Origin of the sequence: Nocardia alba NBRC 108234 (genome assembly GCF_001612665.1) — a bacterium.
In the GTDB taxonomy this organism is placed as follows: Bacteria; Actinomycetota; Actinomycetes; order Mycobacteriales; family Mycobacteriaceae; genus Nocardia; species Nocardia alba.
Window position 1 is genome coordinate 1 of record NZ_BDAX01000028.1, and the last position, 56,580, is coordinate 56,580.

Consider the following 56,580-nt stretch of genomic DNA (forward strand, 5'->3'; position numbering starts at 1 on the left):
AGCCAACTCGCGGCCGGGCCGCTGCGCCGCTGCGCGGCGGACCCTCCTCGAGGTCGGGGTCGTACCGGGCAGGGAATGCTGTCATCGCGGTTTCAACCCAGGAGACGTCTGGCTCGACCTTTGGAGGTTGGGCCACCGTACGGTCGGGGTGTGTCAGTGCACGAGGTCGCGAATCGTGTCGCGTAGTTCGCGCCCTTCTGCTGTTCCGTACCAGTGGAGATGTCCGAGAAGCCAGTCTCGGTAGGCGATTTCGGCGTTACGTGGGTCGTGGGCGATGGTCAAGAAGTAGTCGATTTCGGAGAGTTCGTAGCCGATGTGGACCAGCGGGAGCAGGTCGGGGAGCAGGTTCTGTTCGGCGGCCGAGAGGGGCCGCGCCGATCTATATCCCTCGATCAGCGCGGCGATCTGGTCCGTGCGCACGTGTGCGGGACCGCCGTCGCGCAGGGAAACCCAGTCGATGGTGGTGCGTTCGATGGCGGTGGCCAGGTCGAAGACGGCGGTGGTCCGGTCGGCCAGACCGAAATCGATTACCGAGGTCACCTCGTGGTCGTCCCACAGCACGTTCGTGGCGTGCCAGTCCCCGTGCGTCCACTGCGGCGCGATGCCGGAGAAGTCGGCCTGGAACTCGGGAACCTCAGCACGCCAGTCTCTTCCGCTCAGGAACCGATCGACCGACGGCCGCTTGGCGATGGCCCGTTCGAACGCGCGCACCACATCACCGTGCATACTCGCCAGCAACGGCCGGGACGGCCTGGCAGGTGTGTCGAAACCCGCTGCGGCCGTGTGCAATCGACCGAGCATCGCCCCGGCGCTCGCCGCATCCTCGCGGTCGCGATACGGCGACCAGGAGAAGTCCGCGCGATACCGGTCTTCGCCAATTCCTGCCCGATGCACCTCGTAGACGAACTCGCCCACACCGCCGCTCGAACGACCACGGTCAGTACTCGCCCCGGAGCCACGACCGGGCCGACCTGTCACCCGATCACCCACGGCGACAAGCACTTCGGGCACCGGAACGCCGCGCTCGCGCAGATGAGCCATGAAGCGATGTTCCTCACTCAACGCCACCTCATCGCGCAACCGCAGCGGCATCCGCTTCACCACGAACCGCTCTCCGCCGTCCGAGCGCACCCCCACCGTCGACGACAGCGGCCGCGCCCCACGCCATTCGATCGCCGCGAGCGCCGATCCACCCCAGGTCGTGGCGACGGCGCGCGCGATCTCGTCATCGGTGAGCGGTGGCCACGTGGGCTCGGCCAGCGGGTCATCGCCCATCCCGAACACCTGATCGTCAGCCATCGCCCCAGTATCGACGGTGCGGGCACGTAGGCCTTCGCGACGGCGTGCCCGCGCGCCGACGCGGGCACGGCGCCCCCTGAGTCGATCCCCTAAGCTCCCCTCGTGAGCTTGCCCTCCCCCACTGCAGACAATCGTGCCGTCGTCACCGGCGCGTCCTCCGGTATCGGCACCGCGCTGGCCGCCGAATTGGCCGGGCGCGGCTATTCGCTGATCCTGGTCGCGCGCCGCGGTGAGATCCTCACCGAACTGGCCCAGCGGTTGACCCTGGCCCACGGCATCACCGCCGAGGTCCGCGCGGTCGACCTCGCCGATCGCACCCAGCGAGCGGGCCTGGTCACCGAGCTCGCAGCCCGCGATATCGCCGTCCTGTGCAACAACGCGGGCGTCGCGACGTTCGGCCCGGTCGCCGAGCTCGACTTCGGCTACGAGCGTATGCAGATGGAACTCAACGCCACCGCCGTGCACGACCTCACCCTGGCGGTGCTGCCCGGCATGATCGAACGCAAGGCGGGCGGGATCCTGATCAGCGGTTCGGCGGCGGGCAATATGCCGATCCCGAACAACGCCACCTACGCGGCGTCGAAGGCGTTCGCGAACACCTTCTCGGAATCGCTGCGCGGCGAGCTCAAGGGCAGCGGCGTGCACGTCACGCTGCTGGCGCCCGGTCCGGTCCGCACCGAAACCCCGGCCCCCGAGGACCAGTCGATCGTGGACAAGATGGTCCCCGACTTCCTCTGGGTCTCGTCGGAGTACACCGCCAAGGTGTCCATCGACGCGCTGGCCCGCAACAAGATGCGTATCGTCCCCGGCCTGATCAGCAAGGGCATGAGCGTCGCGGGGAATTACGGCCCCCGCTCGTTCACGGCGCCGATCGCGGGCGCGTTCTACAAGAAACTGGGCAACTGATCACCGCCTGACGCATCAGCGCTGTCAGCAACCCGTCAGGATGGGCTCGCAGGCGGTCAAGGACCCGTAAACGCCGAGTTCAGCGGGCCGTGCGGAGCGTAATCCTGGAGTATGCCCCGCCATTCCGAAATGCGGGGGCGTCCCCAGGAGATCACAGTGACGTTGCTCGACATCTTCCCGTCGTTGCGCGCGACCACCGTACCGCGGCTCGATCCCGCGGTCTGGCCGACCGATACCCACTACGACCACGACGGCCGGATCACCCTCGGCTCGGTGGCGCTCGCCGATATCGCCGACCAGTTCGGCACCCCGGTCCAGGTAGTGGACGAAACCGAGGTGCGCGAGCGCTGCCGCGCCTACCGCAAGCATTTCCCCGAGGCGGAGATCGTCTACGCGGGCACCGCGTTGATGGTCGGCGCGGTGGCGAGCTGGGTCGCCGACGAGGGTCTGTCGGTGCAGGTCGGGTCGAGCGGTGAGTTATCGGTCGCGCTCGCCGCGGGCATCGATCCGCGCCGGATCGTCCTGCACGGCAACGGCAAGACTCTCGACGAACTGAAGACCGCCGTACGCTGCGGCGTCGGCCGCATCGTGGTCGGCTCACTCACCGAGATCACCCTGCTCACCACCTTGGCGACCCAGCCGCAGCAGGTGCTGCTCCGCGTCGCCACCGGCATCGATGTTCCCGGTGCCGACCAGTTCGGCTTCCCGCTCGGCAGTCGGTCGTTCGAGACCGCGGTCGCCCGGATCGCGGGCCGGTGCAACCTGCAGCTCGTCGGCCTGCACTGCCATCTCGGCTCGCAGATCCACAACCCCGACCACTACGGCGAAGCGATCCGCCGAATGATCGGCGAGATGTCCTGGATCGACCACGAATACGGCCTGCTGCTGTCCCACCTCGACATCGGCGGCGGGCACGCCGTGGCACTGCGCAGCGGCGACGCCGAAATGAACCTGCGCGAACTCGCCGACATCCTCGACGATGCGCTGGACGCCGGTTGCGCGCGCCACCGTTTCCCTCGTCCCGCGCTCGCGATGGAACCCGGGCGCGCGATCGTCGCCAGGGCGGGCGTCACCCTGTATCGGGTGCTCGCTGTCAACGAGACCGCCGATGGCGGGACCCGCGTGATCGTCGACGGTGGCGGCTGCGGCGGCCGTGGACACAGCGGCGCGCTCGTGGTCAACCGACACCCGATGGGCCCGCGGATGACCGCGTCCATCGCGGGCAAACACAGCGAGTCCGGCGCGCTCATCGCCACCGAGGTCCGGCTACCCGCCGATCTCCACCCCGGCGAAGTTCTCGCCCTGCCGTGCACCGGCGCATACCACCACGGGCTGGCGACGACCTACCGCACCGTGGGCAGGCCACCGATCGTCGCCGTCGCCGACGGCCGCACCAGGCAGTTGCTGCGCCGTGAGACCACCGCCGACCTGCTCACGCGTGAGTTCGTGGACTGAGGTGCCGACGCGCGGCGCGCGCAGGCCGGCTGACACGCGAACTCGCGGCGCCGAACGGCTCGCGGGTCGATCCAGGGACCCGATCGTCGTCGAGCACCGACCTCGGCCGATCACCGGCGACGGGTGCCGAAGATGCTGCGGCTGATCTCGCGCCCGGCCGCACTCGCCGCCGATCGCAGGAAACTCTTCACCGCCGGATTCGCCATGATCCGATCGGCGGCCGAGTCCTGCTCGGGTCGGGCCGTCGAACGCCCCGGCGCGGGAGCGGCTTCGGGCGTTGGGTCGGCGGCCGCCACGCTGGCCAGCAGCATCTCGTAGGCCGATTCCCGGTCGACGCTGCGCCCGTATCTACCCTGGAGCTCGCTGCCCAGCGCCTTCGACCTGATCCGCTCGTCGCCGATGGTGTCCATCAGTGAGCGCGGTGGCGCGATCCTGGTCCAGGCGACGGGCGTCGGCGCGCCGGTCTCCGACAGCACGGTGACGATCGCCTCGCCGGTGCCGAGCGAGGTCAGCGCCTCTTCCAGGTCGTACACCGACGACTTCGGATAGGTGCGCACCGTCTTGGACAGCGCCTTCTGATCATCGGGGGTGAACGCGCGCAACGCGTGCTGCACGCGGGCGCCGAGCTGGGAGAGCACCGGGTTGGGGATGTCGGTGGGCAACTGAGTGCAGAAGAACACGCCAACTCCCTTGGAGCGGATCAGCTTCACCGTCTGCTCGACCTGCTGCAGAAAGGCCTTGGACGCCTCGGCGAACAGCAGATGCGCCTCGTCGAAGATGAACACGAGCTCGGGCTTGTCGAGGTCACCCACCTCGGGCAATGTCTGGAAGAGATCGGCCAGCACCCACATCAGGAACGTCGAGAACAGCGCGGGCCGCGCCGCCTGCTGCCCGAGCTCGAACAGCGTGATCACCCCGAGCCCACCCGCGGTGCGTAGCAGATCGGCCGGGTCCAGTTCGGGTTCGCCGAAGAACGTGTCTCCGCCGTCGGCTTCCAGATTCACCAGCGACCGCAGGATCACGCCGGCCGTCTGCGCGGATACCCCACCGATGCCCCTGAGGTCTTCCTTACCTTCGGGGCTGGTCAGGTGAGTGATCACCGCGCGCAGATCCTTCAGATCCAGCAGGGCCAGGCCCCGCTGATCGGCCCAGTGGAAGATCAGGCCGAGCGTGGATTCCTGGGTGTCGTTGAGGCCGAGCACCTTGCTGAGCAGGATCGGGCCGAACGAGGTGATGGTCGCCCTGATCGGCACCCCGATACCGCCCGTGCCGAGCGAGACGAACTCGGTGGGAAAAGAGCTAGGCGCCCAGTCGCCCGCCCCGGTCTCCACCGCGCGCGCCCTGATCTTCTCGTTGTCCGTCCCCCGTTCGCTCAAGCCCGACAGGTCGCCCTTGACGTCCGCCATCACCACGGGAACGCCCGCGCGGGAGAGGTGTTCGGCGATGCCCTGCAGGGTCTTGGTCTTGCCGGTGCCGGTCGCACCGGCCACCAGGCCGTGCCGGTTCATCATCCGCAGTGGAATACGCACGCGCGCAACAGGATCGGCCACACCGTCGACCATCACCGTGCCCAGTTCCAACGCCGGTCCGCTGAAGGCATAGCCCGCGGCGATCGTCGCGGCCGCGCCGGACGGACTCGGCTCTCCGGAAGCCGAGAGCTCAGCGGCGGAATCCGACTCGCTCGTGGCCGTGCTCGCGGCGGCTTCCTGTTCGGCGGCGTCGGCGGCCGCCATGGCCTCGGCGGCGACCCTGGCCGCGTCTTCGGCCGCCCTGCGTGCCGCTGCCGCCTTCTCCTGTGGGGTGGTCATTCGCGCGTCCTCCGTCTGCTCGCTGGCACATACGCAAGAAATGCTCGAAGAATCTGAGGTCAATTCCAGGCAAACTGTATCCGGGCAGGTCATCCGGTCGGCGGACCATCCGGTGATGTCGTCGGCGAACCCGGCCCGCCTCGCCCACGCGACACACCTACCGACCAGCCCGACAGCCCACCATTAGGGTGACTCAGGTGTCAGACAAACTCTTGGTCTGGATGGATTGCGAAATGACGGGGCTCCGTCTCGACAGCGACAAGCTGATCGAGATCGCCGCGCTCGTAACCGACAGCGACCTCAACATTCTCGGTGACGGTGTCGACATCGTCATCCACGCCGACGACGCCGCCCTGGCCTGCATGCCACCCGTCGTCGCCACCATGCACGCGAAATCCGGTCTGACCGAAGAGGTTCGGCAATCCACCGTCACCATCGAGCAGGCCCAGCAGCAGGTGCTCGACTACATCCGCGAGTACGCGCCCACCGCGCGCACGGTGCCGCTGTGCGGTAACTCCATCGGCACCGACCGCGGTTTCATCGCCCGCGACATGCCGGAACTCGACGCGCATCTGCACTACCGGATGGTCGACGTGAGTTCGATCAAGGAGCTGTGCCGGCGCTGGTACCCGCGCATCTACTTCGGCCAGCCGGAGAAGGGTCTGGCCCACCGCGCGCTGGCCGACATCAAGGAATCCATCCGCGAACTCGAGTACTACCGCCGCACCGCGTTCGTCCCGCTGCCGGGGCCGGCCACCACGGAGATCGCCGCCGCCGCACAGGCCGCCACCGAAGCCGTGGATGTCACCGGCTCGAGCCATCTACCAGCGGATTAGGGGTTGACGCTCCACACACGCTAATATCGACGGCGCCGGTGATTCACCGGTGATGGTGACCGTAGTTCAGTTGGTAGAGCACCAGGTTGTGATCCTGGATGTCGCGGGTTCGAGTCCCGTCGGTCACCCCGAAGAGAAGGCCCGGTCCCCGAGGACCGGGCCTTCTCTGTATTCCCACGCCCCACCATCACGGCTCCACCCGGGCCACCGCACGGCCCGCTCGGTGCCGTCGCACAGCCGACCGATTCGCACAGGCCGGACTGCAGAACCGTTGCCTGCCATTGCGGGAGGTGTCCGCGTACACCCGTGAGCAGCCGTCCGCCGCACAGGCGCCGAGACGGTCCATCCCCAGCCCGGTGAGGTGCAACGCCGTGCCGACGGTGATCAGCGCCGCGATCTGACGATCCGTCGCCACCCCGGGGTCCCGGAAATGCAGATGCCAGCCATCGCCCACATGATCGGTCAAGCGCGGCGCGCAGGCGTACTCGGCCAGCAACACATTGAGCCGGGCCGCGCGCTCGGTGCGGTCCACACACTCCACCACGCCCCGCCAACGCCCCAGGAAGGCCGTCACCGACGCCAAATCGTCGTCGGTCACCGGCGCGGACAGGACCAGGCCCGCCGCCGTACAGCGCCGCGCCAACTCCACGGCGTTCGAACACGGCTCATTGAGCAGGTCGACACCCAGCAGCACCGGATCTCGCCCGTAATGGTTGTAATGCACAATGCCATTACAACAGAATCGAACCATGAACAGCCACCCCGCACACACCTGGCAGATCGAGTCACGCCACCGGACCAGCGAGGGCATCGTGGCTTATCAACGCTGCCACTGCGGCGCGCGCAGGGTGGTCGTCGACCACCTGAGCATCGCCTCGGAGATCCATCGCGACGAACCCAGCCTGGCCGCCACCGGATAACAGCCACCACCATGACGAACGTCACGTTTCACCGCTACACTTTGGACCGCTGCCCAGATGTGGGGCAGATCTCGCCATCGCGTCAGCGCTCGACCGGAAAGACCCACTGATGAAGCGTTCCACCGTCGTCGCGGTTCTCGCGGCCGCCACCGTGCTCGGACCCGTCGCAGGGACCGCGGCGGCCTCGCCCGGCCTGCCCCTCACCGACTTCACGGCGGAAGCCCCCATCGGCGACTTCGGCCTGCCCAGCCAGCCCGAGTCCGGATCGGCGCAGAGCGGCTCCACCACAGGCCTCGAAACCACCGGCTCCTCCGGCACCGGCTCGGCCGGTCTACCCAACCTCGACCGCCTACTATTCGGCGGCCGCATCCTGTGCGGCGCCTTCGGCAGCGCGCTCGCCGTCGCGGGCGAGGCGATGATGGATTGCAGCCAGCTCCCCACGCCGCGCTGAGACAGCCATCGACACAACGAAGGGGCACCGGAATTTCCGGTGCCCCTTCGTTTTTCGTGCGTCGCGCGACTACCGCGCGTCGGCGTTGCCCGCCTTCCATTCCGGCCACGCGATGTTCCAGTCACCCAGCCCGTCGACACCGGACAGGGTGCCACCGACCGTGTTCTTGATGACGGTGATGTCACCGCGCTTGGCGTTCTCGTACACCCAGCGCGCGTTCGCCGGACTCAGATTCAGGCAGCCGTGGCTGGCATTGGAGTAGCCCTGCTGCCCCACCGACCACGGCGCCGAGTGGAAGAAGATGCCGCTGTAGGAGATTCGCGTCGCGTAGTCGACCGGCGTGCGGTACCCGTCGGACGAGTTCACCGCCACACCGTAGGTCGAGGAGTCCATGATGATCTTCTCGTGCCGGTCGCTCACGATGTAGACGCCGTTGTCGGTGGGCGTGCTGTCCTTACCCATCGAGGTGGGCATGGTCATGATCACCTGACCGTTCTTCTCCACCACCACCTGCTTGGTGTTGTCGTCGGCGGTGAAGACCACCGCGTCGCCGATGGTGAAGAACGAATGGATGTTGTCCTGGCCGAACAGACCCTTGCCCAGGTCCTTGCCGTAGACGTTCACATCGATGGTCACCTTGGTGCCCGGCGTCCAGTAATGCTCTGGGCGCCACCGCACTTCGCGATTGTTCACCCAGTAGAACGCGCCTTCGACGGCAGGCTCGGTGGTGATCTTGATGGCCTCTTGCGCGGCCCGGCGATCGGGGATGTTCTCGTCGAACTGGATCGCCACCGGCTGACCGATCCCGACCACTTCACCCTCACCCGGAAGCAGGTACGGCTTGGTCTGGCTCTTCGGTGAGCTGGTGGTGAAGCTCAGCGTGGAGGAGTTCGCGCCACCGAGTCCGATGGCCTGGGCCGTGAGCTTGTAGGTCTTGCCGTATCCGAGCACCTCGGCGGTCGACCAGGAGCGCCCGTCCGCCGCCAACTTGCCCGCCACCGCGGTGCCCTGCTGGTTGGTCAGCGAGACCTCGGTGAACTTGCCGTCCTCCACCTGGAAGGCCATCGGCATGCCGGGCGAGACGCCGACCTGCCCGTCCTTGATGGTGGAGACCAGCTTCGGCTTGATGAGCTCGGCGAGGGGGTTGCGATCGATCGCGACCTCCACCCCGGTGCCCTCGGCGGACGAGCAGGCCGACGCACCGAGCGCGAACACCGCCAGCAACACCATCGGAACGATCGTCCGTAGCGACCGAGGTCGCCCCCGCTTCTTACTCATGTCAACCCCGTTTCCGTACCGACGCGATTACAGTGCGCCGCAGATCCCACCGACCCGAATCGCGAGAGCCATCCGTGTAGGCGGGGGGCGTTACGAACTCGACGTCTCGCCCATTCTGCCAGCTTGCCCGGCCAGTTCCAACGGGAAAGCCCCCGCGACACGACCAAGTCACAATCGTTAGATACGCCCGGCGGCCGTCGGCGTTAACAACGCCAAATGTGCCGCATTGTTGCTGGTCAGCGACCGATTTCACTTTCCACCCCACGGCCTGCTAATGTTTGTTCCGCACCGGAGACGGGGCAAAGAACAAAGACATGCGCCATTAGCTCAATTGGCAGAGCAGCTGACTCTTAATCAGCGGGTTCGGGGTTCAAGTCCCTGATGGCGCACAACAGAAGGCCCTTGACCAGTCACAACGGTCAGGGGCCTTCTTCGTCGCATCCTCCGGATCGGACGGCGACCGAGAACGCCAACCATTCACCGCTACATGCCAATCGAGGTTGAGGCGTCCGGAACAGCCGCGCCGTCCGCGCTCCCAACGACCTCGGCGGCCGCGGACCCCCCCGATCAGCCGGACGCAGCCTCGGCACCCCAGGCCCTACAGAGGGCATCCCGGCAGCTACCGCGACCACCGGGGCGCCGCCGCTTCGACCGACGGGCAACGGTCACGATCTCGTTATCGAACCGCCATGGATCATCCCGCGCCCGAGCGCTCAGACGCCGGTTTCAGCTCCCCCGAACTGCGAAAACCTCCACAAAACCTGATTCACCTGAATTTTTTCTGTGACGGCCGCCACTCCGATCGGGGTGGCAAACCCCCTGCATACATAACGATTCCGCAACTGCCCGAAACGGAAACAAGATCGGCAACGTTTGCCGTTCAAGTTTCGTTTACCTGGCGTTCACCTACCGTGACCATTCTGTCATCAGGTCACAAACAGACCTGCGGTTTGGTTAGCCCGGAAGTATCCAACCTCCGATAGCACCGAACAGCGCGTGGTCTCCCCGCAGCCAGCTGTGGAGCACCGTGCGACGCCAGCGATGAACCGCCATCGAGCGTTCGTCCCCCGACAGTGTCGCACCTTCCCATACAGACAGAAACAACGCATCGCCTGACCGGCGTGTACTCCCGTGCGCGCTGCGCGATCCCACGCGCCCTTTGCAGGGCCCGCGTCGCCAGACAGAGATGAAGGAACAGAAAAGCAATGCTCAACAAAGACAAGCTCAGCACCGTTCTCAGCCGCCGCTCGCGCCGTGAGGCGTTCACCGTGGCAGTCGCCGCGGTCGGACTGGTCGCCGTTGCCGCGTCCTCCGCCGTCTCGTTCGCCGACGACAACGTTCCCGCGCGTTCCGCCGCGGTCGTCGAGCAGGCGGAGACCATCCCCGCCGCCGCCGCGCCCGCCATCCAGGCCATCCCGGCACCGGCGGCCGCCCCGGCGCCGATGCCCGAGGTCGCCCCGGCGCCGCAGGCCGCTCCGGCCCCGATGCCCGAGGTGAAGTCCTACGAGAACAACCTCGACGGCTGGATCCGTGAGGCCCTCGACATCATGGCGGCCAAGGGCATCCCCGGCACCTACGAGGGCATCCACCGCAACATCATGCGCGAGTCGACCGGTAACCCCCAGGCGATCAACCTGTGGGACATCAACGCGATCAACGGCATCCCCTCCAAGGGCCTGCTCCAGGTGATCGACCCCACCTTCGCGTCCTTCCACGTCGAGGGCACCCCCTTCGACGTGTGGAACCCGGTGTCCAACATCGTCGCGGCCTGCAACTACGCGGCCAACCGCTACGGCTCCATGGACAACGTCAACTCCGCTTACTGAGCGAACTGACGGGTGAACGCCCGCGCTCCGATCATCGCCGATCGGAGCGCGGGCGTTCGTCGTCGTAGAATCGCCGTCGTGCCAGACAGCGCCGATCAGGCACCCGATCACGCGCATTCCGACGCGGCCACAGCCAGCCGCGTCGCCAAGGCTCGTCGCATGGCGGCCTACGCCTGGTCACGTGACATCCGCAGCACCGAACTGCTGGCCCTGCCCGCGTCCGCCCTGCGCAAGCTGGCCCGCGCCGCCGACACCAACCCGCCGAGCACCGGCGAGACCTGGCAGCTGGTCGCCGACCTCCTCGACCAGAAGGACGCCTGGGCCGCTCGTAACCCCGCGCACGCCGCCGCTGTGCGTACCCACGCCGACGAGAAGCTGCTCTGGGTGAAACCGCCGGTGAAGCCGTGGACAGCGGAGTCCTGACCGCTCAGGCGAGCGGTTTTCGGCTCAGGCCTCGTCGAGATCGGCGACCATGCTCAGTCCCCACATATTGGCGCAGATGGTACAGACCCACGTTCCGTTCATCTCCCGATAGATGTACTTGCTGTCGCAGGCGGGACAGGTCAGCCAGTCTTTCATCAAGATCCTCGCGAGTGGTGAATTATCGAGTGGCGGAGAGGAATTCGATCAGGATGCGGTTGACCTCGTCGGGCCGCTCCAGATAGCCGTAGTGCCCACACCGTTCGATCTCGGCGTAGGTGGCCGTGGGGATCGCCTCGGCGACCTCCCGGCAGAACCGGGGCGGCACCAGCTGGTCATCGGCGAACCCGACCACCAGGCTGGGCACCGCGATCCCCCGATACGCCTGCCGCCGGTCCTGCGACCGATCCATTCCCGCCTGCGCCCTGGTACCGGGAGTTCCCTTCCCCGAAGTGAATTCGAAGATATCGAGCCACTCCTGCGCCTTGGCCGGATCGGCCAGGGTGTGCGGCGACAGATTGATCATCGCCTTCACGGCGGCCGCGTATTCCGGCGGCAACTGAATCCCCTTGTCGAACAACGCCTGCTCGCCCTTGCTCAGCGTGCTCGTGACCGGATGCGGACGCGCGGTAGCGGCGAACATCACCGCCCGGCGCAACAACTCGGGCCGGGCCAGCGCGAGTTCGGCGACGATCCGCGACCCCATCGAGGTGCCGACCACATGCGCCGGGGCACCGAGGTGCTCGATCAGCGCGGCGGTGTCACCGATCAGGTGCGCCATGGTGATGCCAGAGGCGGACTCCGACGACGGCGCGATCCCCCGATTGTCGACTGTGGCGACGGTGAACCCCGCCTTGACCAGAGCGGGTCCCTGATAGGTGCGCCAGACACGTCCAGGACTCCCGCTACCCATCACCAGCAGGACAAGCGGTCCCGAACCGGTGACGTCGTAGCTGAGCTGAATGCCGTTGAGCGAGGCGATGGGCATAGCTCAACGTACCGCCCCGACGGGCCGGTCCCGGCATCGAGGACAACCACGCGGCCGCCTCAGCGCACCGCGGCGAAATACGCGGTGCGAACGGCGAGGATCGCGGGGGCGGGGAAGTCGGGCGCGCCGGATCCGAGTGGCCCGACCTCGACCAGCCAGGTGCTGGTCGAGGCGTCGATGGCGGTGCGGGCAGTGGACGGCTGGAGGACGACGTCATTGCCATCGCAGGAGTAGGCGCCGACCAGGCCGTCGGAGCGGCCGCCCCAGGCCCCACCGACACGGATGCGGCAGTGGCGGCCGTCGGCGAGTTCGAGTGCCCACGGCTCGGGCGATGCGGTTGCGCCGATATCGGCGACCGGTGGGTCGACGGTATACCGGCGAAGGCCGCGCAGCCATGGATCGTTCGCACACAGCAGCGTGGCTCTGTCGGGAGCTGCCCAGCACACGTTGGCCGCGTCGGCCGAAGCACCGCATTGGTAGACGCCCGCGGTGGTTGCCGAGCGACTCGGCGACATATGGGAGCAGTCGAGCGCGCCGACCGGGGTCGGGCTGGTCACGGTGAACCCGCTCGACGGCCGTCCCGCGGCGTCGACGGCGACCAGCGAGACGACATCGGTCGCGACCGGCGGCAGGGGCGCGGTGGTGGCGGGCACGCTACTCGGTGCGCCCCCGCCGGTCGAGCGAGGACCCGGCGTCGTCGGAACCACGGTGACCGTTGGCGAGTGACCCGGCACGATCGTCGGATCGCCCGCGCCCGGCGATTCGGTGATGGGCACGCCCGAACCCCACGAGCCACCTCGAGCAGTGGTCGTCACCGGTTGCGCGACATCGTCTTCGGTCGAGCAGCCCGCGACCGACAACGCACCGAGCAGGACCACTGAAACGATGAATCCGGCTGCCTTCATGCCATCCCCCGCGTGTGAAGTTCGAGCCCTGTCTACCTACGCATCGGCTCGTCGGCCTGAATCGTTAACCGGCCGAATCGCTTCGGGCCTCGCTCGCCGCGACCACCTTGCCCGCCAGCGAGCGGATCGCCGCGCTTTCCGCGTCGGTCATCCGGTCGACGAACACATCCCGCACCAATTCGACATGCTCGGGCGCGGCCTCGCGCAGCACCGCGCGGCCGGCCTCGGTCAGCGAGACGACGATTCCGCGCCCGTCGTCCTCGGCGGGCACACGGTCGACGAGTCCGCGCGCGGCCATCCGCGTCAGTTGCTTGGACAACCGGGACTTGTCCCAGCACACCCGGGCGGCCAATTCCTTGGCCCGTAGGCATCCGCCGGGCGCCGCCGACAGCGGGACCAACAGCTCGTAGTCGGCCATCGAGAGTCCGTGTTCGCCCAGGCCCGCGGCGAGAACGGCGTCGAGTCGCTGGCGCATCAGAATGTAGGACTGCCAGGTCTGCTGTTCTGCTTCGGACAACCATCGGGGCACGGGAATGATTCTAGGCCGTCGTTGGTTGACATGGAAACCAACTACGTAGCTCCCAGGAGGCACCCCATGCCAGCTATCACCGTCGACGACATCATGGTGCTGCCCCGGCTGCCACGTCCCGATGTCACCGAGACCCAGCGGCCGGTTCGCCAGATCGTCACCGCCGCCCGCCAGCAGGAAGGCGCCGGATTCGAGGTGACCCGGCCGTTCCCCAGCGTCGACCTGCGCTCGGCCGACCCGTTCATCCTGCTCGACCAGATGGGCCCGGTCGCCTACGAGCCGTATGCGGCCAAGGGCGCGCCATGGCATCCGCACCGCGGCTTCGAAACCGTCACCTACATGCTCGACGGCACCATGGTCCACCACGATTCCCAAGGTGGCGGCGGCGTCATCGGCGAAGGCGATACCCAGTGGATGACCGCGGGTTCGGGCATGCTGCACGACGAACTGCCCGAGGAGCAGCTCGTCATCTCCGGCGGCACCTTCCACGGAATCCAGCTGTGGGTGAACCTGCCGCGGGCGAACAAGTTCGCCACCCCGCGCTACCAGGACCTGCGCGCGAGCGAACTGACCCTGGTGAGCTCCCACGACGGCGGTGCGCTCGTGCGCGTCATCGCCGGTGAGTTCGCCGGTTTCTCCGGCCCCGGTTCCACCTACACCCCGATCGCCTATGCGCACGCCTCGCTCGTCCCCGGCGCCCAACTGGAGACGCCGTGGCCCAAGGACTACACCGCGATGGCCTATGTGCTGTCGGGCAGCGGCACGGTCGGCGTCGATCGCAGGCCGATCAGCGCCGGCCAACTGGTGGTCTTCGGCAAGGGCGACGCCCTGACCTTGACCGCCGACCTCACCCAGCACGGCACCACCGGCGACCTCGAGGTACTGCTGCTCGGCGGAACTCCCTTGCGGGAACCGGTGATTCAATACGGGCCGTTCGTGATGAACACCCGCCAGGAAATCATCGAGGCGATGGAGGATTTCAACGCGGGTCGTATGGGCACCATCCCGGCGCAACACCTGACCGGGCACCGACTAGGCGAATAACAAACCGCGATTCGCGGCGATTGTTCGGGTCACGTGCGGTTGACAATCGGTCGCCCCGTCACGAAGGTGGACGGGGCCCACCGGCCACATCGTGGCCGTGACCACTCCCCGAACCGCAGCAGACATAGAGGAATTCATGAACGTTCGTCGGCTCACCGTCAGCCTCGCCGCCGTAGGGCTCGCCCTGATCGCCGCTCCCGTCTCCCATGCCGACCCGGTCTCGGGCTCGGCGGGCACCGGATCGTCGAGCTTCGACTCCATCCTCGGAGCGACCGGCTCGGCCAACCTGGTCCAGACCGGTTCCGCCGGCGGCGCGTTCCGCAGCTGCGACGACGCGATCGCGGCGGGCCGCGCGCCCCTGTTCCGCGGCGAGCCGGGCTACTCCCCCCACCTCGACCCCGACGGCGACGGCCTAGCCTGCCCCACGCAGTAAAAAGCAGAACAACAAAAAACACCCGGTGCGGCCAAGCCACACCGGGTGTTTTTTGTTGTCAAAACCCCACAAACGGTCTTCGGCCGCCTCGGATCCGAGGGGCGAGACGTAACGCCGAAGGCGCAGTATCGCCCCTCGGATTCGAGGCAATCAGGGCCGAAGACCCTGCGGCGCCAGCCGCCAAAATTACCGCAGGAACTTGATCAAAATCAGGCCGGCCACGAGGGCGCCCGCTCCGATCAGCGAGTATTTGACCTTCGGCTCGTTCAACTTGGCGACCACCATGTTCTTGGTGTCGTCCGCGATCCGTTGCGGATCCGCGCGCACCGCCAGTTCGTCGAGTGTGGTCGCCAACCGGGTGCGCGCGATCTCGATCTCGCGTTCGATCCGGTCGGTGTCGTCCTTGGCCACCGTCACCTCCAGGTATATGTCTATTGCTCGGCACCGAGTCTATCCATGCCCCTCGCGGACCCGGTCGGTTACCGTGCGGTGGTGACCGACAACCATCGCCTCTCCCCCGGAGACACCGCCCCCGAATTCACGCTGCCCGACGCCGACGGCAAGGATGTGTCGCTGTCGGATTATCGTGGCCGCAAGGTGATCGTCTATTTCTACCCCGCCGCCAGTACCCCCGGCTGCACCAAGCAGGCCTGCGACTTCCGCGACAATCTGGCCGACCTGGGTGGCGCGGGACTCGAGGTGCTCGGTATCTCGCCCGACAAGCCGGCCAAGCTGGCCAAGTTCCGCGACAACGAGGGCCTGACCTTCCCGCTGCTCTCGGACCCCGAGCGCGAGGTGCTAAAGGAATGGGGCGCCTTCGGCGAGAAGATGATGTACGGCAAGACCGTGACGGGCGTGATCCGCTCGACGTTCGTGGTCGACGAGACGGGCAAGATCGAACTCGCCCAGTACAACGTCCGCGCCACCGGCCATGTCGCGAAGTTGCGCCGCGATCTGTCGGTCTAGTCGCCGAAGGTGGCGATGAAGACCTCGTAACCGTCGAGCAGACGGGCGAGTCCGAACTCGAAATCTGCTCTCTCCCAGTCGATATCGTCATCATCGAACGCGGCGTTGGAGAGGGCGGCCGACACCGAGGGAAAGCGCTGCGGGTCGAGCACCCTGGCCATCACCGAGGCGAAGTCGCCGCCCTCCTCCACCTGGAGATCGCGCAGGAACCGCCGTTTACCGACCACGAACATCGACATGTTCATCACCAGTTGAAGTTTGACCGGCTCGGGCACCGCGGCGTCGGCGAGAACCTGTAGCGCGGTCTCGAGCCAGGCCATGTTGTTCGGCCCCATCGGCGGCCTGTTCAGCGGGATGTCCAACCACCACAGGTGACGGCCGAGCCGCTCGAACTCGGCCAGCGCCCACCGCTCGAGGCCCAGCCGCCACGGCGTCCCCGCGGCGATGTCGGGCGGTTGGCCGACAACGCGGTCCATCAGCAGGTCGACCAGCGTGTTCTTGCTGTCGACGTACCGGTACAGCGACATGGCGGTGAAGCCGAGCTGCTTGGCGACCCGATTCATCGACAGCGCCGCGTACCCCTCCGCATCGGCCACTTCGGTCGCGGCGTCGAGGATCTGGTCCAGAGTGAGCCCTCGCTTCGGCCCTCTACCGCCGGGTTGCTCGCGCCCCCACATCAGCGCGACCGCTTTCGGTAGCGCCCTGTCGCCGGACGTCGTCATCTGCCTCCTCTGCTCGTCTCGACTCTAACCGGCTCGCTCTTGCTCTCAAGAACTGTTTAGCCTATAAACTGTGTTTATTACATAAACAGTTTCTCGATCGGAGAGAACTCATGACATCCGGACAACCGCCCGCCCTCTCGATCCGTCGACTGCACAAGGCCTACGGTTCACTCGTGGTCCTCGACGACCTCGACCTGGAGGTCAGTGCGGGCACCGTGTTCGCGCTGCTCGGGCCCAACGGTGCGGGCAAGACCACGCTGGTCCGCATCCTGGCCACTCTCAGCAGGCCCGATCGCGGGGAAATCCAGCTCTTCGAACACGATCTGGCGAAAGCCCCCGATACGATCCGGCGCCTGATCGGCGTCACCGGTCAGTACGCCGCCGTCGACGGGGTACTCACCGGCGCCGAGAACCTGCGCCTCACCGGCAGGCTGCTACACCTGGGCAAGGACGAGACCCGACGCCGTGGCGACGCGCTCCTCGAACGCTTCGATCTGGTCGACGCCGCCGACAAACCGGTGGCCTCGTACTCGGGCGGCATGCGGCGCAGACTCGACCTCGCGATGAGCCTGATGGGTGAGCCGCGGGTGGTCTTCCTCGACGAGCCGACGACCGGCCTCGACCCGCGAAGCCGGCGCGATCTATGGTCTGCCATCAGGGAATTGGCGGCCGAGGGGACCACCATCCTGCTCACCACGCAGTATCTGGAAGAAGCCGATCAGCTCGCCGACCGGATCGCGGTACTCGACCACGGCCGGATCGTCGCCGACGGCACCCCGGCCGAACTCAAACGCCTGGTACCGGGCGGGCACATCCGATTCCGCTTCACCGACCGCGCGCTGCTGACCGCCGCCACCCGCGCGCTCGACCCCACAGCGGGCGCCCAGCCCGATCCCGAACAACTGACCCTGCAGGTGCCCTCCGACGGCAGCGCCGTCGAGATCAAGCGGCTACTCGACCGTTTCGCCGAACTCGATATCGCGATCGAACAGCTGACCGTCCATACCCCCGACCTCGACGACGTCTTCTTCGCGTTGACAGGTCAGCCCACCCGAACCGAGGTATCGGCATGAACGCCACACGCGCACTGCAGGATTCGGCCACGATGCTGGACCGCAACATCCGCCACACCCTGCGCAGCCCCGACACCATGATCATGACGGTCGTACTGCCGGTGGTGATCCTGCTGATGTTCGTGTTCGTCTTCGGTGGCGCGATGGACGTGGGTCCCGGCGCCTATATCGACTACGTGGTACCCGGAATCGTGCTGCTGTGTGCCGGTTTCGGGGCGTCCACCACGGCGCTCGCCCTGTCCACCGACGTGGCCGAGGGCATCATCGACCGGTTCCGCACCATGGCCATCGCCCGGTCGGCAGTACTCACCGGGCACGTCGCCGAAAGCGTGATCCGCAATCTGATCACCTCGGCGATCGTGATCGGGGTGGCGGTGGCGCTCGGTTTCCGCCCGACCACCGATCCGCTGCGCTGGCTCGGGGTGTTCGCGGTGCTGGCGATGTTCGTGTTCGCGCTCTCGTGGCTGGCGGCCGCGTTGGGCCTGCTCGCCCCCAACCCGGAGGCAGCCAACGGGTTCACCTTCGTGTTCATGTTCCTGCCGTACGTGAGTTCGGCATTCGTGCCGACCTCGTCGATGCCGACGTGGCTGCACTGGTTCGCCGAGAATCAGCCGGTGACCCCGGTGATCGAGACGCTGCGCGGATTGTTGATGGGCACCCCGATCAGTAACAACTGGATCCTCGCCGCAGTGTGGTGTGCGGGTATCGGGCTCGCCGGGTACCTCGCGGCGGGGGCGCTGTTCCGGCGTCAGACCAGGGCTTGAGCAGCACGATCAGTGGGCGAATACCGCCGGTGACACCGGCATGGGCGCCTGCGCGGGCTGCATCCCGATCGGGATGCCGGTGCCGGGCAGCGTCGGTGCCGCGGCGGGAACCTGCGGAACCACGGGAACGGCGGGTTCGAGCGGCAGCGGATCTTCCTCCGGCGCGTCCCCGTACAGCTGGGTCGGGTAGTCGAGCGGGAACTCACCCGGGTTCACCAGCTGCGGATTCGGCGACACCGTCTCGTACTGCGACGTGGCCGACTCCTCCGCCGGACTCACCTGCCACCCGCCACCGGAGCCGACATCACCGGTCGACTCGGACTCGACCGTGGCCGCTTCGTGGGTCCGGGGGGCGTGCGGAACGCCCGGCGACGACGTGACGCCGGGCTCCGACGACACGGCCGTGTTGTCGACCACGGGCGAGCCGCTGTTGAGCACCGCGTACGTGCCACCAGCGACGAGTCCGCCCGCGAGCACGCTCGCCGCCGCGGCGACCATCGCCGTCCCACGCTTGGACCGCGAACCGGTCGAGATCGGCACCACGACCGTGTCGCCGAGCGCGACCAGCGCGGCGCCCGCGGCGGGCGCGAACGTCGCCAGCCGACACGGCAGCACCGGCACCCCGAATCCGGCGACCGCGTCGCGCAACGCGGGCGAGTCCGACGACGAGCCGATCAATACCACCGCACCGGGCTTCACCGACGCCGCCTCGAACTGATCCCACGCCGCGGACACGCCCGCGCGCAAGGCATCGGGTGTGGGCGCGCCGGTCTGCGAGTAGGCGGCGAGCACGCGGTGACGGCCCTGGTCGATCAGGGTCATCGCCTGATGGCCGGGCACGGCCTCGTAGACGAGCAGATTGTCGAACTCGTCGAGCCAGGTCATCGCGCCCGCGACGAACAGATGCGACGATTTCGCCGAAACCAGCGAGGCCGTGCGCCATTCCGTCTCCGCCAAGCGGGTCACGATCGCGCGCCGTTCGACGGGGTCGCGGTAACTCACCGCCACCCCGGCGATCTCGCAGTCGTCGTCCAGCTCGGCCTCGATCGCCTCGAGCGCGGCATATACCGCCGCCGCCACTTCGGCCTTGCTGTCACCGTTGGCACGGACGGTGCGCCGCAGCAGCATCCGATCCGTGAGAGTGACGCCTGAGTCGGCGAACGCCACCGCGTGTACGGCTCCCCGTTCGGTACTGACGCCGAGGGTTACCACAGATCCTGCTGCCACAAGTCTTGCCTTCCCCTGTGCGAAAACGGTGCGGGACGGGACCACCCGGGGTCCGTCACGTCGCGGTAGGTCTGATGCGGCGTGAGTCGGCTAGCCGCAAATAAGCGTGCAGATAGACGCACACTTATCTGATGATTCGTCACCGGTCAAGGTATGGATGGGTCAGGATTTCTGCCAGTAGTTGACACGCTGTCGGTAGAGGCGTGTCGCGGATCTGTGTATACCGCTAGCCTGGATGGGTGGAAGTACACGCGCAGGCCCGGTCACCGCAGAGCCGTCCGGACCCTGCGCTGGAATTGCAGGACGACCCCCAGGAGTTGATGCCGCGCAAGCGGCCGACGCAGGAGCGCAGCAAACGCAAATTCGACGCGCTGCTGGCTTCCTCGCGCGAGTTGTTGGTCGAGGTGGGCTTCGAGTCGTTCACCTGTGAAGAGGTCGCCCAGCGCGCCGAGGTGCCCATCGGCACCCTGTACCAGTTCTTCGCCAACAAGTACGTGATCGTCTGCGAACTGAATCGGCAAGACCTGGTTGCGGTTTCCCGCGAGCTGGCCGACTTCCACGGTGAAGTGCCCTCGCTGGACTGGCTGCGGCACATGAACCAGTTCGTCGACCACATGGCGAACCTGTGGACCACCGACCCGTCCCGGCGCGAAGTATGGCTGGCGATGCAATCCACCCCGTCCACCCGGGCTACCGGCGCGCTGCACGAGAAGGAATTCGCCGCCGTCGTCTCGCAGATGCTGCGGCCGCTGACCCCGCGCACGCCACGCGCCCGGCGCACGATGATGGCCGAAGTGCTGGTGCATGTCGTGTATTCGATGCTGAATTTCTCGGTGCAGGAAAACCAGTCGAATACCGACGCCGTGGCCGAACTCAAGCGGCTCATGGTGGCGTACTTGCTGGTGGCGGAAAAGGAATCGCGAACCACCGAGGAGGAATAGCTCGACCGCCTCCCCGCGAGAGCTGCCGGTTGTGGGCAGTGACGCGGGTCGGCGGTCGGACGTGCGGTGAACCTGAGCCGAGTTCTCGGCGGGATACCCCACGTTGATGCGAAATCAGTTCGCGCTAGTTGGCTCCGGTTCGTCCTTCGATGAGGTCGGCCAACTCGCCTGGATCCTCCAGCACGACCATCGCGGCCGCGGTGTCGCCGTCATGGGTCAGGGACAGGTGTACCCGCACGCGGGGCAGGAATTCCGCGGCGAGGCCGTGGAGTTTGATACTGGGCCTACCCCACGCGTCGTTGACGACTTCGATGAGCGGATACGGGTTGTCGCCGATCTGCGGACTGCGGGCGAAGCGAGACGATGCCCAGGCTTTGAGCACCGCCTCCTTCGCGGCCCAGCGTGCGGCGAAGCTGCGGGCCGGGTCGGTTTGCTTGCTCTGGCAGTAGCGACGTTCACCAGCGGTGAATGTCTCCCTGAGCATGGTCGACCCGGGCCGTTGCAGCTGTTCGGAGAACTCGGAGATAGTCACCAAGTCCAAACCGATACCGAGAATCGTCACGAATCGCCAGCCTACGGCGCTTCGGTGGGCTGCGGGGCGATTTGCCCGGTGCCGCAACCCCATCCGCTCGCGCTGTAGACGCCGTCGCTGTCCAGGCGGGCCTGCGGCGAGAGCAGCATGTCGGCCTCGAGCTGACGGATCTGCTTGGCCGGCGTGCCGTCGGCGCCCAGTCGACGATCGGCGGGCTTCTCGTACAGTGCCGACCCGCCGCACATCGCCTCGGCGAACCGCTGCCTGCCCGCGAGCTGACGTGTCTGCGCCCGCTCCTGGTAGTCCGCCCGCGCACCCGGTTCGATCGCGGCCAGGAACGCCTGCGGATGCACCACCGCGAGCAGCCCGGACACGTGACCGAAGCCGAGCGAGGTCACCAGACCCGCCTTCAGCGCGAACTTCTCGCCGAAGCGCAGCGGCTCACGCGCCCACACCAGGTGCGGGTAGCCCGCCATCTTCTCGTCGACGCAGTCCAGGCTCCGGTTCGGCGGCACCACACCGTTTTCCAGCACCTGGCACAGGCCGATGAGCTGGAACGCCGCCGCGCCGCCCTTGGCGTGGCCGGTGAGGCTCTTCTGCGAGACCACGAACAGCGGTGCGCCGTCGGTGCGACCGAGCGCGCCCGCGAGCCGCTCGTGCAGCTCCGACTCGTTGGGATCGTTGGCCGCGGTGGAGGTGTCGTGCTTGGAGATCACCGCGATGTCGTCGGGGGTCACGCCGAGCTTGCGCAGTTCGGCCGCCAGTCGCGACTCCCGCCCGCCACGCCCCGCGCCCAGCGCGCCGAGACCCGGCGCCGGGATGGAGGTGTGCACGCCGTCGGCGAAGGACTGGGCGAAGGCGACGACGCCGAGCACCGGCAGACCCATCTCCACGGCCACGTCACCACGGGCCAGCAGTACGGTGCCGCCACCCTGCGACTCCACGAACCCGCCGCGGCGACGATCGTTGGCGCGGGAGAAGTACCGGTCGCTGATGCCCTTGGCGCGCATGCTCGCCGAGTCGGCGGTGGCCGACATGTCACCGAAGCCCACGATGCCCTCGATACCCAGGTCGTCGAAGCCACCGGCGACCACGACCTCGGCCTTACCGAGCCGGATCTTGTCGACGCCTTCCTCGACCGATACCGCCGCCGTGGCGCACGCAGCGACCGGGTGCACCATGGCGCCGTAGCTGCCCACATAGGACTGCACCACGTGCGCCAGGGCGACGTTGGGCAGTGCCTCCTGCAGAATGTCGTTCGGTCGCGGTTCGCCGAGCAGGTTGTCGACGTAGAGCGAGCGCATGGAGGACATGCCACCCATACCGGTGCCCTGGGTGTTGGCCACCAGGCTCGGGTGCACCCAGCTCATCAGCTCGTCGGGGCTGAAGCCCGCGCCGACGAACGCGTCGACGGTGCAGACGATGTTCCACAGCGCGACCCGGTCGATCGAGGCCGCCATGTCGGCCGAGACACCCCAGATGGTGGGGTCCCAGCCGGTCGGGATCTGGCCACCGACCACGCGTGAGAGCTTCGCCTTGCGCGGCACCCGGATCTCGGTGCCTGCCTGCCTGGTCACCGTCCAGTCGCTCGAATCGGCGACCGGCGTGATGACCGTGTGCTCGGGATCGGCGGTCTGGAAGGCCCGTGCCTCCGCCTCGCCCGCCACGGTGAACGACAGGTCCTGATCGAGGAACACCGAGGTGAGCAGCGGCGCCGCGTTGTCGAGCATGGCGCCGTCGTCTTCGTAGCGGCGCACACCGCAGCGTTCGACGACGGTGTCGTGGTAGCGCTCCGCGACCTCCGATTCCGGCACGAAGTCGCCGGATTCGGTGTCGTACCAGCCGGGCTTGGGTTCGTTCTCCCAGCGGATCAGACCGGTGGTCCAGGCCAGTTCGAGCACGCCGGCGGCCGAGAGCTGGTCTTCGACCTCCATCTCGAAGCGGGTGCGCGAGGAGCCGTACGGGCCGAGCTCACCCGCACCGACGATCACGACCATCTCGCTCAGTTCCGCGGTGACCGGGGCCCACTCCGGCACGGGCAGTGCCGAACTCAGGGTCGGCGGGGCGGGCAGCGCGGCGATCGTCGCGACGGTGGCGGCTTCGTCGATCTTCTCGGCCGCGGCCTCCTGCGCCTGCTTGGCGAGCGCGGGCAGGTCCAGCTTGGCGCGCGCCAGACCACCGGTGAGGTCGATCTGCTGCGGGCCGGCGATGGTCACCTGACGGGCCCGCGAGGTGCACCACTTGAGCAGTTCGTCGGCCATCTCGACGGTCGACCAGGTCTGCACGCCCGCCTTCTCGACGGCCTCGACCATGGGGTCGTTGTGGCCCATCAGCCCGGTGCCGCGCACCCAGCCGATCAGGGCGTGCACGAGGGTGACGCGTTCGGCCCAGGACTTCTCGGCCTTCCACTTCAACACCACCGCGTCGAGGGCGGCCTTGGATTCGCCGTACGCGCCGTCGCCACCGAAGAGGCCACGGTTGGGCGAACCCGGAAGCACGACATGCAGTTTCGAGTCGACGTCGTGGTCGGCGCCGAGGGCGGAAAGGCCGCCGATCAGCCGCTCCACCGACCAGAGCAGCACCCGCATTTCCATTTCGGCGCGAGCGCCCGCGTCGGCGAGGTCGCCGGCGACGCGCGGCGCCGCGAACGGCAGCAGCATCGTCGGGGTCATCGCGTCCTTGACCTTGATCTTGGCGCCGCCCGCGTTGTCGACCTGTTCGGTGCCGACCCACTCGATCAGGGCGTCGAGATCCTGGTAGGAGGCCATATTGGCCGGGACCACCCACAGCGCCGCGCCGTGGCGGGCGTTGTCGCGGTAGAGGGAGCGGTAGAACCGCAGCCGCTCGTCGTTGAGACCCGACGTGGTGACCACCACGGTCGCGCCGCCGGACAGGAGCTTGCCGGTGACCGCCGCCGCGATGGAACCCTTACTGGCTCCGGTGATCACGGCGAGGTCGTCGGACCACAGACCGGGCTCGGAGGTGTCGAGCGCGGCCTTCGCGATCTGCGCGTACACCCCCGCCAGCACCGAACGGGCCTCGTGCATGGCGCGCTGTCGCCACCAGTTCGCCTGGGCGGCAACAGCTTCACCGGAACCGATGAACCCGTCGATGGACTGTGCCGCGGTGGTGGCGTCGTCGCCGAGCCACATCTTCGCGAGGTCCTCGCGGGCGGTGGCCCACCGGTCGTCGATGAGAACGGCCTTGCGGGCGTCGAACGCGGGCGCGACCAAACGCGGCCAGTCCGAGCCCAATTCGGCCGAGACGAGATCCGCGAGCGTGTCGGGAGTCGCCTCGGGCGCGCTGATCTTCTCGCTGAGGCCGAGCTGTTCGAGCACCACCCGGGCGGCGGTGGCGAGTACGCCGTCGCGTCCGGTGATCTGCTCGGTGAACTCGCCCAGCGCCGCCGCGTCGACCGTGCCGCCCGTCGCGCCGCCCGCCGAGGGCAGCGAGACCGCGACACCGCGGCGCGCTGCCACGGCCTGCACGGCGGCGTCGATGGCCGCGTCGACCGATGCGGCATCACTGATCGCGCCACCGGCGAGACCGCCGAGGTCGCCGCCGCGCACGCTGGCGCCTTCGCGGGTGCCGAGCGAGACCTCCGCGGTGACGTGGCTCGCCCAGCCGTCGCCGAGTTCCCAGACCTTCTTGACCCGGTCGCCGATGGCGGCGGGCCGCTTGCCCGACGGGCCGAAGACCTTGCGCAGGTGGTCGCCGATGGAATCGGTGAGCACGGTGCCGAAGGGCTTGTAGGTGCGGGCCAGGCGTTCGACCGTGGCCGCCAGCGCGCCCATGTCGGCGTCGGCGGCACCGTCGATCGCACCGAGGGAGAGTTCGGCGCCCAGGTCGACGAGCAGCTGGTTGCGGCGCGAGGAGACGCCGTCGCACAGGCCCTCGATGGTGTCGACCGGACCGATCTGGTCCATCCGCAGCTTGGTCCACAGCGCGATGAGCACGCGGGTGGCGTCGGCAGCGCTGAAGGCGATGTCGTCGGGGCGCGGGCCGCCGGTCGCCACCGCAGCGGCGGCGGGGGCCGCCGGGGCCGCGGCGGCCGGCGCGGCAGTGGTCTCGGCCGGGGTCTCGTCGATGTCCTCGACCGGGGCCGGATCGGTGTCGGTGGCGTAGACGACCGCGGCGTCACGTTCGACGTTGACGACCTCCACGGTCGCGCCGCCGAACGCGGGCAGCTTCAGCGTCTGCGAGGCCAGGTTCGCCACGGTCGGGGTGGCGCCGAGGCCGATCTCGACGAAACGCTCGACGCCGAGACCGCCGTGCGCGGCGTCGGTGAACAGCAGATCCTGGGTCTCGATCCAGCGCACCGGGCTGGCGAACTGCCAGGCCAGCAGCTCGATCAGCACCACGCGGCACAGCTCGGCATCGCGGGTGGCCCAGCTGTCGAAGTCGGCGAGCACCGCCACGAGCGGCTCCGAGGGCACGAGTTCGGCGATCTCGGTGAGGAACGCGCGATCCAGGGAGAACGGACGCGGCACCAGGTTCGGAATGTAGCGTCCGACCAGGACTTCCGGGTGCACCTCGGCGGGCAGCAGCTGCTCGAGCTTGTGCCGGAATTCCGGCACACCGTCGCGCAGCACCGAGGAGTGGAACGGCACGTCGATGCCGGGCACCAGGATGAAGGCCCGCTTGCCACCGAATTCCTCACGGCGACGGTCGATTTCGAGCTCTAGCGCTTCGAGCCCGGCAACGGTGCCCGCGATGGCGTACTGCGAGCCGCGCAGGTTCAGGTTCACCACCTCGAGGAATTCGCCGGTCTCGGTGCCGATGCCGTTGACGAAGTCGATCACGTCCACATCGGGCAGCCCGATCTGCGACGGGCGGATGGCGGCCATCCGATAGTCGCTGCGGCCCTGAGCGTCACGCGGCACCAGCTCGTGCATGGCCGAGCCACGCTGGAACACCACCTCGAGCACGGCCTCCAGGGGCAGCACACCGGCGACGGCGGCGAGGGCGTTGTACTCACCGACCGAGTGACCGGCCAGCATCGCGCCCTCGACGAACGCGCCCGCTTCCCGCAGCTCGGCGACCTGGGCGACGCCGAGGGTGGCCATGGCGACCTGGGTGAACTGGGTCAGGTGCAGCACGCCGTCCGGGTGGCGGTGTTCGACACCGCGCGCCTTGAGGTAGGTCGGGTTGTCGCGCACCACCGCCAGGATCGAGAAACCGAGGGCTTCGCGGGTGTGCGCGTCGGCACGCTCCCACACCCGCTTGGCCGCCTTCGAGCGGGTCAGCGCGTCCAGGCCCATCCCCTTGCGCTGGATGCCCTGGCCCGGGAAGGCGTACACGGTCTTCGGGGCGGCGGTGCGCCCGGTCGCGGTCATGACCAGGTCACCGTCGACGCGGCAGGAGACCTCGACGATCTCGGCGCCCGCGTCTACCGCGATCCGCTCCACTCGCACGTCCACGGTCGCGCCGGGGCGCACCATGCCGAGGAACCGGGTGGTCCATGCCGTGAGAGTGCGTGCGGGAACGGAACTTTCGGGATCCACCGCGACCACCGCGTGCTGGGCGGCGGCCGAGAGCCACATGCCGTGCACGATCGGGCTGCCGAGACCGGCCAGTTTGGCGGCGGCATCGGAGGTGTGGATCGGGTTGTGGTCACCGGAGACCGCGGCGAAGGCGTGCATGGCGCGCGGGGCGGCCAGCTGCACGTCGCGGCGACGGCGGCGCGGTGTATCGATGGCGGTGTCGGAGACCGCACCGGCCGCGCGCGGCGGGTCGGTGAGCTCGCCCGCGCCGTTGCGGCCGCGGATGGCGAAGCGTTCGACGAGGCGGGCCAGCGGGGTGGCGTCGAGTCCCTGGTCGAGGATCAGGCCGACGTGCACCACGACCTCGACCACGCGGCCCAAATCGGTGTCGACCACCGCGCCGCCCTCGGCGCGGACAACGAGAATGCTCGTCTCCGAAGGAAGTTCGCTCAGCAGCTCGATCTGGTGATCCAGGTGGACCAGGTCGAGCATGCCCTCGATGACCGAGCCGCCGACCGGAGTACGCGCCGCGCCGAGCACGCCGAACACCGCGGGCCAGCAGGCGCCGACGAGCACATCGGGAGCGGTGCGACCGAGGGTGCTGAGGGTATCGGGCAGGCCGGAACCGGTGACGCCGGCATGGTCGGCGATCAGATCCGGCATCCACGCCAGGTTCAGGTGCGCGACACCGGCTTTCACCTCGGGCAGCGACTTACCGGCGGCGACGCCGAGCAGTGCCGACATCGCGGTTTCGGCATCGGCGTCGGTGATCACCGGCGCGCCACCGGAATACACGCTCGCGGGCACGGTGATGCGGATCCGCACGGAGTCGCGGGCCAACGGCACCGCCAGCTCCACGTAGCTGAATTCGCTTTCCGGACCGGTGGTTTCGGTCAGGGTGGCGCCGGTGCTGTGATGCACCGCGCTCCCCTGCTCGATGGTCCACTCCGCGAGATCGCCGAGGCGGTGCACCGGGTTGATGGTGGTACGACCGGCCCACTGCACATCGGGGGCGGCGAGCACCGTGTCGATCGCGCCCGCCACCACACCGGCGACGCGACGCGCGTCCACCGGCTCGGGCACGACACCGGCCCGGACCAGGCTGTACGCGGTGTCCTGTTCGAAGCGGTCGAGCAGCTCGCCGACCGGCTCGTCCACGCGCGTGATGCCCGCGACGGCGACGGTGCCGGGGATGACACACACCTGATCGGCCGAGTAGCGCGGATCATGGGCCTGCCACAGCGAATCCGACCGCCACCAGCGGCGCACATCGGCGTCGACGACGGGCACGAAGTTCACCGGCTTGCCCGGCGTCTTGCACAGGGAGACGAAGAACGGCACGTCGGCCGGGTGCAGCACGGTGTCGGCGATGGCCGGGTACTGATCCTTCAGCGTGCACAGCGCCTGCACCGGGTGCTCGAAGGCCTGGTCGTCGGCGAACAGGGTTTCGATCTCACCGCTGTCTGCCGGATTGAGCCGGGATTCGGTGCGGCGCATCATCTCCGCGAAGCGGTCGCGCCAGCTGATGTCGAGCCAGTCCGAGCGGGTGGCGTCGCGAATCGCGTCACCGATATCGCTGCCGCAGTCGAACGAGATCGGAACCTCGCTCGACACAGCCAGCGAGACATAGCGTTCCAGCCACTGCTGGTAGGTCATGGTGGCGACATCACCGAAGTACGGCTTGGCGGTGGCGTCGAGCGCGGCGATGATCTCGGCGCGACGGCTCGCCACGGCGTCCGCGTCGCCCGCGACCTCGTCGAGCAGGCGGCCGGTGCGCGAGGCGGCGTTGTCGATCTCGTGGATGTCGGCGCCCAATTGACTACGGCCGGAGGCCATTCCGCCCCTGGCCGTGCCCGCACCGACCCAATCGGGGGTGCCGGGGGTGTCGACCAGCAGCTGCTTCACCGCGGGGGCGGTGGTCGCTTCCAGGGTCGCCATGGCCGCGGTGCCGACGAGCACGCCGTCGAGGGGCATCAGCGGGTAGCCGTGGCCGGTGGACCAGGTGCCGGTGAGGTAGTCGGTGGCGCGTTCGGGGGTGCCGATGCCGCCGCCGACGCAGATCACCACGTTGGTGTGGCTGCGCAGCTGGGCGTAGGTCGCCAGCAGCAGGTCGTCGAGGTCTTCCCAGGAGTGGTGCCCGCCGGCCTTGCCACCTTCGATGTGCATGATCACCGGGTAGTCCGGGACAGCGTCGGCGATGCGAAGGACGGCCTTGATCTGAGCGACAGTGCCCGGCTTGAACGCGACATGGCTGATGCCGGCCTCGGACAGCTCCTCGATCAGCGCCACGGCCTCGTCGAGTTCGGGGATGCCCGCTGTGACGATCACGCCGTCGATGGGCGCGCCCGCGGCCCGAGCCTTCTGCACCAGCCGCTTGCCACCGAGCTGCAGCTTCCAGAGGTAGGGGTCGAGGAACAGCGAGTTGAACTGCACCGCGCGACCCGGCTGGAGCAGCTGACGCAGCTCGGTCACCCGGTCGGCGAAGATCTGCTCGGTGACCTGACCGCCACCGGCCAGCTCGGCCCAGTGGCCCGCGTTGGCAGCGGCGGCGACGATCTTCGCGTCGACGGTGGTGGGGGTCATGCCGGCCAGCAGGATCGGCGAACGACCGGTGAGCTTGGTGAACGCGGTCTCGACGACGATGCGTCCGTTGGGCAGCCGCACCGGCTTCGGCGCGAACGCCGACCACGGCGTCGACGCTTCCGGCGCCGCACCCGGGGTGAGCAGGCTGCGCTGACCGGCGCGTGTGGCGGCGGCGACGACGCCGACGCCGGTGCCCTTGAGCGAGCCGCCGGTCACCCGGGAGAGCAGGTCGCCGGGGCCGAGGTCGAGAATCCACTGTGCGCTCGCTTCGACCACGGCGTCGACGGTGGCGACCCAGTCGATCGGGTCGACGAGCACCTGCTGGGTCAGCGCGGCGGCGAGGTCGGCGTCGATCTGGCACTGACGGGCCCAGCCCGCGACCAGTTCGACGGTCTCGGCGAGCGCCGGATGGTGGAAGGCGACGTCGACGGCGATGTCCTCGAACACCGGCGCGAAGACCGCGCCGCCGCGGGCCTTGCTGTCGCGCTCACGGGTCTGCTCGTCGTGCAGCTGCGCGCAACGCGCGCGGACCCGGTCGATCTGCGCGGGCGCACCCGAGAGCACGACGCGCCTGCGTCCGTTGCGGATCGACACGACCGCGGCGATCGCGGGGTCGACACCTTCGGCCACTTCGGCGACGATCGCCCGCAGCTGTTCCGGATCCACGTTCGACACCGCGACCATCGGCGAGCGCTCGCCCACCGGCATCAGTCCACGCCTGCGCGCGACGAGCCCGGCAGCGGCGCCGACGAGCTGGGCGATGGCCAGCAGCTCCGCGTCGCGCGTGCCGCCCGCTTCGACAGCGGCGGCGGCGAACAGCCCCTGCGAGTGTCCGACGATCGCGACGGGCGCGTGCTCGGTCGGGTCGAGACCCTGCAGACGCAATGCCCGTGTCGCCGCGAGCTGAGCCACCAGGACACCGGGCATGGACACCGCCACCGAACGCAGCACCGCCTCGGAGGGCGCCGAGGACGGCTCCTCCGGCTCGTCGAGCTCGCTCTCGAGCACCCAGCCCATCGGGTCGAAACCGCCGGGGCGCACCACCAGCAGCTGCGTCGCGACCGGCTCGAGCAGCGCGGCCGCGTCATTGACCAGCGCGGTCAGCTCCGGCTCGAGCGCACTGTCGCGCCCGATCTCCTCGAGCTCGGCCAGCCACTGCGCACCCTGTCCGCCGAACGCCAACGCGTAGCCCGCCCCGTTGCGCAGCTGCTCCAGCAGCGCCGCGCGGACACCCCTCGCCTGGCCACGACCATTGGCGCTCGCGGTCGCTCCCATGCCGATTTCGGTGCTCTCGTTGATCGTCAAGACGCTCGACTTCCTTCTCCTGGCGTGTCGCCCACCGACGGCACGCACACGTTTCCGGCAGCCCCTAGGGCCTGTTTAAAGCCACGATCGCACAAAATCATGAGGAAAGCCTCACGTTTCCAGCCCAGCCACGCCCTACCGCCCAGTATTTCCGTACGTCCGTACCAGAATCATCCGAAACATGATGGATCCTCATGTTTGAACCCGCAGGTCCGGCCTGTTACTCGGGTTCTCAAACATGAGTGCCCCTCATGTTGAGGGTTACTGAATCGTTATAATCCCAGGTCGTGTTACCCATGAGTACGCCACGCCGACCCAACGCTTCGCGAAGCCCGATTCGCCCGGTAGAGTTTGGACGGTCGTACACATCCAAGCGCGAGTGGCGAAATTGGCAGACGCGCCAGATTTAGGTTCTGGTGTCCACGGACGTAGGGGTTCAAGTCCCCTCTCGCGCACAGTTCCTGGCTTTCGAGCCAGTTCAGGGCTTCCGAGCTGTGCCACCCGGCACTCCGGCCGCGATACTGGCCTCATGGCGACAGTCGTGTCATTCCACGCCCACCCCGACGACGAGATCATCCTGACCGGCGGCACGCTGGCCAAACTCGCCCACGCCGGCCACCGCACCGTTCTCGTGGTCGCCACCGACGGCCATGTAGAACAGTTCGACGGCGCCCTGGCACCACGGCTGCGCGAATTCCACCGCAGTGCCGACATTCTCGGCGTGAGCCGGGTGGAGCACCTCGGCTATGCCGATAGCGGACACGGTTCGATCCTGTACCCCGATCCACCCGGCCGAACCCGATTCGTCCGAGCCTCCGTCGACGAGGCCGCCGAACGCCTGGCGGAAATCCTCGCGCAGGAACACACCGACATCCTGCTGAGCTACGACCGCAATGGTGGATATGGCCACCGCGATCACGTTCGTGTCCACGAGGTCGGCGCCCTGGCCGCGAAAAAGGCAGGCGTCCCTCGGGTACTCAACGCGACAGCCCCACGAGAATTGTTCGCGAGGTTGACCCGACCAGCACGCTGGTTCGGCTATGACACCACCGCGATCAGCAACGGTTTCACCGCACGCGCGGACATCACCCACCGCATCGATGTCGGGGCATACGCACCGCAACGCATGAACGCACTGGCCCAACACCGATCCGTCCTCGAAGGCGGTGGTCGGTTTGCCAGAATCGCAGGCGTCGTGCGCCGAATTCCGACACCTGTTCAGGCCCGGATTCTGCGGTGGGACTGGTTCGCCGAGGACGGTTTCCAATCCCCGGCGGCGGGCCCGCTCGACGACATCTTCACGCAACCAACCGCACAGACGGCCCGCTGAGACCTTCCCACAGTCCCGAGCGGCACACTGCGAACCTTGTCAGTGGCCAGTCGGCGGCCGATGCGTCGCCGGTTGGTTCGCCTGAAACTGTTGCGGCGGTGCCACCGCGAAAGTTTCGGCGCGTACGCGGTTCCCGGCGGCGAGCGTCCCCGCGATCAGCACCAAACCACCTACGAAGAGCGCGGCGCCGATCAATACGACGTCACCGTTGAGTTCACCAGTGCGCTCCTTGGTCGGCAGCACGTCCTCGCCGGCGCTGTGTTCACCTCCGCTCCACCGGCCCCAGGTGCACTCCTGCAACTCGGGTCGGTCCCGATTCGCCTGACAGGTCATGCCCAGACTGAACGGGGTGCGCGCGCTTTCGTCACGTAGGTCGTGCTGAGCCATATATCCGAAGCACATCATCACACCCCCGGCAACGGCGATCAGAAGCCCGAGTACCCCCGCCAAACCCCTCACGGCCCAACCTCTTCCTTCGACGATCACTTCACCATGCGGCCACCCAGCATCTCCCCACTGGGGACGTGGCCGGGCGCACCGAGATCCTATCGATCTTGCGCACCGGGCCGAGTTCAGGGTTCGCCGGCCCCAGAAGCCCACTGAGCGTTGGCCAGTCGTCGAGTCCACCGGTTCGCAGCAGTGGATCGAGGCAGATCGGAACGGTGTGATCCTGTCGAACAACCCGTGGGATATCACGGCGGGAACTGCGGATTCGCCACAAGCCCAGCCGGTTCTTTCTCGACTAGGTCGAAACTTGCGCTGTGTGGACAGGCGGTGGGGTCCAGGTTCCGTCGAGTGCTTCGGCGTTGGGTGCGTAGAGGCGCAGGGTGATGCCCATGGGGCCGGTGGGGGCGGGGAGCCAGTTCGGTTCGTGGTCGGGGCCCGGGTTCTTGTGGGAGATGTGGATGTCGAGCGAGCCGTCGGGGTTGTAGGTCAGCGGGTCGCGGTCGCCGAGGGCGTAGCGGTTGAGTTCGTTGGCGATCTGGAAGCCCTCGAGGTCGTACATCGTGACCGACCAGAAGGCCGCGACCGGTGGCAGCGCGGCGGCGTCGAAGTGGAGTACGTAGTCGTTGTCGCCGACGAGCGGGTTGCCCGCCGCGTCGAGGACCAGCAGTGGGTAGATCGCGTCCTCGGCGGGGTTGGCGCCGAGGCCGACCAAGGTGATCGCGGATCTGCGGAAGTAGTCGTTGCCGTAGACGCCGATGTTGTGCAGCAGGCTCATCCAGCCGTTGGTGGGCGGGACCATCGTGGTTCGGGCGGCGAGTAGGTCGGTGCGCGCGGCATCGACGCCCGCGTCGATCGCGGCGCGGTCGGTGGTGGAGAACCGCGTCGTGTCGAAGTCCTGGCCTGCGACGATACCGAGCAACGAGATGCGGGCGAGGATCGAGAAGTCGGTCGCGTGCGCGGGGACCGTTTTCAAGACGGTGGCGGCACGGCTGAAGAACTCCGTCGGGGGCATCTCGTTCACCGCGCGCAGCGGTTCGATGGCGCTGACGAGGGCAGGATCCGGGACGAATGGCGGCCGGTCGCCGAGTTCGGTGATTCGCAGTCCGTTCTGGAATTCGTTGACCGCCGCGTAGTCGTCGGGGCCGTTTGTCTGCGTTCGCCCGATCACCCACACGAACGGGGTCGGCGCCTGGATCACCGGGATGTCGGCGGGCAACTGGCCGCGATGGTCCGGCCCGGCGACGACATAATCCTGGGCCGCGGTACCGGTGGTTCGCTTACCGGGGGTGGCGAACGCGTCCGTCCAGGCATCCAGCATGGGCAGCATGTAGAACCGGTCGTGACTGTCGGGAATGTGAATCTGGACCGGACCGCCGGTGAGGTCCAACCACGCCGACGAGTACAGCGTGTCGAAGTTCGGGCGCACGACCGCGCGGAAATCGACATCAGGGAATGCGCGCATGTGATGGAACTGGTTCGGCGGTCCGAAACCCGGGGTCGCACCGGCCGGGGAATTCGTCTGCTGCCTGCGCGTGATATCCATCGTCACCAACGAGTACAGGTAGATATACGCCTCGTAGCTCACGGTCCGCAGATCGCTGGACAACACACTCATCGCGCCTCCATGACAGATCCTGATCCGGTGGGTTCGGCCCCGTTCATCGTCGATGTCGACGTCGCATGAGGCCTCACCCAGAGGAGATGAATTGCGGACAGACAGCAGCGGCCCGAAGCCTGGGGCTTCGGGCCGCGCACTGGGCTTACGTCAGTTGTGGGTGGCTAACGCGAGGCGCGACGCCCGGTGACCAACCCGACGAGGAACAGCAGGACGACGGCGCCGCCGATGCAGGTGAAGAAGCTGAACCACAGTCCGCCGCCCTCGACATCGACGCCGAACAGCTTGAGCAGGAATCCGCCGAGGAGGCCGCCGACGATACCGACGACGATATTGAGCAGGATCCCTTGCTGGGCGTCGGTCTTCATGATCTTGCTGGCGATCCATCCGGCGAGTCCGCCGATGATGATCCAACCGATAATTCCGAGACCGAGCATGGTCTACTCCCATCGTCCGAATGTGCTGTCGAGCATCGGTACAGGCGCTCGACAGCGGCATACCCCGGCATCGCGCACTCAATCAGGGCATCGACCCCAGTTCCAGAGCTGAGTCGACCCCGCGCGGCGCCTATCCGGGCGCGGGCTGTGCGTTGTCGTCGGTGCGGCCACGGCGGCTTCCGGTGTAGGCGCTCTCGCGCAGCCAGTTCACCACCTGGGGCATCAAGGCGACGTCGTCGGGATGGTTGAGGATCGGATCGAAGAAGTCGGTGCGGTACTCGCCCGGCTCGGCTCGCCGGAGGTCGAGTTCGCCGACGATCTCGGGTGGGCGGCCGATGCCGTCGGCGATGATCGAGAACCGGATCAACTGGTCGTCGAGGTGATCGTCGAGGGCTCGCAGGGACGCCGTATCCGGGAGGTCGTCGGGGTCGAGCGGTTCGGCGAACAGCCAGACCGGGGGGCGGTCAGCGAATCGGTACGGCAGGAGAGTGCCGAAACGGGCGGTGGACCAGGCGCGGGAGGGGGTGATGACGAACCGGCCCAGCGCGCTGGTGCCGGTGGTCGCCAGCGTGAAGTCCCAGGGATTCTCGTCGCGATCGAGTACGCGGAACGCCAGCCCGAGGACGTCGGGCACACCGCCGGGGCTGCCGACGCCCTTCGACTGACGGGCGATGACCGCTCGGTCGCCGGGGCCGAACCAGGGCACGTAGGCGCTGTTGGCACGGAACCGGCCCGCGAGTTGTACGCCGCGGGGGTGGAACACTCGCGCGTGCCGTAACCGCGCCCCAGCCTGGAAGGTGTTGCGGACAACGGTGTTCGGCAGTTCGGCGACATCGTGCAAATTGATCATCGGCGCTGGTCTCCTGTCACGATCGTGGTGGTCTTCGCCGGGCTCGGCAACAGTGCGCCGCGCCGGGCGAAGATGCTCAGGCAGTCGTCGGCGGTGTCGAGGCGGTGAATGTCATCGCGACGAGCCCCATACCGGGCGCTTACCCGCGGCGGCCACGGTCAATCGCGGGTCAATCCCCGATGCAGGATGCGCCCTCGATGCCGATCGCGAGTTCGGATCCGGTGACCCCGGTGACGGAGATGCTGGTGACATCGCCGGTATAGGCGACGGCTGCTGCGGCACTACAGATTCGGTGCGCGGTATCGGAACCGGCGAGGTCCTCGACCAGTGTCGTCGCGATGACGACACTGGTGCACTGGCCGACTATCGAGACATCGGTCACGCCGAATTCCGAAACGGCGTTCTCGATCCGGTCGGCACCGCCGCACGCTTCGGCGCTCGGCCGAATCGACGATGCGGGCGCTTGCGCGGTGCCGGCCGCGTCCGAGGAGTCCGACCCGCAGCCGGCCACCACACAGACCGCCGCGCACACGGCGATCCGGCGCAACCCGCCGAAGCTGGTCACGAGTCCTTCTCGACCAGCAGCGAGCCCATGGCGTGGACGACATCCAGGTGCTGAATCGTCGGCTCTCCGGGGCGGGCGCCCGCGAAGGCAGCGTCGACAGCGGGGTGGATGCGTTCCTCGAAGGCGCGAGCGCAATGCGCCTCGGACTCCCACACGTCGATATAGCGCAGTCCGCCGTCGTCGCGACGCACACACAGGTGCAGTAGCGAGCCCTCGAGTGGTTGCGGACCCAGTCCTTCGATGATCCGGCTGTAGAGCTCCTCGCCGATCGGGACGTCTTGGATGTAGGCGTAGACCATGGCTGATACCCCTTCTTAATTCATCCGAACCGACATCGGATGAATATGGGTAGAATAGGCGCCGATGAACGAGAACGTCAAGGCAGACAAGCGTCGCTACCACGCCCCTCGGCGCGCCGCGCAGGCCGCCGATACCCGGCACGCGATCCTCGCGGCCGCGCGAGCACTGTTCGCGCAGCGGGGCTATGCCGCCACCACGGTGGCCGAAATCGCCTCGCGTGCGGGCGTTTCCGTCGACACGGTCTACGCGTCGATCGGACGCAAGCCGGTATTGCTCCGAGAACTGGTCGAGACAGCTCTCTCCGGGACCGATCACGCGATCCCGGCTCAGCATCGCGAGTACGTTCTCGCGATCAGGGAGGCGAACCGAGCCGAGGACAAGATCACGATCTACGCCGACGCGCTGGTCGCCATCCAGCAACGACTCACGCCGATCTTCCTGGCGCTGCGCGAGGCGGCGACGACCGACGAGTCGTGCGCGCGCGTATGGACCGAGATCAGCGAGCGGCGCGCGGTCAATATGCGCCAGTTCGCGGCAGACCTACGCGGTACGGGGCAGCTACGCGACGATCTGTCCGACGACGAGGTCGCCGACATCATCTGGAGTATGAACGCCACGGAGTACTGGGTACTGCTCGTCGGCGAACGCCATTGGACGGCAGAGCGTTTCCGGGACTGGCTGGCCGATGCCTGGATCCGGCTGCTTCTACGCGATCCGCAGATCGCCCGCGGATCGCTCCAGCGGCCTCCGACAGCCGGTTCCGGCGATTCCTGAGCGAGCCTACGACGGGCAAATGTGTTGTGGCAGTGCGATTCTCGGCATGAGCCGACGATGGGCGACAGGCTCCGGTCGCCGACGTCGCCGCCCGCAACGGCGCCTCGTCTATCGGCGCGTTGCGCCGACGGTGCCGGTCTCGCTCATGAGTTGTGTCGCGACCACCGTCACATGGTCGGCGAAGGCGGCGCGGTCGGTACCGAGGCTGCCTTCCGTCCATTCGACGAACAGCGAGATCAGGGCGCCGAAAAGCGCGGAGAAGCGCATGCGGACGCGGGGATCGTCAGGTGAACCGGCGACGCGATCGCCGAGTGCTGCCAGCGCGATAGCCGGAATGGTCTCTCGCACATAGTGTCGCAGTCGCGCGTCCGCGACCGGCTCGATCAACAGGATGCGGCAGATTCGGGGATCGGCCTCCATCAGGCGGGCGGCGGCCTCGACCACCGCGCGCAGGTCAGCGGAGGCCACCGCGGGTGCGACGGCGTCCTCCAAGCGCGACAGCGCGGCCCGGTACACCGCGTGCAGCAGCGCGTCGGTATCGGCGAAGCTCTCGTAGAAGAACCGTTGACTCAGCCCAGCGGCCCGGCAGACCGATCGCATACCCAGGGCGGAAACGCCCTGCGTGCCAATTATTTCGATGCCGACATCGAGCAGCCTTGCCCGACGGTCGGCGGCGCGGTCCTGCGCGGTCTGCCCGCCGTAGCTCCTTGACACGGGACCACTTTACAAGAACCATCATCTATTAGGAAGCACATGCTTCCGGATGGAGGGCTGATGTTCACCGACGAGCAGTTCCAACACGCGCTGCGGCTGCCGCGCCTGGCACAACCGATTCCGGCAGTGCTGACCAACCGCGCCGAACCGGTCGAGGTCCTCGACGAAGCCGCGCTGACCGCCATGACGCAGAGGTGGTTCGACGAATACGAGCGGAAGATCGCGTTCTACGCCGATCACGGCCTCGATATCGCCTGGACCCTGGACTGGGCGAAGAAATACTGGTGGAGCTGGCAAACCCGGGACATGAGCCACAACCATGAGCTCTACACCGCCGATCTGCGCTACAAGGATGTGACGACGCTCGGTGCGACCATGGTCGGCCTCGACGAATTCGTCGACTACAACTTCGCGTTCTTCGACGCCATCCCCGACTGGCGCTACGACCCGATACCCGGACAGTGCTACATCGACCTGACACCGGCCGGCGAGGTCCGCATCGTCGTGCGCTACTACGGCAGCGGTCATCTCGTCGGACCGCTGAAATTGGCTCCCTACGGGGTGGATGCACCCGCGCTTCCTGGCAATGGCGCGTTCATCCAGTGCACGGCGGTGGACCGCTATCACTTCAACGCCGACCACCTGATGTACGAAGGCGAAACGCTCTACGACTTGGTAGACGCCGTTCAGCTGGCCGGAATCGTCCCGGGCCCCTCGACGAGGGCTTTCAGTTGGCTCATGCGCGGCGCGGGTCTCGCAACCAAGGCCATCACCCGACTACGCCCAGCTACCGGCATCACCCGATAGCGATCCAGTCATCGGCGCTGCCGTGCGTTCGTTCGGAATTGCGGGCATTCAGTCGAACACCACACCACGCAGCCGTGTACTGGGCAGCTCTCTCCATCGCGTCACCGGCCGGTGCCCTATGTCAGCGCTTGCAGCACCGTATGGCCGCGCTGGTCGAGCGGGCAGACCAGTTCGAGGATGGGCACGTCTTCGAGCAGTTGCCTGTCGTCGACGTAAATCAGTTCCAGCAGAGTGTCATTCATGGTGCGCCGGAGGCCGGTCAGTTCCGGTGTGGGTAGTGCCCGTTCGGTCTCAGCGATGATGGGGACGATCACCAGCAGATCGAGGGAGGCCAGCGCGGAGCGTAGGGCGGTTTCGTCGATCCCGGCTCCCGCGTCGACACCGATGGCTGTCAGATACGCCAGGAAGTCGAGCGGTGTTCTGTCGAATACCGCAGTGGGTCGGGGATCGCCGAGCAGGCGCAGCGCGCAGCGCAACTGGGCCCAATAGTCTTCGGCCACCGGCGGATACGCGAATTCGTATCCTTGCTCTTCGAGCACTACGTACGGCTCCTCGACCGCTGTGTGCCCGCGCCCCAGACGCACGCACAGCTCTTCGACCAAGGTTGTCTTGCCGGTCCCATGCGGTCCGGAAACCCCGATGCGCAACTCCGCTCCTTCCGCGTCAGACCTCCGGATCGTATAAGGACACCGAATCGGGCTGCGGAAGATGCGCCACCATGGGATCATCCGGACTCACGCCGACCGAGATCCCCGCGTTCGGGGAAGGTCGAATGCCCTGGTTCAGTACACATCACGGACGTAGCGTTTGTCGGTCGACAGCTTCTTGACGTAGGCGTCGGCGTCGTCTTCGGCGAGGTTGCCGTGGTGGGCGACGATCTCGCGCAGTGCGGCGTCGACGTCCTTGGCCATGCGGGCGGCGTCGCCGCAGACGTAGAAATGCGCGCCGTCTTCGAGCCACTTCCACAGCTGGGCGCCGTGTTCGCGCATGCGGTCCTGGACGTAGATCTTGGTGCGCTGATCGCGGGAGAACGCGAGGTCAAGGCGCGAGAGAATGCCGTCGCGCTGGAGCTGTTCGAGTTCGTCGCGGTAGTAGAAGTCGGTGGCTTCGTGCTGTTCGCCGAAGAACAGCCAGTTGGCGGCCTGGTCACCACGGGCGCGGCGGTGTTCGAGGAATCCGACGAACGGCGCGACGCCGGTGCCGGGTCCGACCATGATCGCCGCGACCGCGGGATCGTCGGGCGGGCGGAAGTGCGGGGCGGATTGGACATGCAGGATCAGGGGCTGGTCGAGTTCGGCGTCGGCCAGGTAGGACGAGCACAGTCCGCCGCGAGCGCGCCCGGTCACGCTCTCGTAGCGAATCACCGAGACCGTGGTACTCACCCGGGACGCGTCGACCAGGGGGCTCGAGGAGATCGAGTACAGGCGGGGCTGGAGTCGTTTGAACAGGCCGACCCATTCTTGTGGGTCCGCGGTGAGCGCGAATTCGGCGGCGATGTCGGCGGGCTGGCGACCCCACAGCCATTTGGCGAGTTCGCCCTTGTTGTCGGGTCGGAGCAGGGTTTTGACGATGCGATCCCCGGTGCGGTCGGTGACGAACCGCAGCAGTTCGTTCGTGGTCCTGGTCAGGTCGAGGTGGCCCTCGAGCGCGATGGACAGCGGCATGGCGCCGGCTTTGGGGACCTCGACGGTGGTGGCCGGGTCGAGTCCGGTGACCGCGAGGAACTCCCACACCAGGCCGAGATCGTTGGCCGGACGGACACCGAGGGCGTCCCCGACGTCGTAGGTGAGATCGGACCCGGACAGGTCGTAGGTGAACTGGCGGACTTCCTTCTGCGCGCCGGGCAGACTCAGCAGGCGGTTGCCGACGAGAAGACCGGTGGGTGTGTCCGTGCGCACGGTTGTTCTCGTCGCTCCCCCGCCTGCGGGCGCCAGGTGGATCGCCGGCTGCGGTGACGTGGCGGGCTGCGCGGCGACCAGCGCCGGGATCAGTTCGGCGAGCCAGCCTCGGGCTGTCTCCTCGAAGTCCGGTTCGCAGTCGACCCGGGCGATCAGCCGCTGGGCGCCGAGTTCGGCGAGACGTTCGTCGAGGCGACGGCCGTGGCCGCAGAACGCGTCGTAGTTCGAATCGCCGAAAGCCAGTACGGCGAAGCGGCGTCCGGCGAGTGTGGATTCCTCCGCTTCGGTCAGTGACCGCCAGAAAGCGGCGCCGTTGTCGGGTGCGTCGCCGTCGCCGAAGGTGCTCGAGACCACCACGAGGTCGGCGTCGGCCGGGATGTCGGTGACGCCGAGGTCGTCCATGCCGCGGATGACCGGTTCGCGTCCGCCCTCGCCGATCGCGGGGATCAGGGTGGCGGTGACGAAGTCCTCGGCGTTGCCGGTCTGGGAGGCCCACAACACCAGCAACGGGCGCACCGGGGCGGCGGCCTGCGACGGTGCGGTGGTCGGCGCGGCGGTGACCTCGGGAATCGGGTGATCCGGAATCGGTTGATGGGCGCCGAAGAGACCGGCGAGCATGCCGTCGACCCACATCGCGTGCGCCGGTCGCAGCGGGTTGACCGGCGGCAGTACCGGAACGACGGCGGTGTCGTGGCGGCCGACACCGGCGAGGAATCCGGCCAGGTAACCCTGCTCGGTGGCCGAGAAGTCCGGCGCGGTCAGCTCGCCCAGGCCGAGCAGGTCGGCCGCGGCGAAGACCAGGCCCGGCGTCGCCGCTCGCGCAGCGTTCACCGGGCCGGTGACGCCCACGGTGGACGGCGGGTCGGTCGCGGGCGGCTGCTGCGGTTCGATGACGATCGGCGCGGGCACCTTCGTGAGCCGGACCGCGCACACCTTGAACTCGGGCTGCTGCGAGATCGGGTCGATCGCGTCGTTGGTCACCGCGTTGACGGCCCTGTACTCACCGAACAGGTCGTTCCAGTGGAACGGCGCGAAGATGTCGCCCACCCGGACCCGGTCGGTGACCACGGCGGGCAGCACCGCGCGGCCCCGCCGGGAGGCGACCTCGAGCCAATCCCCCTCGACCACCGACAGCCGGGCCGCGTCCTCGGGATGGATCTCGACGAAGGGACCGGGGTTGAGTTTGTTGAGTTTCGCGATCCGGCCGGTCTTGGTGAGCGTGTGCCATTGGTGTTGCACGCGACCGGTATTGAGCAGAAACGGGTAGTCGTCGTCGGGAAGTTCGGCCGGTGCGAGGTGCGGGCGGGCGAAGAAGACCGCGCGTCCGGACGCGGTCGGGAACCACAGCGACGGAGTGACGCCGTCCTCGCGGGTGCGCGAATCCTGACTCACCCCGTCGTTGCGGTAGCGAATCGGGTTGCGGGCGGGCCCTTCCGGTGCGACCGGCCATTGCAGCGGCCCTTCCCGGAGTCGGTCGAAGTCGGCCCCACGAAGGTCGTAGCCGGTGCGCGGGTTCCAGAAGGCTTTGATCTCGTCGAAGATCTGTTCGGCGCTGTCGTAGGTGAACGCATCGGAATAGCCCATGGCGCAGGCGATCTCGGCGATGAGTTGCCAGTCGGGTCGCGCGTCGCCGGGCGGGTCGATGACCTTGTGCACCAGGGAGAGGTTGCGTTCGGAGTTGATCATCACCCCTTCGTGCTCGATCCACAGGGTGGCGGGCAGGATCACGTCGGCGTAGGCGTTGGTCTCGGTGTCGGCGAACACGTCCTGGGTGATCACCAGTTCGGCGGCTTCGAGCCCGGCCAGGACCGTCTTGCGATTGGCCACGGTGGCAACGGGATTGGTGCAGATGATCCAGCACGCCTTGATCGTGCCCGCGGCCATGCGGGAGAACATGTCGATGGTCCCGCTGCCGACCTCGGTGCGCAGCGTCCCGGGAGCGAGGCCCCACTGGTTCTCGACGAAGGCACGGTCCTCGGCGGAGACCACACTGCGCTGTCCGGGCAGGCCGGGGCCCATGTAACCCATCTCGCGACCGCCCATGGCGTTGGGCTGGCCGGTCAGGGAGAACGGACCGCTGCCGGGACGGCAGATCGCGCCGGTGGCCAGGTGCAGATTGACCAGGGCGTTGGTGTTCCAGGTGCCGTGGGTGGACTGGTTGAGTCCCATGGTCCAGCAGCTCATCCAGTTGTTCGCGGTGCCGATCAACTCGGCGGCGCGACGCAGGTCCTCGGCGGCGAGGCCGGTGAGCGCCGACACCGAGGCCGGGTCGTACTCGGCCAGGAATTCTGGTAGCCCGTCGAAGCCCTCGGTGAACTCGGCGATGAATTCGGTGTCGAGGTGCCCGGCCTGCACGAGCAGATGCAGCAGACCGTTGAGCAGGGCGAGGTCGGTGCCGGGGGTGATCTGCAGATACAGGTCGGCTTTGTCCGCGGTGGCGGTGCGGCGCGGGTCGACCACGATCAGTTTCGCGCCCGCCTTGACGCGATCCATCATGCGCAGGAACAGGATCGGGTGGCAGTCGGCCATATTGGCGCCGATGACGAAGAAGACATCGGCATGGTCGAAATCGTCGTAGGAGCCGGGTGGGCCGTCGGCGCCGAGCGAGAGTTTGTAGCCGCTGCCCGCGCTGGCCATGCACAGCCGGGAGTTGGACTCGATCTGGTTGGTGCCGAGGAAACCCTTGGCCAGTTTGTTGGCCAGATACTGGGCTTCGAGAGTCATCTGGCCGGAAACGTAGAGCGCTACCGCGTCGGGGCCGTGCTCGTCGATGATCGCCCGCAGCCGTGCGGCGGTGTCGGTGATGGCAGTGTCGACGGCCGTGGCGATCGGTTCGACGCCTCGCTCGGGGCGGACCAGGGCGGTCGAGAGGCGGCCCTCGGTGATCTTCAGCAGGTCGGCGTGGCTGCCGCCCTTGGTGCACAGGCGACCGCCGTTGGCCGGGTGCGCCCGGTCGCCGGGCGCCTTGCGGACGGTCCTCGATCCGTCTGCGGCGGTGTCGATTTCGAGGGCGATGCCACATCCGACACCGCAGTAGGAGCAGACCGTCCGCACGGTCTCGGCGCCGCTCATCGGGGTAGCAGGATCAGCTCGGCCAGGGTCGCGCGCGTGCTGCCCGGCGGCAGCAGCGCCAGCGCCTGGGCGTCGACCAGATGGGCGAGGTGGGGAATGCCCACCGCGCCGGTGGCCCGCCACACCCCGCCGTCGACCTGGGTGACCGGGACGATGTCGGTGGTCTGCCCCGGCGGCGTCGAGCGGTCGACGAGTCGGCCGCGCAGACGACTGGGAGTCCGATCGGTCAGCGCCTCGACCACGCAGCGTCCGGTGACCATCAGGGCGGTGATCGCCTCGAAGGGGTTGGCGGGCACAACGATCAGGGTCCGTCCATCGGGCAGGCGGGCGATGAGTTGTTCGCCGCCGGGGCGGATCATCACGCCGTCGACGACGATAGCGGCACCGATCTCGGTGAGTAGGCAACGCATTTCGTCGATCGCGCCGACCACGATCACCAGTTCGGCGTCGGTGGGCATGGCGAACCAGGCGCGCAGCAGTTCCCCGTCGGCGATCTGCCAGACCTTGCGGCACCGGATGTCACCGGCGGCCAGGAAGGTCGACACCACCGGCGTGACCGCGTCCGTGTCGCTGGTCGCGGCGCCGGCGGCGAATCGTCGGCCGGTGACCAATACGTCTGCCGAGACCGGCCCGCGCACGAGGCCGACGGCGACATCGGCGCTGGACCCGATCGACACCACCGCGGCGCCCACCCGGGTTCCCGCCGCCGCGAGTACGGTGCCCGCGTGCCATTGCTCGCCGCGCACCCTGGTGTCGTCGCGTAGTGGCGCGTGGGGTGTGCGCGTCAACACGACGCGGCCCGCGACGCGCGAGAACTTCACGTCCTCGGCACGGATGACGGCGGTCGATCCCCGCGGCGTCGGCATCCCGCGGGTGATCCGCGCGGCTTCGCCGTTGCCGAGTGCGGCCATCGTCGGATGCACGCGTTCGGGGCGCACGGTCCACCACGGACCGGAGCCGCTGATGGCGTAGCCGTCCAGGGCCGCGGCGTCCATCGAGGGCTCGGCCGCTGTCGCCTCGAGCGGGCGGGCCAGCGTCGCCCCGACCACATCGCTGAGCGATCGGTAGGTGGGCGCGAGCGGCGCCAAGCTGCGGCGCAGGAATCGCGGCAGGCTCACCACCGAGACATAGACCGCTGTCGGCGCGGGCGGTGCCATCGGCACGTCCACGGCAGCACCTGGCACGATCCCGGTCAACCCACCTCCAGTCATGTCAATATCCTCAATTTCGGTTATTTCTCGCGAATGTCTCCGTAGTTGCCCATTCATGTCCGAGATCTCACCCGAAGTTGCGGACTACTGTGCGCTCCCGATCCGACGACTTTCGACCGCGATCAGGTCGTCGGCACACGGTCGCTTCTTCGCAGGTGAGAGGCCGGATAACAACACAGCGACGCCCTCGACGCCGGCATCACCCCGGTCTCGCACCGACCTCGGGCGGGCGCTGGAGGATCGATGAGGGATAGATCACCCTCGCGATGCGGGCAACTGGTGGGTCGAGTCGCCACCATGGGCTCCGGAAGGTGTGGATCAGGCCGGGTAGACGCGGATCTCGGTCGCTTTGACCGAGGCCCACAGCCGCATGCCTGCCTGTAATTTCAACGCCGCCACGGTGGCCGGGATGACTTCGGCCAGCACCGTGGGGACGCCGTCGAGGCGGATCCGGGTGAGGTGGGCGTGTTGCTCGACGCCGGACACCGTGGTCTGCCAGGTGTTGCGCGGGCTGCCCACCGGCGGTTGGGGATACAGCGCGACCGCGCTCGGCGGGAAGGCGAGATAGACCTCGCCGTCGGCGGGTTCGGCGATGGTGAGCGTGCCGCCGGTCGTCAGGGTCACCGAAGTACCCTGTGCCACACCGCGATAGAGATTGAGGCCGACCAGGTTCGCGACATAGTCGGTGCGTGGGCGCTGGGCTACTTCGGCCGGTGGCCCGTCCTGGACGACGTGGCCGTTCTCGATGATGACGAGCCGGTCGGCCAGGACCATCGCGTCGAGGGGATCGTGGGTGACCAGGACCGTGTGTCCACCGAAGTCGGCGAGGTGATGGCCGAGTTCGGCGCGCACCTGCAACCGGGTGCTGGCGTCGAGGGCGGCCAGCGGCTCATCGAGCAGAAGTAACGCGGGGTCGGTGGCCAGGGCTCGGGCCAGGGCGACCCGCTGCGCCTGACCACCCGAGAGCGAGCGGGGCTTGGCGGCGGCGTGCGAGGTGAGCCCGACCCGGTCCAGCCAGCCGGCGGCGCGCTGCCTGGCGGTGGCGCGTGGGAGGCCGCGGGCCTGCAACCCGAAGGCGACATTGTCCAGGGCGGTCATGTTCGCGAACAGCAGGTAGTCCTGGAACACGACGCCGATCGCACGTCGCTCGGCGGGCACGAAGCGGGCGGGTGGCTCGTCCCAGACCTCGGTGTCGAGCTCGATCCGCCCCTGCGACAGGGGCGTCAGCCCGGCCAGGGCGCGCAGCGCGGTGGTCTTGCCCGCGCCGTTGGGTCCCAGCAGCGCGACCACCTCGCCCGGTGCCACGGTGAACGCGATGTCGAGATCGAAATCGCCTCGGGTAACGCGAAGTTCGGCGCGCAGGCTCACAGCGTCCCTCGCGTCCAGCGATCACGCAGCGCGGCCAGTACGGCGACCGACACCGCGAGCAGGACCAAGCTCAACACGATCGCGTCCGCAGGGTCGGTCTCGAGCGCGAGGTAGACCGCCAACGGCATGGTCGTGGTGGTGCCGGGAAAGCTCCCGGCGAAGGTGATGGTGGCGCCGAATTCGCCCAGGGCGCGAGCCCAGCACAGGACCGCGCCCGCGACGACGCCGGGCATGACCGAGGGCAGGGTGACGCGGCGGAAGGTCAGCCAGCGTGAGGCGCCCAGGGTCGCGGCGGCTTCCTCGTAGCGGGGATCACTCGCGCGCAGCGCGCCTTCGACGGAGATGACCAGGAACGGCATGGCGACGAAGGCCTCGGCCACGATCACGCCCGCGGTCGTGAACGGCAACGAGAAACCGAACCATTCGTAGAGGTAGCGGCCGACGATCCCGCGACGGCCGAGCACCAGCAGCAGCGCCACGCCACCGACCACCGGCGGCAGCACCAGTGGCACGGTCACCAACGCGCGGAGGAATCCGAGGAAAGGCACCTCGCCGCGGGCCAGCAGCCACGCCAGCGGGATACCGAGCACCAGGCACACGGCCGTGGCCGAGGTGGCACAGATCAGCGAAAGCCGCAGCGCCTGGCCGACTTCGGCGCTGGTCAGCCGCTCCGGCAGGGTCCGCCACGGAGCGCGCACCAGCAGCCCGATCATCGGCAGCACCAGGAACGCCAGCGCGCAGACGGCGGGCAGGACCAGGATCAGCGGTCGCCGACCCCGGACCGCCCGCCGTCGCGCAGCCTGTGTCACGGGGTGTCGAAACCTGCCTTGACGAAGGCCGCCTTGGCCTTGTCCGTACCGATGAAGGTCACGAAGGCCGAGGCGGCCTTGCCGTTGGGCGCCTCGGCCAGCGGGGCGATCGGGTAGTCGTTGATCGCCTTGGTCGACTCCGGGAAATCAATCCCCTGGACCTTCTCACCCGCGGCTTGCACGTCGGTGCGGTAGACCAGCGCCGCGTCGACCTCGCCGAGGGTCACCTTGGTCAGCACGGCTTTCACGTCGGCTTCACGGGTGTCCGGCTGCGGGGTGATCCCGGCCGCTTCGAACACCGTCTTCGCCGCGGCGCCGCAGGGGACCTGCTCGGCGCACAGCGCGATCTTCTCCTCGGGCTTCGCGAAATCGGCCAGTCCGGTGATCTGGCCCGGGTTGCCCTTGGGCACGGCGATCTCGAGCCGGTTGCGGACGAAGGTGACCGGCTTGGCGGTGACCTCACCCGCGTCGACGACCTGCTGCATGTTCTTCGGCGCCGCCGAGGCGAACACGTCGACCGGGGCACCCTGCTTGATCTGTTCGGCCAGTGCGGAGCTGGCGCCGAAGTTGAACACCACCTTCGTGCCGGGGTGTTCGGCCTCGAACTGCTTGCCCAGCTCGGTGAAGGTCTCGGTCAGCGACGCCGCGGCGAACACGGTGACCGTGCCCCCGATCTGGTCGCCCACCGGCGCCGGTTCGGTGTCGGCGCCACAGCCGACAACGGCCACTGCCACCGCACCGGCCAGAGCGGCCGCGCGAAGTGTGCGAATCATGTTCTACCTCATCAACTTTCAGTTATTTCAACAACAACGTGCGTGGACTTCACCGAGGCGACGGCGATGCTGCCGACGTCGAGGCCGAGTTCGTCGACGGATTCGCGGCTCATCAGCGACACCAGCCGGAACGGCCCGGCCTGCATCTCCACCTGGGCCATGACGGTGTCCTTGACGACCCGCGTCACGATGCCGCGCATCCGGTTGCGCGCCGAGGTGGCGACAGCGGCGCCGGGCGGGGCCGCCTCGTTCTCGCGCTGCAGGAACTCGGCCAGCTCGCGTCCCTCGACGCCCTTGCGGCCGTTCTCGAGCTGGATCGCGGCCAGTTTGCCCAGGTCGATGTAGCGCCGGACGGTGTCATCGCTGACGCCCATGAGGGTGGCTACTTCACTGATCCGCAGATTCGACACGTCGAGCAGCATATTCCGCGCAGCTGCGGTGCGCGCGGGAAGTCGCGCAGTGGTGGCCTCCGGCGACGGAGCACTACGGTTGAGCAGCGAAATAGGGATCTCCTCCTGTCCCGAACCGCGCGAAACGGGTCGGTTGCGGATCGCCGTAATTCCGGCGATCCGCAACCGTAGGGAGATCTTGTTGCGCGGGGATCACATCGACCCGCGCCGCATGTGACAACCAGCTCTCGCGCGCCCGCACCCCAGCGGTGAGGTCCGGACCGCGAGGCCGATCTCAGTCGACGCCGAGGGTCACTTCGGTCGACTTGATCAGAACCTTCACCGCGACACCCTCGACCAAACCGAGGTCGTCGACCGCGTCGCGGGTGATCGACGAGGTCACCTCGTCCCCGCCCGTGAGCCGGACGCGAACCACTGCCATCGCTTCGCCGCGGGTCACCGAGAGCACGGTCCCGTCGAGCTGGTTTCGGGTACTCAGGCGCATGGGCCGACTGTAATCCCAGGTGAAGCGGGCTCGGCGCAACGACGCGGGCGGGCGGCGATCGCTCGCGGATTCACACCAGTTCGGGTACGCGCAGGTGGGCGAAGCCGAGTCTGAACTCCGATATCTCGAGGACTTCGGCGCCCATCGTGCGGATCGCTTCGGCTCGCATGCGATCCACGAGGGGGCGGCTGTTGTCCAATTCCTCTCGGCTGGCCCAGACCGTCGACCCCACCCCTCGGCCGGTTTCCCGGTCGACGAACAGGCTCGCGCTGCGGAAGCCCTCGATCTTCTCGAACTCCGGCAGCAGGTCGGCCTTGAACGTGTGGATCGCCAGGTCGACCGCGGCCGGGGCGACCTGGATCCAGGTGCATCGGGTACAGGCGCTCGCGCCGGCCAGGTGCTCACGGTGCATGACCGCGACTTCCCATTCCTCGATGTTGTCCACCTGACCCTCGAGCGCATCAGCCAGACCATCACGCAGGGATCGAACGCGCATCCTGCTCTCGCGCATGGCGTCCTCGGATTCCCACGCGGTCGTGGCGATGCATCGACCTGTCGCCCTGTCCACCATCAGTGACATGCCGACCCACCCGTCGATCTCGGGCATGTTCGGCATCACCGCATTGTGGAGGTACGCGATACCGCGGTCGATCGACGAGCGCTCGGCCGCGAAGGTGCTGGAACGTGCGTACACGGGCCACCTCCTACTCCAGGAAGGGCGGCGCCCCGGTGGGCGCCACCGGACACATCCACTGTCCTCCGAACCGTCCGCCGACACAATGTGCCTGCCGATTTTCTCCCACCGAAAAATTCGACCGTTTTCACTGCCACGAAAGTATTGACATCGAGAAAATCCGGAGAAGACTGGGTTTACACCGGAGCACCGGAATGAGCCGCACTGTCGAGAAAGACGTTTGTCGACCGTAGCGACGATATTTCAGGATCCGGCCAAGCCCCCGGCAAGCCAATCGAAATACCGGAGTTGTCAGCGACGACTGAACTCAGGGTTTCGAGGCAGCTACCGGGGACTGTTCTGTATGCGGCCGACATTCGCGATCACCGCGATGCGGTAGTGGGACGCAGGTGCGCGTCGCGGCCTATTCCATCTGTCTGGGGGAAGTCACCGGTCGGTCTAACCGGTGGCGCTGATCAGTACTCACCCTTGATGACGAAGTAGGAACCGCGAATGGTGCCGGCGAGCTTCGACTTCTGCCTGGCGAACTTGAACGCGGAAAGCTCTGCGGGCGCGTCCATTCCCTCGCTGAGCTTGAAACCGACGGCCCGCTTCTTCGTATCGTCGAGCGAGTACATCACATTGATCGACAGACCGCTCTCGTAGAAGACGTAGGCGATGCGAAGGTTCTCGACCTCGAACATGGTCGCCTCGAGCGGGCGAGAAGCGATGACGATGTCGCGTTCGGCCGCGAGAATCCGGCTCACCCAGTCGAGCGCCGAGGGCGCCGCACTCGCGGGCTCCACCGTGAAGACGTAGTCGTACTTGTTCTTGAAGTACCTGGCCTCGTTCGCCCGCAATCCCGCGAGCGCGTCCGCGACCGGCGACGATTCGACTCCCTGCGTCGAGACGGTCTTGAAATCCACGATATAGGCCACGGCGAACTCCTCGGTGGGAACGTCGAGCACGTCGGAAGATGATCTCGGGCTATCGCCATGATCCTAGGCCGCGCAGCGCGACTAGCCCTCGAGGTCCGCGCGGACCGTGGCGGCGATGCGGGTGAGCGCGGTGCCGAGGTGGCGTTGCTGCGCGGCCGTGAGCGGGTTGAAGACGAGTCGCCGCACCTGGGCGACGTGGTCGGGGGCGCTCTCGGTGAGCTTGGCTCGGCCCGCGTCGGTCAGCGTGGCGAGGGTGTAGCGACCGTCGGTGGGGTCGGTCCGGCGAACCACCCAGTCGCGGGCCTCGAAGCGGTCCATCACCTTCGACAGCCGGGGCTGGGCGCTGTCGCATTTTCGGGCGAGGTCGCTGAGCCGCAAGGTGGCGGCGTCGGACATGGACAGCCGGGCCAGTACCCCGTACTCGAAGTGGGAGATGCCGGAATCTCGCTGCGATTGCCGATCGAGCGCCGCCGGGAGGGCGGTCAGGACTGTGAGTAGCGCCTGCCACAGGTCCTGCTGGTCGGCGTCGAGCCAGGGCGACTGGGTTTCCATGCGCTCATCATACTTGCCCCGGCATCTCTTCGAACTTTCCCAAGCAAGTTATGACAGTTGCCCAGGCAAGTGAATATGCGGTACATTCGACTTGCCTGGGCAAGCGATAAAGCGTGCCGGGCGAGCACAGGAGAGGATCGGCGATGAACCCGACAAACCCCGCACCGGCCGCGGCGTACGACGACCTGCTCGCCAGGGTCATGCCCCGAGCGCGCGAGCAGCGCCGGTGGAGCCCGGCGGACGGACCGCTGCCCAGCCTCTTCGTCAGCCACGGAGCCCCGTTCACCCTCGACGATCCACAGTGGGTCGGCGACCTGTTCGACTGGGCCCAATCGATGCCGAAACCGCGGGCCATCGTCGTCGTCTCGGCGCACTGGGAATCAGCGCCGGTCGCGATCACGGGCGCCGTGGCGGGCACCCCGCTCTACTACGACTTCGGCGGCTTCCACCCCCGCTACAAGACCCTGCCCTACGCGACCCCGGACGCCACCGACCTGGCCCGGCGACTCGTCGGCCTGCTCGGCCGCACCCCGGTGCACGAATTCACCGACCGCGGCCTCGACCACGGGGCCTTCATTCCGCTCATGGCGATGTACCCCGCGGCGGACGTCCCTGTGGTCCAGTTGTCGATGCCCAGCCTCGACCCCGGCGCACTGCTCGACCTCGGGGCCCGCCTGCGTCCACTGCGGGACGAGGGAATTCTCGTGGTCGGCTCCGGCTTCATGACGCACAGCTTCGCCGTGTTCCGCCACCCCGAACTCGCCGCCGAGAACGCCGCCTTCGACGAGTGGGCCGTCGACGCCCTCGCCCGCGGCGATGCGGACGCCCTCACCGACTACCGGAACCGGGCGCCCGGCGTGGCCGTCGCCCATCCGAGCGCCGATCACTTCGTGCCGCTGCTGCTCACCGTCGGCGCCGCCGACAACCCGGCCGGGGCCGTGAGCGCCATCGACCGCATGGTGATGGGCAACTCCATCCGCTCGGTCCAGATGACCTGATACACCGCACCCATCGCGCCCCCTGCCGAACCAGGGGGCGAGGCGCGGGTCGCGGCGTCAGTGCGAGTAGTCGCGGAAGGTCATGACGCCGCCGACCACGACAACCACCGCCGTGAGGATGTAGACGGTGACGCGGATCCAGGTCGGCCCGTAGTAACTGACCGCCATCGACGCGCCCAACGCTGCGAGAATCAGCACCACCCCGTAGAAGGGTGTGCGTTGCTCCCTGTCAACCATTCCTCCAGTGTCCGCCGACTGCGCCGCCTGCGCCAATACCGATCAGGGACACCTCCGACTCTTGTTTATACGTATACATCTACGTATAGTCACAAGCGTTATCCGGCACCCAGCCGAGTCCGCTCGCCAGATCGGAACGATCATGACCGTCTCGCAGCTCACCCACCCGGGAATACTGCTCACCAGCCCCTACGCCGCGTGGACCGGCCCCGCGCCGCGCATCGCTGTCGGGCGCGTACTGCGATCGCTGGGCGGCGACCATGCCTTCGCTCAACTGATCCGGTTCGCCCTGGTGGGCGGCGCCAGCAATATCGCGTACGCGCTGCTGTTCCTGACCATGCACGACAGCGGTCCACTGGTCGCCAATGTCGCAGGGTCGATGGTGAGTACCGTGATCGCCAATGAATTGCATCGCCAGCTCACTTTCCGGGCGGGAAGCAGGGTCGGCGGGTTCACCGCGCAGTGGGAAGGCGGCGGCCTGGCACTGCTCGGCCTCGCGATCAGCACGGCGGCACTGGCCGGATTGGACGCCCTGACACCGGATCTCGGGGAAGTCGCGCAGGCAAGCGCCGTGATCGCCATCATGGCCGCGGTGGGTGGATTGCGGTTTCTCGTTCTGCGCAGTTTCGTCTTCGGGAACTGACCGGCGAATACGCCGATTCTTTATCAGTGGCACCGTTTCCCTTATCGCCGCAGGACGAATTCTTTTGGGCAGCAGTCGTTTACGCTTCGATCGCACAATCGATACCCCCGCATAATTTCGCCCTGTCAGAAAGGTCTGATGAATGATGGGGCTTGCAGACCCGGCGCGACAGTGCTGCTCACCGGGCTGCCCAGTTCGGGAAAATCCACCATCGCCGCCGCCACCCGACATCGATTGGCGGCCGCCGGCTATCCGGTCGAGGTGCTCGACGGCGACGAGGTGCGCGGGCGACTGTGGCCCGAACTCGGCCTGGCCCCCGACGACCGCAAGCAGAACCTCGCCCGGATCACCACCCTCGCCCTGATGCTGGCCGGGCACGGGGTGCTCGTCCTCGTGGCGGCCATCGCGCCGTATGCCGCCGATCGCGCGCTGATGCGCGACCGCCACGAAGACGCCGAGCTGGAGTTCGCCGAAGTCCATGTCGCGACGGCGCTGTCGACCTGCGCTCAGCGCGACGTCAAGGGCCTGTACGGGCGCCGGTCCCGAGGCGAGCTCACCCAGCTCACCGGGGTCGACGCGGCCTATGAGCAACCGCTGCTCCCCCACCTGCGGATCGACACCGAAGCCGAGTCGGTCGCCGAATCCACCGATCACGTGCTCGAACTCCTGAACCGCCGGAGCCTGATCGCCACCCCGAGCTCGCGACCGTGACGCAGGCAACGGCCAAGCGCCTGGTGCCCGCGCCGATCTTCATCCTGTCCGCGCCCCGGTCCGGGTCGACCCTGCTGCGCTCGGTCCTCGACAGCCACGCGCGTATTCACGCCCCGCACGAATTGCACCTGAACCTGCTCACCGTCCAGGAACGCGAGTGGGCCGCCGACGACATCGCCGAGCGCTACGCGAGCATCTCGCTGGACGCGCTCGGCCTGACGATCCGCGAGCTCGAACACCTGCTCTGGGACCGCCTCCTGCACCACGAGCTCGAACGCAGCGGCAAGGACCGGATGGTCAACAAGACGACGAGCAGCGTGCTGACCTGGCGACGGATCGCCGCGTGCTGGCCCGACGCTCGCTACGTGTTCCTGTTGCGCCACCCGGCCCAGATCGCCGACTCCCTCGGCCGTGCCTGGGCGGATCGCCGCGAAATCGACCCGGTGCGCCGGACGCTGGAGTTCGTCGACGCGATGAACGAGGCCAGGGCGGCGCTGACCGGCCACGAGATTCGCTACGAGGACCTGACCCACCGCCCCGAGGACACCGTGCGCGGCCTGTGCCACTTCCTCGACGTCGAATGGCAACCCTCGATGCTGGACTACGGCCGTTTCGACCACGGCGATTACGTGCGCGGCATCGGTGATTGGAGCGACACCATCCGGTCGGGAGCCATCCAGCCCGCTCGCCCGCTACCCGACGAGCAGACCATCCCGGACGCGCTGCGGTCGGCATGCCGGGGATGGGGCTATCCGGCTTCGTCCGCGAGCGCCCGACCGCTGAGCTAGCGACTCAGGTCCCGGAATCGCCGCACCGCCAGCGGGAAGAACACCGCGATCAGGACCAACGGCCAAGCCACCGCCAGCATTTCGGCGTGCGCCCCGGCCCAGGAGTCGCCGACCGCACTCGGATTGCCCAGCAGGCCGCGCACTGCGGTAGCCGTCGCCGACATCGGGTTCCACTCGACGACCGCACCGAGCCAGGACGGCATCGATTCGGGCGAGGCGATGGCATTGGAGAGGAAGCTGATGGGCCACACCAGGATCTGCACGGCCTGCACCAGTTCGGGCTTGCCCGCCACCATCGCCAGATAGATGCCGATCCACAACATCGCGAACCGGAACAGCAACAACAGTCCCACCGCCGCCAGGAACGAGGCGGCGCCGTCGTGCCAGCGCCAGCCGATCGCGTACCCGACCGCGATCATCACGATCAGCCCGACCGCCGACTGCAGCATGTCGGCGACGCTGCGCCCCACCAGGACCGCGGCCGAGTTCATCGGCATCGAGCGGAACCGATCGATGACCCCTTTGCCGAGGTCCTGGGTCACCGCGAGCATGGTCGCCTCGAGCCCGAAAGCCATTGTCATGGTAAGGATTCCGGGGACCAGATAGTCCTTGAAGTCGCCGTCGATGCCGCGTCCGCCGCCGATCAGGTAGCTGAACATCAGCAACAGCATCACCGGGAACACCAGCCCGACGACCACCTGAACGGGCTGGCGGGCCCAGTGCGCCAGCTCGCGCCTGGTCATCGTCCAGGAATCGATGAGGGCGGTACCCAGTGTCGAACCCGGCTGGTTCGTCGAATATGTCGTGCTCACGCCGCGACCTCCTTGGTCAGGTGCAGAAAGACTTCGTCGAGGGTCGGGCGCCGGATCGCGATGTCCTCGGCGTCGATGCCGTTGGCCTCCAATGCCCGGACGGTCTCGGTCAGCGCCACCATCCGGTCGCCGACCGTGGCGCTGACCATTCGCCGGTCCGCGTCCACCACCGCCTCACCGGGCAGGAGCGCGGCCGCGCGTGCCAGTTGGGCGGCGTCGTGCAGGACCACGTCGATACGGTCGCCGCCGGTTTTGGCTTTCAGCTGGTCGGCAGTGCCCTCGGCGATGACTTTCCCGTGGTCGATCACCGAGATCCGGTCGGCCAGTTGATCGGCTTCCTCCAGGTATTGAGTGGTCAACAGCACGGTGGTGCCGCCGTCGACCAGGGAACGCACCGAATCCCACACCTCGGCGCGCCCGCGCGGATCGAGCCCGGTCGTCGGTTCGTCCAGGAACAGCACCTGCGGTTCGCAGATGAGCGACGCCGCGAGGTCGAGTCGTCGCCGCATACCGCCGCTGTACTGCTCGACCGCCTTCTTGCCGGTGTCCGCGAGGCCGAATCGCACCAGGAGTTCGTCGGCCCGCGTCCCCGCGCGCCGTGCGCCCAGGTGGTAGAGCCGCCCGAACATCTCCAAGTTCTGTCGTCCGCTGAGCGCCTCGTCGACAGCGGCGCTCTGGCCGAGCAGACCGATTCGCGCGCGCACCTCGTCGGCCCGTGTCCGCACATCGATCCCGGCCACCTCGACCCGCCCCGCCTCGGGGCGGAGCAGGGTGGACATGATGCGCACGGCCGTGGTCTTGCCCGCGCCGTTCGGGCCGAGCACCGCGTGCACGGTGCCGGTTCGAACGGCGAGATCGAGTCCGTCGAGTGCCTGCTTCGCCCCGTAACGCTTGCGCAGACCTTCGACGACGATCGAGAGATCGTGGTCAGTCAAAACACCCTCCGATGCCAGTGATCAAATTTGACTAGACTGCCAAGGTACCGAGATGGATGCAATTAGTCAAACTTGAATACTGCTACCTTGTTCGCACTCGCTCGGAAGGGAGACATCCATGTCAGCGATCCGGCTGCTGGTCCTCGGCGCGGTCCGTCAGCACGGCCGGGCGCACGGCTACCAGGTGCGCAACGACCTGGAATTCTGGGGCGCGCACGAATGGTCCAACGCCAAGCCCGGCTCGATCTACCACGCGCTCAAGCAGATGGCCAAGCAGGGACTGCTCCTCGCGCACGAGGTCGCCCCGAGCACCGTCGGCGGTCCACCCCGCGTCGAATACGAGATCACCGACAGGGGCACCGAGGAGTTCCGCACGCTGCTGCGCGAGGCCCTGGTCTCCTACGACCAGCAGATGGACATGATCTCGGCCGCCATCGGATTCATCGTCGACCTACCGCGCGCGGAGGCCGTCACGCTCCTGAAGCAGCGCATCACCGGGCTCGAGCAGTGGCGCGCCTCGGTCACCGAGTACTACATACCGGAGCAGGGGCCGGGGCAGCTCGGACACATCGGCGAGATCATGAACATGTGGGTGCACTCCGCCGACAGCGAAGCGGCCTGGACTCGCGGCCTGATCGACCGCATCGAAGGCGGCGCCTACACCTTCGCCGACGAGGGCGAACCCTTCGTGGGCATCCTCGCCGAGGACGAGCCGAACCCGTTCGGCACCGGGCC

At 67.7% G+C, this 56,580-nt stretch carries 55 protein-coding genes and 3 tRNA genes (1 of these 58 only partly in view); 24 read left to right on the top strand and 34 right to left on the bottom strand.

Annotation, left to right across the window (positions count from 1 at the left end):
• Positions 1 to 153: 153 nt before the first annotated feature.
• Positions 154 to 1,299, bottom strand: a complete 1,146-nt coding sequence (locus NA12_RS26230) for a phosphotransferase enzyme family protein (RefSeq protein WP_067456920.1) — start codon at positions 1,297 to 1,299, stop codon at positions 154 to 156.
• 102 nt (positions 1,300 to 1,401) lie between these two features.
• Here NA12_RS26230 and cmrA point away from each other — a divergent pair, with 102 nt between their 5' ends.
• Positions 1,402 to 2,205 (top strand): mycolate reductase, encoded by an 804-nt coding sequence (cmrA, locus tag NA12_RS26235; RefSeq protein WP_067456923.1) that lies wholly within the window; start codon positions 1,402 to 1,404, stop codon positions 2,203 to 2,205.
• Positions 2,206 to 2,361: 156 nt separating this feature from the next.
• Positions 2,362 to 3,660 carry a diaminopimelate decarboxylase family protein gene (locus NA12_RS26240; protein ID WP_067456926.1) on the top strand — a complete coding sequence of 433 codons (1,299 nt, stop codon included), beginning with the start codon at positions 2,362 to 2,364 and terminating at the stop codon, positions 3,658 to 3,660.
• Positions 3,661 to 3,770: 110 nt separating this feature from the next.
• Here NA12_RS26240 and NA12_RS26245 read toward each other — a convergent pair whose 3' ends face one another.
• A complete protein-coding gene (locus NA12_RS26245; RefSeq protein ID WP_067456929.1) occupies positions 3,771 to 5,468 on the bottom strand; it encodes a helicase HerA-like domain-containing protein in 1,698 nt (565 codons plus the stop codon).
• A 197-nt stretch (positions 5,469 to 5,665) separates the two neighbouring features.
• On the opposite strand from NA12_RS26245, the gene orn reads away from it, so the two are divergent.
• Both orn and NA12_RS26255 read left to right on the top strand, forming a co-directional pair.
• Complete coding sequence (gene orn, locus NA12_RS26250; RefSeq protein WP_067456932.1) at positions 5,666 to 6,304, top strand: oligoribonuclease; 639 nt, start codon at positions 5,666 to 5,668, stop codon at positions 6,302 to 6,304.
• A gap of 55 nt (positions 6,305 to 6,359) precedes the next feature.
• Positions 6,360 to 6,432 (top strand) — tRNA-His (locus NA12_RS26255).
• 59 nt (positions 6,433 to 6,491) lie between these two features.
• On the opposite strand, the gene NA12_RS26260 is transcribed toward NA12_RS26255, so the two are convergent.
• Positions 6,492 to 7,028: a CGNR zinc finger domain-containing protein gene (locus NA12_RS26260; protein ID WP_067456935.1), complete on the bottom strand. Its 537-nt coding sequence runs from the start codon at positions 7,026 to 7,028 to the stop codon at positions 6,492 to 6,494.
• Positions 7,029 to 7,053: 25 nt separating this feature from the next.
• Between NA12_RS26260 and NA12_RS34220 the strand changes: the two genes are divergently transcribed.
• Both NA12_RS34220 and NA12_RS26265 read left to right on the top strand, forming a co-directional pair.
• A complete protein-coding gene (locus NA12_RS34220) occupies positions 7,054 to 7,224 on the top strand; it encodes a hypothetical protein (protein ID WP_165914866.1) in 171 nt (56 codons plus the stop codon).
• A gap of 109 nt (positions 7,225 to 7,333) precedes the next feature.
• Positions 7,334 to 7,675, top strand: a complete 342-nt coding sequence (locus NA12_RS26265; protein ID WP_067456938.1) for a hypothetical protein — start codon at positions 7,334 to 7,336, stop codon at positions 7,673 to 7,675.
• A gap of 69 nt (positions 7,676 to 7,744) precedes the next feature.
• On the opposite strand, the gene NA12_RS26270 is transcribed toward NA12_RS26265, so the two are convergent.
• Positions 7,745 to 8,953 carry a L,D-transpeptidase gene (locus NA12_RS26270; RefSeq protein WP_067456940.1) on the bottom strand — a complete coding sequence of 403 codons (1,209 nt, stop codon included), beginning with the start codon at positions 8,951 to 8,953 and terminating at the stop codon, positions 7,745 to 7,747.
• A gap of 316 nt (positions 8,954 to 9,269) precedes the next feature.
• Between NA12_RS26270 and NA12_RS26275 the strand changes: the two genes are divergently transcribed.
• From NA12_RS26275 to NA12_RS26285, 3 genes are all read left to right on the top strand, one after another.
• A tRNA-Lys gene (locus NA12_RS26275) sits at positions 9,270 to 9,342 on the top strand.
• Between the two features lie 816 nt (positions 9,343 to 10,158).
• A complete protein-coding gene (locus NA12_RS26280) occupies positions 10,159 to 10,779 on the top strand; it encodes a transglycosylase SLT domain-containing protein (protein ID WP_067456943.1) in 621 nt (206 codons plus the stop codon).
• Between the two features lie 78 nt (positions 10,780 to 10,857).
• Positions 10,858 to 11,202, top strand: a complete 345-nt coding sequence (locus NA12_RS26285) for a hypothetical protein (protein ID WP_067457188.1) — start codon at positions 10,858 to 10,860, stop codon at positions 11,200 to 11,202.
• 24 nt (positions 11,203 to 11,226) lie between these two features.
• On the opposite strand, the gene NA12_RS34740 is transcribed toward NA12_RS26285, so the two are convergent.
• The 4 genes from NA12_RS34740 to NA12_RS26300 form a co-directional block, all read right to left on the bottom strand.
• Positions 11,227 to 11,358: an alkylphosphonate utilization protein gene (locus NA12_RS34740; RefSeq protein WP_132370222.1), complete on the bottom strand. Its 132-nt coding sequence runs from the start codon at positions 11,356 to 11,358 to the stop codon at positions 11,227 to 11,229.
• A gap of 22 nt (positions 11,359 to 11,380) precedes the next feature.
• Complete coding sequence (locus tag NA12_RS26290; protein WP_067456946.1) at positions 11,381 to 12,187, bottom strand: alpha/beta fold hydrolase; 807 nt, start codon at positions 12,185 to 12,187, stop codon at positions 11,381 to 11,383.
• Between the two features lie 59 nt (positions 12,188 to 12,246).
• Positions 12,247 to 13,092 carry a hypothetical protein gene (locus NA12_RS26295; RefSeq protein ID WP_084473114.1) on the bottom strand — a complete coding sequence of 282 codons (846 nt, stop codon included), beginning with the start codon at positions 13,090 to 13,092 and terminating at the stop codon, positions 12,247 to 12,249.
• A gap of 64 nt (positions 13,093 to 13,156) precedes the next feature.
• Complete coding sequence (locus NA12_RS26300) at positions 13,157 to 13,621, bottom strand: MarR family winged helix-turn-helix transcriptional regulator (RefSeq protein WP_067456949.1); 465 nt, start codon at positions 13,619 to 13,621, stop codon at positions 13,157 to 13,159.
• 66 nt (positions 13,622 to 13,687) lie between these two features.
• Between NA12_RS26300 and NA12_RS26305 the strand changes: the two genes are divergently transcribed.
• Positions 13,688 to 14,665 (top strand): pirin family protein, encoded by a 978-nt coding sequence (locus tag NA12_RS26305; RefSeq protein WP_067456952.1) that lies wholly within the window; start codon positions 13,688 to 13,690, stop codon positions 14,663 to 14,665.
• A gap of 136 nt (positions 14,666 to 14,801) precedes the next feature.
• Positions 14,802 to 15,098, top strand: a complete 297-nt coding sequence (locus tag NA12_RS26310; protein WP_067456955.1) for an excalibur calcium-binding domain-containing protein — start codon at positions 14,802 to 14,804, stop codon at positions 15,096 to 15,098.
• A gap of 186 nt (positions 15,099 to 15,284) precedes the next feature.
• Here the strand turns inward: NA12_RS26310 and NA12_RS26315 are convergent, their stop codons facing one another.
• Positions 15,285 to 15,515, bottom strand: coding sequence for a DUF3618 domain-containing protein (locus tag NA12_RS26315; protein WP_084473116.1), 231 nt, complete (start codon positions 15,513 to 15,515; stop codon positions 15,285 to 15,287).
• Positions 15,516 to 15,590: 75 nt separating this feature from the next.
• On the opposite strand from NA12_RS26315, the gene bcp reads away from it, so the two are divergent.
• Positions 15,591 to 16,064 (top strand): thioredoxin-dependent thiol peroxidase, encoded by a 474-nt coding sequence (bcp, locus tag NA12_RS26320; RefSeq protein WP_067457197.1) that lies wholly within the window; start codon positions 15,591 to 15,593, stop codon positions 16,062 to 16,064.
• On the opposite strand, the gene NA12_RS26325 is transcribed toward bcp, so the two are convergent.
• Positions 16,061 to 16,786 carry a TetR/AcrR family transcriptional regulator gene (locus tag NA12_RS26325; RefSeq protein WP_067456958.1) on the bottom strand — a complete coding sequence of 242 codons (726 nt, stop codon included), beginning with the start codon at positions 16,784 to 16,786 and terminating at the stop codon, positions 16,061 to 16,063. The genes bcp and NA12_RS26325 overlap by 4 nt on opposite strands.
• A 110-nt stretch (positions 16,787 to 16,896) precedes the next feature.
• Here NA12_RS26325 and NA12_RS26330 point away from each other — a divergent pair, with 110 nt between their 5' ends.
• Both NA12_RS26330 and NA12_RS26335 read left to right on the top strand, forming a co-directional pair.
• Positions 16,897 to 17,859 (top strand): ATP-binding cassette domain-containing protein, encoded by a 963-nt coding sequence (locus NA12_RS26330; RefSeq protein WP_067456961.1) that lies wholly within the window; start codon positions 16,897 to 16,899, stop codon positions 17,857 to 17,859.
• Positions 17,856 to 18,623 (top strand): ABC transporter permease, encoded by a 768-nt coding sequence (locus NA12_RS26335; RefSeq protein WP_067456964.1) that lies wholly within the window; start codon positions 17,856 to 17,858, stop codon positions 18,621 to 18,623. The genes NA12_RS26330 and NA12_RS26335 overlap by 4 nt, the downstream gene beginning before the upstream one ends.
• Before the next feature lie 9 nt (positions 18,624 to 18,632).
• On the opposite strand, the gene NA12_RS26340 is transcribed toward NA12_RS26335, so the two are convergent.
• On the bottom strand, positions 18,633 to 19,850 hold the full coding sequence (locus NA12_RS26340) for a hypothetical protein (protein WP_132370224.1): 1,218 nt from the start codon (positions 19,848 to 19,850) through the stop codon (positions 18,633 to 18,635).
• A gap of 320 nt (positions 19,851 to 20,170) precedes the next feature.
• Between NA12_RS26340 and NA12_RS26345 the strand changes: the two genes are divergently transcribed.
• Entirely contained in the window at positions 20,171 to 20,791 is a 621-nt protein-coding gene (locus NA12_RS26345; RefSeq protein WP_084473123.1) for a TetR/AcrR family transcriptional regulator, read from the top strand.
• 124 nt (positions 20,792 to 20,915) lie between these two features.
• Here NA12_RS26345 and acpS read toward each other — a convergent pair whose 3' ends face one another.
• Together acpS and NA12_RS26355 are read right to left on the bottom strand one after the other, a co-directional pair.
• Positions 20,916 to 21,353, bottom strand: a complete 438-nt coding sequence (gene acpS, locus NA12_RS26350) for a holo-ACP synthase AcpS (protein ID WP_067456972.1) — start codon at positions 21,351 to 21,353, stop codon at positions 20,916 to 20,918.
• An 11-nt stretch (positions 21,354 to 21,364) separates the two neighbouring features.
• Entirely contained in the window at positions 21,365 to 30,694 is a 9,330-nt protein-coding gene (locus NA12_RS26355; protein ID WP_067456976.1) for a type I polyketide synthase, read from the bottom strand.
• A 373-nt stretch (positions 30,695 to 31,067) separates the two neighbouring features.
• Between NA12_RS26355 and NA12_RS26360 the strand changes: the two genes are divergently transcribed.
• Both NA12_RS26360 and NA12_RS26365 read left to right on the top strand, forming a co-directional pair.
• Positions 31,068 to 31,149 (top strand) — tRNA-Leu (locus tag NA12_RS26360).
• A gap of 74 nt (positions 31,150 to 31,223) precedes the next feature.
• Positions 31,224 to 32,024 carry a PIG-L deacetylase family protein gene (locus tag NA12_RS26365; protein WP_067456979.1) on the top strand — a complete coding sequence of 267 codons (801 nt, stop codon included), beginning with the start codon at positions 31,224 to 31,226 and terminating at the stop codon, positions 32,022 to 32,024.
• A 39-nt stretch (positions 32,025 to 32,063) separates the two neighbouring features.
• On the opposite strand, the gene NA12_RS26370 is transcribed toward NA12_RS26365, so the two are convergent.
• The 6 genes from NA12_RS26370 to NA12_RS26395 all read right to left on the bottom strand — a co-directional run bounded on the left by NA12_RS26370 (position 32,064) and on the right by NA12_RS26395 (position 36,237).
• Positions 32,064 to 32,411 (bottom strand): hypothetical protein, encoded by a 348-nt coding sequence (locus NA12_RS26370; RefSeq protein ID WP_132370226.1) that lies wholly within the window; start codon positions 32,409 to 32,411, stop codon positions 32,064 to 32,066.
• A gap of 355 nt (positions 32,412 to 32,766) precedes the next feature.
• On the bottom strand, positions 32,767 to 34,086 hold the full coding sequence (locus NA12_RS26375; RefSeq protein ID WP_067456985.1) for a DUF1254 domain-containing protein: 1,320 nt from the start codon (positions 34,084 to 34,086) through the stop codon (positions 32,767 to 32,769).
• Between the two features lie 164 nt (positions 34,087 to 34,250).
• Complete coding sequence (locus NA12_RS26380) at positions 34,251 to 34,523, bottom strand: GlsB/YeaQ/YmgE family stress response membrane protein (protein ID WP_067456988.1); 273 nt, start codon at positions 34,521 to 34,523, stop codon at positions 34,251 to 34,253.
• 130 nt (positions 34,524 to 34,653) lie between these two features.
• Positions 34,654 to 35,373, bottom strand: a complete 720-nt coding sequence (locus NA12_RS26385) for a phosphodiesterase (RefSeq protein WP_067456991.1) — start codon at positions 35,371 to 35,373, stop codon at positions 34,654 to 34,656.
• A 169-nt stretch (positions 35,374 to 35,542) separates the two neighbouring features.
• The gene (locus NA12_RS26390) at positions 35,543 to 35,938 is read right to left on the bottom strand and encodes a hypothetical protein (RefSeq protein WP_067456993.1); all 396 of its coding nucleotides are present in this window, start codon (positions 35,936 to 35,938) and stop codon (positions 35,543 to 35,545) included.
• Positions 35,935 to 36,237 carry a hypothetical protein gene (locus NA12_RS26395; protein WP_067456996.1) on the bottom strand — a complete coding sequence of 101 codons (303 nt, stop codon included), beginning with the start codon at positions 36,235 to 36,237 and terminating at the stop codon, positions 35,935 to 35,937. The genes NA12_RS26390 and NA12_RS26395 overlap by 4 nt, the downstream gene beginning before the upstream one ends.
• Before the next feature lie 64 nt (positions 36,238 to 36,301).
• On the opposite strand from NA12_RS26395, the gene NA12_RS26400 reads away from it, so the two are divergent.
• Complete coding sequence (locus tag NA12_RS26400; RefSeq protein WP_067456998.1) at positions 36,302 to 37,012, top strand: TetR/AcrR family transcriptional regulator; 711 nt, start codon at positions 36,302 to 36,304, stop codon at positions 37,010 to 37,012.
• 108 nt (positions 37,013 to 37,120) lie between these two features.
• On the opposite strand, the gene NA12_RS26405 is transcribed toward NA12_RS26400, so the two are convergent.
• A complete protein-coding gene (locus NA12_RS26405; protein WP_084473117.1) occupies positions 37,121 to 37,726 on the bottom strand; it encodes a TetR/AcrR family transcriptional regulator in 606 nt (201 codons plus the stop codon).
• A gap of 39 nt (positions 37,727 to 37,765) precedes the next feature.
• On the opposite strand from NA12_RS26405, the gene NA12_RS26410 reads away from it, so the two are divergent.
• Positions 37,766 to 38,533 carry a nuclear transport factor 2 family protein gene (locus NA12_RS26410; protein WP_132370228.1) on the top strand — a complete coding sequence of 256 codons (768 nt, stop codon included), beginning with the start codon at positions 37,766 to 37,768 and terminating at the stop codon, positions 38,531 to 38,533.
• A gap of 116 nt (positions 38,534 to 38,649) precedes the next feature.
• On the opposite strand, the gene NA12_RS26415 is transcribed toward NA12_RS26410, so the two are convergent.
• The 11 genes from NA12_RS26415 to NA12_RS26465 form a co-directional block, all read right to left on the bottom strand.
• Positions 38,650 to 39,180, bottom strand: coding sequence for an AAA family ATPase (locus NA12_RS26415; RefSeq protein WP_067457006.1), 531 nt, complete (start codon positions 39,178 to 39,180; stop codon positions 38,650 to 38,652).
• Between the two features lie 135 nt (positions 39,181 to 39,315).
• Positions 39,316 to 43,503, bottom strand: a complete 4,188-nt coding sequence (locus NA12_RS26420) for a bifunctional nitrate reductase/sulfite reductase flavoprotein subunit alpha (protein WP_067457009.1) — start codon at positions 43,501 to 43,503, stop codon at positions 39,316 to 39,318.
• Positions 43,500 to 44,714 (bottom strand): MoeA family protein, encoded by a 1,215-nt coding sequence (locus NA12_RS26425; RefSeq protein ID WP_165914867.1) that lies wholly within the window; start codon positions 44,712 to 44,714, stop codon positions 43,500 to 43,502. The genes NA12_RS26420 and NA12_RS26425 overlap by 4 nt, the downstream gene beginning before the upstream one ends.
• A gap of 318 nt (positions 44,715 to 45,032) precedes the next feature.
• Positions 45,033 to 46,082, bottom strand: a complete 1,050-nt coding sequence (locus NA12_RS26430; protein WP_067457011.1) for an ABC transporter ATP-binding protein — start codon at positions 46,080 to 46,082, stop codon at positions 45,033 to 45,035.
• On the bottom strand, positions 46,079 to 46,891 hold the full coding sequence (gene modB / locus NA12_RS26435) for a molybdate ABC transporter permease subunit (RefSeq protein WP_067457014.1): 813 nt from the start codon (positions 46,889 to 46,891) through the stop codon (positions 46,079 to 46,081). Before modB ends, NA12_RS26430 begins: the two co-directional genes overlap by 4 nt.
• Positions 46,888 to 47,664 carry a molybdate ABC transporter substrate-binding protein gene (gene modA, locus NA12_RS26440; RefSeq protein WP_067457018.1) on the bottom strand — a complete coding sequence of 259 codons (777 nt, stop codon included), beginning with the start codon at positions 47,662 to 47,664 and terminating at the stop codon, positions 46,888 to 46,890. The genes modB and modA overlap by 4 nt, the downstream gene beginning before the upstream one ends.
• An 11-nt stretch (positions 47,665 to 47,675) precedes the next feature.
• Positions 47,676 to 48,074: a TOBE domain-containing protein gene (locus NA12_RS26445; RefSeq protein ID WP_067457202.1), complete on the bottom strand. Its 399-nt coding sequence runs from the start codon at positions 48,072 to 48,074 to the stop codon at positions 47,676 to 47,678.
• 274 nt (positions 48,075 to 48,348) lie between these two features.
• Positions 48,349 to 48,558 (bottom strand): TOBE domain-containing protein, encoded by a 210-nt coding sequence (locus NA12_RS26450; protein WP_067457021.1) that lies wholly within the window; start codon positions 48,556 to 48,558, stop codon positions 48,349 to 48,351.
• A 70-nt stretch (positions 48,559 to 48,628) separates the two neighbouring features.
• Positions 48,629 to 49,252, bottom strand: a complete 624-nt coding sequence (locus NA12_RS26455) for a hypothetical protein (protein WP_067457024.1) — start codon at positions 49,250 to 49,252, stop codon at positions 48,629 to 48,631.
• Between the two features lie 455 nt (positions 49,253 to 49,707).
• The gene (locus tag NA12_RS26460; protein ID WP_503826295.1) at positions 49,708 to 50,199 is read right to left on the bottom strand and encodes a DUF8821 family protein; all 492 of its coding nucleotides are present in this window, start codon (positions 50,197 to 50,199) and stop codon (positions 49,708 to 49,710) included.
• Positions 50,200 to 50,250: 51 nt separating this feature from the next.
• Positions 50,251 to 50,721 carry a MarR family winged helix-turn-helix transcriptional regulator gene (locus NA12_RS26465; protein WP_067457027.1) on the bottom strand — a complete coding sequence of 157 codons (471 nt, stop codon included), beginning with the start codon at positions 50,719 to 50,721 and terminating at the stop codon, positions 50,251 to 50,253.
• 143 nt (positions 50,722 to 50,864) lie between these two features.
• Here NA12_RS26465 and NA12_RS26470 point away from each other — a divergent pair, with 143 nt between their 5' ends.
• On the top strand, positions 50,865 to 51,719 hold the full coding sequence (locus NA12_RS26470; protein WP_067457030.1) for a dioxygenase family protein: 855 nt from the start codon (positions 50,865 to 50,867) through the stop codon (positions 51,717 to 51,719).
• A 57-nt stretch (positions 51,720 to 51,776) separates the two neighbouring features.
• Here NA12_RS26470 and NA12_RS26475 read toward each other — a convergent pair whose 3' ends face one another.
• Positions 51,777 to 51,956: a hypothetical protein gene (locus tag NA12_RS26475; RefSeq protein WP_067457208.1), complete on the bottom strand. Its 180-nt coding sequence runs from the start codon at positions 51,954 to 51,956 to the stop codon at positions 51,777 to 51,779.
• A 142-nt stretch (positions 51,957 to 52,098) separates the two neighbouring features.
• Here NA12_RS26475 and NA12_RS26480 point away from each other — a divergent pair, with 142 nt between their 5' ends.
• From NA12_RS26480 to NA12_RS26490, 3 genes are all read left to right on the top strand, one after another.
• Complete coding sequence (locus NA12_RS26480; protein WP_067457033.1) at positions 52,099 to 52,599, top strand: GtrA family protein; 501 nt, start codon at positions 52,099 to 52,101, stop codon at positions 52,597 to 52,599.
• 138 nt (positions 52,600 to 52,737) lie between these two features.
• A complete protein-coding gene (gene cysC / locus NA12_RS26485) occupies positions 52,738 to 53,310 on the top strand; it encodes an adenylyl-sulfate kinase (RefSeq protein ID WP_067457035.1) in 573 nt (190 codons plus the stop codon).
• Positions 53,307 to 54,098, top strand: a complete 792-nt coding sequence (locus NA12_RS26490; RefSeq protein ID WP_067457038.1) for a sulfotransferase family protein — start codon at positions 53,307 to 53,309, stop codon at positions 54,096 to 54,098. Before cysC ends, NA12_RS26490 begins: the two co-directional genes overlap by 4 nt.
• On the opposite strand, the gene NA12_RS26495 is transcribed toward NA12_RS26490, so the two are convergent.
• Both NA12_RS26495 and NA12_RS26500 read right to left on the bottom strand, forming a co-directional pair.
• Positions 54,095 to 54,910, bottom strand: a complete 816-nt coding sequence (locus tag NA12_RS26495; RefSeq protein WP_067457041.1) for an ABC transporter permease — start codon at positions 54,908 to 54,910, stop codon at positions 54,095 to 54,097. The genes NA12_RS26490 and NA12_RS26495 overlap by 4 nt on opposite strands.
• Positions 54,907 to 55,845, bottom strand: coding sequence for an ATP-binding cassette domain-containing protein (locus tag NA12_RS26500; RefSeq protein WP_067457044.1), 939 nt, complete (start codon positions 55,843 to 55,845; stop codon positions 54,907 to 54,909). Before NA12_RS26500 ends, NA12_RS26495 begins: the two co-directional genes overlap by 4 nt.
• Before the next feature lie 118 nt (positions 55,846 to 55,963).
• Here NA12_RS26500 and NA12_RS26505 point away from each other — a divergent pair, with 118 nt between their 5' ends.
• Positions 55,964 to 56,580: the 5' portion of a PadR family transcriptional regulator gene (locus NA12_RS26505; RefSeq protein WP_067457047.1), read on the top strand. The gene runs 22 nt beyond the window's last position; only the first 617 of its 639 coding nucleotides appear in the window; the start codon lies at positions 55,964 to 55,966; the stop codon falls past the right edge of the window.

Excerpts from the sequence above, each read along its gene's own strand:
- NA12_RS26325 (WP_067456958.1), bottom strand. The coding sequence starts at position 16,786 with ATGACGACGTCCGGCGACAGGGCGCTACCGAAAGCGGTCGCGCTGATG.
- cysC (WP_067457035.1), top strand. The coding sequence starts at position 52,738 with ATGAATGATGGGGCTTGCAGACCCGGCGCGACAGTGCTGCTCACCGGG.
- NA12_RS26385 (WP_067456991.1), bottom strand. The coding sequence starts at position 35,373 with ATGATCAATTTGCACGATGTCGCCGAACTGCCGAACACCGTTGTCCGC.
- NA12_RS26265 (WP_067456938.1), top strand. The coding sequence starts at position 7,334 with ATGAAGCGTTCCACCGTCGTCGCGGTTCTCGCGGCCGCCACCGTGCTC.
- NA12_RS26290 (WP_067456946.1), bottom strand. The coding sequence starts at position 12,187 with ATGCCCATCGCCTCGCTCAACGGCATTCAGCTCAGCTACGACGTCACC.
- NA12_RS26370 (WP_132370226.1), bottom strand. The coding sequence starts at position 32,411 with ATGGCTCAGCACGACCTACGTGACGAAAGCGCGCGCACCCCGTTCAGT.
- NA12_RS26420 (WP_067457009.1), bottom strand. The coding sequence starts at position 43,503 with ATGAGCGGCGCCGAGACCGTGCGGACGGTCTGCTCCTACTGCGGTGTC.
- NA12_RS26475 (WP_067457208.1), bottom strand. The coding sequence starts at position 51,956 with ATGGTTGACAGGGAGCAACGCACACCCTTCTACGGGGTGGTGCTGATT.
- NA12_RS26295 (WP_084473114.1), bottom strand. The coding sequence starts at position 13,092 with ATGAAGGCAGCCGGATTCATCGTTTCAGTGGTCCTGCTCGGTGCGTTG.
- NA12_RS26380 (WP_067456988.1), bottom strand. The coding sequence starts at position 34,523 with ATGCTCGGTCTCGGAATTATCGGTTGGATCATCATCGGCGGACTCGCC.
- NA12_RS26335 (WP_067456964.1), top strand. The coding sequence starts at position 17,856 with ATGAACGCCACACGCGCACTGCAGGATTCGGCCACGATGCTGGACCGC.
- NA12_RS26450 (WP_067457021.1), bottom strand. The coding sequence starts at position 48,558 with ATGCGCCTGAGTACCCGAAACCAGCTCGACGGGACCGTGCTCTCGGTG.
- modA (WP_067457018.1), bottom strand. The coding sequence starts at position 47,664 with ATGATTCGCACACTTCGCGCGGCCGCTCTGGCCGGTGCGGTGGCAGTG.
- NA12_RS26410 (WP_132370228.1), top strand. The coding sequence starts at position 37,766 with ATGCTTCCGGATGGAGGGCTGATGTTCACCGACGAGCAGTTCCAACAC.
- NA12_RS34220 (WP_165914866.1), top strand. The coding sequence starts at position 7,054 with ATGAACAGCCACCCCGCACACACCTGGCAGATCGAGTCACGCCACCGG.
- NA12_RS26480 (WP_067457033.1), top strand. The coding sequence starts at position 52,099 with ATGACCGTCTCGCAGCTCACCCACCCGGGAATACTGCTCACCAGCCCC.
- NA12_RS26365 (WP_067456979.1), top strand. The coding sequence starts at position 31,224 with ATGGCGACAGTCGTGTCATTCCACGCCCACCCCGACGACGAGATCATC.
- NA12_RS26395 (WP_067456996.1), bottom strand. The coding sequence starts at position 36,237 with ATGGTCTACGCCTACATCCAAGACGTCCCGATCGGCGAGGAGCTCTAC.
- NA12_RS26345 (WP_084473123.1), top strand. The coding sequence starts at position 20,171 with ATGCCGCGCAAGCGGCCGACGCAGGAGCGCAGCAAACGCAAATTCGAC.
- NA12_RS26230 (WP_067456920.1), bottom strand. The coding sequence starts at position 1,299 with ATGGCTGACGATCAGGTGTTCGGGATGGGCGATGACCCGCTGGCCGAG.
- NA12_RS26470 (WP_067457030.1), top strand. The coding sequence starts at position 50,865 with ATGAACCCGACAAACCCCGCACCGGCCGCGGCGTACGACGACCTGCTC.
- NA12_RS26375 (WP_067456985.1), bottom strand. The coding sequence starts at position 34,086 with ATGAGTGTGTTGTCCAGCGATCTGCGGACCGTGAGCTACGAGGCGTAT.
- NA12_RS26245 (WP_067456929.1), bottom strand. The coding sequence starts at position 5,468 with ATGACCACCCCACAGGAGAAGGCGGCAGCGGCACGCAGGGCGGCCGAA.
- NA12_RS26280 (WP_067456943.1), top strand. The coding sequence starts at position 10,159 with ATGCTCAACAAAGACAAGCTCAGCACCGTTCTCAGCCGCCGCTCGCGC.
- NA12_RS34740 (WP_132370222.1), bottom strand. The coding sequence starts at position 11,358 with ATGAAAGACTGGCTGACCTGTCCCGCCTGCGACAGCAAGTACATCTAT.
- NA12_RS26425 (WP_165914867.1), bottom strand. The coding sequence starts at position 44,714 with ATGACTGGAGGTGGGTTGACCGGGATCGTGCCAGGTGCTGCCGTGGAC.
- NA12_RS26270 (WP_067456940.1), bottom strand. The coding sequence starts at position 8,953 with ATGAGTAAGAAGCGGGGGCGACCTCGGTCGCTACGGACGATCGTTCCG.
- NA12_RS26310 (WP_067456955.1), top strand. The coding sequence starts at position 14,802 with ATGAACGTTCGTCGGCTCACCGTCAGCCTCGCCGCCGTAGGGCTCGCC.
- NA12_RS26465 (WP_067457027.1), bottom strand. The coding sequence starts at position 50,721 with ATGGAAACCCAGTCGCCCTGGCTCGACGCCGACCAGCAGGACCTGTGG.
- NA12_RS26305 (WP_067456952.1), top strand. The coding sequence starts at position 13,688 with ATGCCAGCTATCACCGTCGACGACATCATGGTGCTGCCCCGGCTGCCA.
- NA12_RS26400 (WP_067456998.1), top strand. The coding sequence starts at position 36,302 with ATGAACGAGAACGTCAAGGCAGACAAGCGTCGCTACCACGCCCCTCGG.
- NA12_RS26330 (WP_067456961.1), top strand. The coding sequence starts at position 16,897 with ATGACATCCGGACAACCGCCCGCCCTCTCGATCCGTCGACTGCACAAG.